Source organism: Pseudomonas sp. FW305-7 (assembly GCF_058786735.1).
In genome coordinates this window covers 1-55842 of sequence record NZ_JBYSZA010000029.1, presented here as the reverse complement: position 1 = coordinate 55842, position 55842 = coordinate 1, and the positions used below count along the sequence as shown (strand labels likewise).

Sequence of the window (55842 nt, the reverse complement as noted above, 5' to 3'; positions counted from 1 at the left end):
TTGGCATCACGCGCGGAGTTCGGCCCGGGGGCGGTGGCGTAGGCGATGATGATCGAGATCACGATCAGCGCCAGCAACATCACGCCGGACTGCCAGAGGAAAATCGTTTCGGTGAACGGAATCACCCCGGTGATCGACAGGATCGACGGCGGCAGGCTGGCGGGATTGGCCTGCAACTGCGCGGCCGACGATGACAGGCCCAGCGCCCACACCGCACCAAGGCCCAAATAGGCAGCGGCTCCGGCGGCGCGATAATCCATTTTCAGATCGGTGCGGCGGGCGAGGGCGCGTACCAGCAGACCGCCGAACACCAGCGACAGGCCCCAGTTGAGCAACGACGCGACCATCGAAATCAGCGCGACCCAGGCCACGGCGGAGCGGCCGTTTTTCGGGATGCGTGCCAGACGATCAATCAGTTTGACCGCGGGTGGCGAGCTGGCGACCACATAACCGCCGATCACCACGAAAGCCATCTGCATGGTGAACGGGATCAGGCTCCAGAACCCGTCACCGAAAGCCATGGCGGCGTCGGTGGGTTTGGCGCCCATGGCCAGTGTTGCCAGCGCAACGATAATGACGGCCAACGCGGCGAATACCCAGGAATCGGGAAACCAGCGTTCGGCAAAGCTTGAACAGCGCAAGGCAAAGCGCGCAGAGCGGCTATCTTCGATATCAACGGCCACGGGAGTACCTCGGATTTTTATGGTTATTGTGGTCTTGCGGACGAATCACACATCCCCCCGTAGGAGTGAGCCTGCTCGCGATGGCGTCGAGTCAGTCGATACACCTGTTGAATGTAAAAACGCTATCGCGAGCAGGCTCACTCCTACAGGGTTTTGACTGTGGGATTCGCCAAGTCTCAACAGTAATTCAACTGCCAATGCTTTGTGAGCAGCTTTTGCAAAACCGGGACTATGGTCTAACGGGTTGTCCATCCGGCCATTTGCGTAGACCATGGGCGCCTTGGTTTTTTGCCTGCCAGAGTTCTTTGCCATGACTGCCCAAACCACGGCCAAACCTGCGCCGTTCAGCCGCTCCGACTACAAGACCCTCGGCCTTGCGGCCCTTGGCGGGGCGCTGGAGATTTACGATTTCATCATTTTCGTGTTCTTCGCCCTGACCCTCAGCCAGTTGTTCTTCCCGCCGGAAATGCCCGAATGGCTGCGCCTGCTGCAAAGCTTCGGAATTTTCGTCACCGGTTATCTGGCGCGACCGCTGGGTGGAATTCTGATGGCGCATTTCGCTGATCGCCTCGGGCGCAAGAAAGTCTTCAGCCTGAGCATCCTGATGATGGCGCTGCCGTGCCTGCTGATCGGGATCATGCCGACGTATGCCCAGATCGGCTATTTCGCGCCGCTGCTATTGCTGGCGCTGCGCATCCTGCAAGGTGCGGCGGTCGGTGGTGAAGTGCCGAGCGCCTGGGTGTTTGTCGCTGAACACGCGCCGACCGGGCATCGCGGTTATGCCTTGGGCTTTTTGCAGGCCGGACTGACCTTCGGTTACCTGATCGGCGCGCTGACCGCGACGTTCCTCGCGCAAGTCTTCACCCCGGCGGAAATCCTCGATTACGCCTGGCGCTATCCGTTCCTGCTGGGTGGCGTGTTCGGCGTGATCGGCGTCTATCTGCGCCGCTGGCTCAGTGAAACCCCGGTGTTCATGGCCATGGAAGCGCAGCGTGAAGCCCGGGTCGAACTGCCGCTGCGCACGGTGCTGCGCGAGCATCGGCTGGCGATGTTGCCGGCAATGTTGCTGACCTGCGTACTGACTTCGGCGGTGGTGGTGTTTGTGGTCATCACCCCGACCATGATGCAGAAAACCTTCGGCATGACCGCCAGCCACACCTTTGCCCTGAGCGCCTTGGGCATCGTTTTCCTCAATATCGGTTGCGTGATCGCCGGTCTCTTGGTCGATCGCATCGGTGCCTGGCGCACGGTCATGCTCTATAGCTTGCTGCTGCCGCTGGGCATCGCCGTGCTTTACGGCTGCTTGATCATGGGTGGTGATTGGGTCGGTCTGGCCTACGCCGTGGCCGGTCTGGCGTGTGGTGTTGTCGGTGCGGTGCCGTCGGTGATGGTCGGTTTGTTCCCGGCGCGCATTCGCGTATCGGGCATCTCCTTCACCTACAACATTGCCTACGCCGCGTGGGCGAGTATCACCCCGCTTTTGTTGATCGGTCTGATGCCGTGGAGTCCATGGATCTGCGTAATGTTCTGCGCGGTGATGGGCGTGGTGGGCATTCTCAGTGCGGCTTATTTCGGTTCGAAAATGCCGCGTACGGGGCAGTGTCAGGTGGCCGGGACTGCCTGAGCGCAATGGGCCCGAACTATTTTTGACTGATGAGTCTCAAGTGCTCTTCAGAAATGGTTTTCAAGGCCGATGGTTAGGCTGCATACCCGCTTTCTACCTGCCATCGGTGCTTTCCCATGTTCAACAAACGCTTGAAGCAAGAGCTGGCCGCTCTTCGTGAAGAACTCTCCAGCCTTCTGCAAGTGAAGGAAAGCCTGGAAAGCGAGATGCTGGTGCTGACCCTTGAGCCGGACGGTCGGATTCAGTCGGTCAACCAGAACTTCCTCACCGAGATGCTCTACAAGAGCCATGACCTGATTGGCCGTGCGCTTGAAGACATCGTGCCGGTTCACGTCAAATCCGACGAGTTCTACCGCCGCTTCAAGAGCGCCATGGGCCGAGGCGAGCATTTCGCCGGGGCCGTGCGCCTGTTGCGTGGTAATGGCGAAGAGGCCTGGCTGCGTTCGATCGCCCAGCCTGTGCGCTCTTCCGATGGACGCATCAAGCACATCTCGATCTTCTCCAGTGACCTGACCCGCACCATCGAAGCGTCCCGCGAGCACGAAAACCTGATCGGCGCACTGGTGCGTTCCACCGCGTTGATCGAGTTCGACCTCAACGGTAACGTGCTGAGCGCCAACGAGCGCTTCCTTAGTGGCATGGGTTATAGCCTGGCGCAGATCAAGGGCAAACATCACCGTATGTTCTGCACACCCGAGGAGTACAACAGCGCCGAGTACCAGAACTTCTGGCGCCGCTTGAACAACGGCGAATTCGTGGCCGAGCGCTTCAAGCGAGTCGACAGCCATGGTCGTACGGTGTGGCTGGAGGCGTCCTACAACCCGGTGGTCGATGCCAACAACAAACTGTACAAAGTGGTGAAGTTCGCCACGGTAATCACCGATCAGGTCAACCGCGAACAAGCCGTTGCCGATGCGGCCAGCATTGCCTACAGCACCTCGCAACAAACTGACAGCACGGCGCAGCGTGGCACTACCGTGGTGACCGAAGCGGTCAACGTGATGCGCGACTTGTCGCGGCACATGCAGGCCGCCGGTGAAGGCATCGAAGCGCTGAACGAGCAATCGCTGGTGATCGGCACCATCGTCAAAACCATCAGCGGAATTGCCGAACAGACCAACCTGCTGGCGCTCAACGCCGCGATTGAAGCCGCCCGTGCAGGCGAGCAGGGCCGCGGGTTTGCGGTGGTGGCCGACGAAGTGCGGCAACTGGCGTCACGCACCAGCCAGGCGACCGAAGAGATTGTAGGTGTCGTGCGGCAGAACCAGGAAATGGCGCGTAACGCCGTGGCGCTGATGACCGACGGCAAGCTGCAGGCCGAGCAAGGGCTGGCGCTGGCGGCGGAGGCCGGTACGGTGATCGTCGAGATTCAGGATGGCGCGCAGAAAGTCGTGAATGCCGTCGGCCAGTTCGCCAATCAACTGTCCCACTGACCTGCACTAAACCTTGTAGGAGTGAGCCTGCTCGCGATAGCGGTGTATCAGTCAGCACAAATGTTGAATGTAAGACCGTGATCGCGAGCAGGCTCACTCCTACAGGTCACCGGTGGCGCTACAATCTGTTCCTTTTCCCCGGAGCAGATCCCCATGAGCGACTCTCACCGCCGCCCGGTTCCCCTGAACAAAGCCTATCGCCTGCTCAATCACGGGCCGACCGTTCTGGTCAGCGCCGCCCACGATGGCCAGCGCAACATAATGGCTGCCGCGTGGGCGATGCCGCTGGATTTCGAACCACCGAAAGTTGCCGTCGTACTCGACAAATCCACCTGGACCCGGCAGTTGCTCGAAGCCTCCGGCACCTTCGTGCTCAATGTGCCGTGCGTCGATCAGGCCGACATCGTGCAGACCGTCGGCAATACGTCGGGCCTGGAAATCAGCCAAAGTCAGGGTCAGGACAAGTTTCAGGCGTACGGGTTGAAAACCTTTAACGGTGAACTCGTCGAGGCGCCGCTGCTCAACGGCTGCGTCGCCTGGCTCGAATGCCGCTTGCTGCCGGAGCCGCGCAATCATGAGCAATACGACCTGTTCCTCGCCGAAGTCATTGCCGCCCATGCCGATGAGCGTGTGTTCAGCGAAGGGCGCTGGCATTTCGAAGGGCATGATGGTTTGCGCACCTTGCACCATGTCGCGGGCGGGCATTTTCTGAAGATTGGCGATTCGGTGGACGGCAAGACCCTCGATGTTTGAATTTCGTTGATGGAAAACCTTCAACGGATGTAGCAAGGTAGGGACCTTGTCGAACCAATCAGGCACGTGTCCCATGGACCTTTCCGTTACCGGTTATCTCGCTCCGTTACTGTCGCTGGCGTTGTTGTGGACGGTTGCCGTAGTCACGCCCGGTCCCAACTTCTTCAATATTGCTCAGCTCGCGGCCAGTCAGTCTCGTCGACATGGTGTGGTGGCGGCACTGGGTGTGGCGACCGGCACGGTACTGTGGGGGCTGGCCGGCGGTTTGGGCATCAAGACGCTGTTCAGCGCTGCACCGACGTTGTATCTGGGCTTCAAGATTGCCGGCGGTTGCTACCTGATCTATCTAGGTCTCAAGCAGTTCCGGCGCAAGGCTGCGCTTGTCCCCGGTGCGGCGGATGTTGCGAAACAAACGTATCTGGGTGTTTATAGCCGCGGCTTTCTCGGCAACATGACCAACCCGAAATCGGCACTGTTCGTCGCGACAATTTTTGCTACCGCCATGCCGGCCCATGTGCCGCCGTTGCTGCTGGCACTAGCGGTGATGACCATGGCGACGCTGTCGTTCAGTTGGTATTGCAGCGTGGCACTGTTTTTCGCCAGCCGACGGGTAGCCGGTGTTTACGAGCGGTCACGTCAATGGCTGGATCGTCTGGCGGGCGGTTGCTATCTGTTGTTTGGTGCGCATTTGGTGGCCAATCGCTGAGGCCGCTTCTGCGGCCTCGGCAACTGCCTCAATCTTTCAACGGGATGTACAACTCGACCACGCTGCGCGGGTCCATCGGGCCGAAAAAGCGCTCGCCGCAATACTCGAACTCGATCCCTTCGGCGGGTGTCATGCCGGCGGCAGGCAGCCATTCGCTGTAGGCGGCGCGGAAGGTTTCCGGCAGCGTCGTGACGGTGCCGTGGTGTTCGACGCGAGCGTACCGACGAGCAGGTATCTGCAATTCGACCATACCCGAAACCAGTGGCGCATCGAGCCCCACCGGCAGGCCGGCGATGTAGCGCCATTGGCCGTCCTCCAGTGGCTGGCACACGCCGAACGTGCCGAGCGGTTCGTGCAGTCGGTCAATTTCCTCTTCTCGCGGCACAAAGCGCTGCCACATCTCGGCGATAGTGCCTGCGTCGTCCTGCTGCCAGGTCATGCCCATGATGCGCAGGGCCGGGTAGTCGACCCGTTCGGGTATTTGCATGGCCGGCAACGGACGATCCGGTTGTGCAAGATAACGGGTCAATTGTCCCAAGACGTTTTCACTGCGCTGGATATCGGCCTTCAATTGTTGCGCATGCTGTTCGAGCGCTTCACGCAGATTGATCACACTGTCCAGCCCGCCGTTGGCGGCCAGTGCACGAATCTCTTCCAGCGGCAGACCCAATTGTTTAAGCCAGATGATCCGCCCGAGCGTAACGATCTGTTCCGGCCGGTAATAGCGATAGCCGTTGTCGCGCCCGGTGGCCGCCGGGCTGAACACACCGATGCTGTCGTAGTGGCGCAAAGTCTTGGTGGTGAGCCCGTGGCAGCGGGCCATTTGTCCGATGGTAAGCATGAAACCTCTCCTTTTGGCTGCTTGGGCTCAACGGTAAAGCTTGCCCCAAGGGCAAGCTCAATCCCCCAACGCTTCCCCTTCACGCCGTGGATCCGCGCCACCGGCCAGTGACGCATTCCCCTGCGCATCCTTGACCCGCACGATCGCCTGGGTGCCGCTGGTCATGTCGATTTCATTCAGCGCATGCCCTTTTTCCTTCAACGCCTGAATCAGTACCGGGCTGAACTGGCCCTGTTCCAGTTCGGTCGGGCCGTTGCGGCTGCCGAAGTTGGGCAGGCTGATGGCGCTTTGCGGGTCGAGGTTCCAGTCGAGCAGGCCGACGGTGGTTTTCGCCACGTATTCGATGATTTGCGAACCGCCGGGAGAACCGACCGTTGCGACGAACTCGCCGCTGTGGCGATCGAAGATCAGCGTCGGCGCCATCGACGAGCGTGGGCGTTTGCCCGGTTCCACGCGGTTGGCGACTTTCTGCCCGTTCTCTTCGGGGATGAACGAGAAGTCGGTCATCTGGTTGTTCAGCAGAAAGCCCTGAACCATCAGGTGCGAGCCGAACGCGGCTTCGATGGTGGTGGTCATCGACACAGCGCCGCCGAGGTCATCCACCGCGACGACTTGCGAGGTGGAGATGCGCAGCGGCGAGCGGTCCGGGGCGTAGGCCACTTGCACGCCCGGCGGTGTGCCCGGTTTGGCGCTGCCCATGCTGCGTTCGCCGATCAGGCTGGCGCGGCTGGCGAGGTAGCCTGGATCGACCAGGCCTTTGACCGGCACGGGCACGAAGTCGGTATCGGCGACGTATTGCGCGCGGTCGGCGTAGGCCAGACGTTCGGCTTCGGCGATCAGATGCACGGCTTGCGGATCGGGTTCGATGCCGGCCGGTTTGTCGGTTTTCAACGGTTTGAGCGGTGTCAGTGAAAGACGTGGATCACGGGTTTCCAGTGCTTGCAAGGTGCCGAGGATCTGCGCCACGGCGATCCCGCCCGACGACGGCGGCGGCATGCCGCAGACCTGCCAGCGTTTGTAATCGGTGCACAGCGGTGCGCGTTCTTTGGCTTTGTAACCTTGAAGATCATTCAGCGAAAGGCTGCCGGGGTTGGCGTGGCCCTGAACCTTGGCGACGATTTCCTCGGCAATCGGGCCTTTGTACAACGCGTCCGGGCCTTCGTTGGCGATGCGTTTGAGCACCGCAGCCAGCGCCGGGTTTTGCAGACGCGTGCCGACGGCTTTGACGCTGCCATCGGCGTTGAGGAAGTATTTCGCCATCTCTGGCGACTTGCGGATCACCGGGTCTGATTCCAGCAGCGAATGCAAACGCGGGGAGATGGCAAAGCCTTGCTCGGACAGTTTGATTGCCGGCTCAAACAGCTTCGCCCATGGCAGTCGCCCATGTTGTTTATGCGCCATCTCCAGCGCACGCAACACGCCCGGCGTACCGACCGAACGACCGCCGATCTGTGCCTGCGGGAACGACATCGGTTGGCCGTCAGCTTGCAGGAACAGCTTCTCGGTGGCGCCGGCCGGAGCGGTTTCGCGACCGTCATAAGTGCGCACCTGTTTGCCGTCCCACAGCACGATCATCGCGCCGCCACCGATCCCGGAAGATTGCGGCTCGACCAGCGTCAGCACCGCTTGCATCGCAATCGCCGCATCAATCGCCGAACCGCCCTGACGCAGCATCTCCCGACCGGCTTCAGCGGCGAGCGGGTTGGCAGCAGCGGCCATGTGTTTGCTGGCGTGGCGGGTTTGCAGATCGGTGCGGTAACCGGAGGCCGCTTCCGGAGCCAGTGGCAAGGTCGAGGAGGGCGGGGCGTTGCACGCGGTGAGGGTCAGGGCGCTGATGATCAGCGTCAGGGCTGGCAGGCGAAAGCGGCTCAAGGGCAAGGCTGAAAACACGCGGGCTCTCCGTCCGTGGGATAAAAGTCTGAGGGACTTTATCGACCGACTGTGTAGGACGCAAACCGCTGATATGTTTCTCCTTCATGCCTTGGCGAGTTTTCTGTAGGGTCGGTGGCAATTGATTGACTACGAACATCCCCTTGTAGGAGTGAGCCTGCTCGCGATAGCGCTGGACCAGTCAGCATTGATGCTGAATGTAATTGCGCGATCGCGAGCAGGCTCACTCCTACAGTTCAAAGGCATAAAAATCACAAGAGGCCAAGAATGCACAGCGAGTTCCCCACCGAATCCAGCTACCGCGACCAACGCCAACAGTTTCTGGCCGCCGCCAATGCCGCCGGTGCCACGCTCACCTCCTACGCGCATCCGCGCTGCGGGCCATTCGGTGAACCGCTGAGCACCGACGTCGCCGTGCTCGGCGATCCGCAGGCCAAGCGTCGGCTGGTTGCGCTCAGCGGTACGCACGGAGTCGAGGGCTATTACGGCTCGGACTGTCAGATCGAATGGCTGAAAACCTTCAAGCCCGGTTCGCTGCCCAAGGATGTCGCGGTGGTGATGGTGCACCTGATCAACCCATGGGGTACGGCGTGGCTGCGGCGGGTGAACGAAGACAACATCGACCTCAACCGCAATCACCTCGACTTCACCGGGCCTCTCCCAGAAAACCGCGCTTACGCCGCACTGCATGAAATCTACGCGTGCAGCGACTTGAACGGCCCCGAGCGACAACGCGCCGATGCCTTGCTCGATGCGCAGATCAACGAGTGCGGCTGGCCGGCGGTGATGTCGATTGTCGAGGGCGGTCAGCACAGCCATCCCGATGGATTGTTCTATGGTGGTCGCGCGCCGAGCTGGTCGAATCGCACGCTGCATCAAATCATCGATGCGCATGTGGCTGGCGCTGAAACCGTAATGTGCTTCGACCTGCACACCGGGGCAGGGGAGTACGGGCATCCGATGTTGCTGACCATCACCCAAGCGCCTTATCCGGCACTCGCACAGGCTCAGGCGATTTATGGCCCATGGCTTTACACGCTGCACACCGGCGCCGACACCTTGAGCGAAACCGGTGTGGCAGCGACGGCTACCGGGTACACCTCGCAGGCGCTGCTCAATGCGTTGCCGGGCGTGCAACTGATGCCGTTTGTGATCGAGTGCGGGACGTTTCCGGGGCCGGAGGTGCATCGGCATTTACGCGATGACCACTGGTTGCATCTGCATGGCGATCCGCTGGACGCGACGGGGAGGGGGATCAAGTTGAATCTGCTGGAGCAGTTTTATCCGGCGGATCCGGATTGGCGGGCGATGGTGGGGCTGCGGACTCGGCAGATCTGGGTGAAGGGGTTGTTAGCCCTGTCGACAGAGAAACCTGAGTAGATCAGGCATAGCCTTGAGGTGAGGAGCTTTATCTCCTCGCCTCAAATTCGGTGATTATCTCGAGGTGTAAATTAGCAATTATTGCTTAAACCCAAGCAATCCATTCGCGACGCGCCATTCTTTCACTGTCGCCGTGATGCCTTCAGGGGAGCATTGCGCCTCATCCTCTGGCCAATAGATCAAGTCAGTGCCTGCGGGATGTTCGGCCAGTTCACTGAAGTTATCTAACATATCCGCCAGCACTGTCTCTGACGTACCGTCTGTGTTTGAGATGAATATTTTCTGCAGCAGATAAATAAATTGCTCTTCCCTACAGTCAGAAATTTTCTTGGCCAAGTTGTTACTCCCGCTAAAAAATAAGTAAGTTCTTGGCGTGCTAACCCGTAATTTTTCGAAGTCGAGGAAACCTGCTCAGGTCCGGGCTGTTGATCGGGCGACGCGTCTCTATAATCCGGCGAGTTGTTAAGCACCCTTGAACCCTGGCGACCCCTGCGCCGCTCGCCAGTCTTTCACAATTCGCGTTACACCCTCGGGGGGAGTTATCCGCTCCAGATTCCGATAGTAGATCAGGTCCGAACCTGCTGGGTGCTCGCTGATTTTCTAGAAGTGCAACAGCAGCATGTCAGCACGATCATCGTTTTCAGTTTCTTCATCTTCCTTGGCGAGTTCTTCCAGCCGCGCGACGAACTCTGCCTCGGAAAATACTGCTTTTGGTAAAAGGAGGGAGCATATTTTGCGTTCGATAACTATTGCTTGAAACCCGGAAGTCCATTCGCAGCACGCCATTCTTTCACGGTTTCGGTGATGCCTTTCGCAGAGTCATCGGCATCTTCGGCCGGATAGAAAATCAAATCGGATCTTTCGGGATGTCCGCAAATAGAATTGAAGTGAAATACGAGTCTGCTTTCTTCCTTTTCGGTTTCACCGTTTCCCATGATGCGCTCAAGCAGCTCAATGAACTCTTGTTCCGTGTAATCCGAGAAGCTGCTTTTGATAAATGGATCGTTCAGATTGTCACCTTGTCCTTGATCCGACTCTGGATAGGGTGAGCCCCCGGCCTGTGTGCATAATCCACTGTCAGCTTGACTATATTCAGGTGTTTCCACCGCTGAACCCTGGTAAACCCTGCGCGGCTCGCCATTCCTTTACAGTCTTGGTGATGCCCTCGGCAGAGCTGTCTGCTGTTGGCTCGGGATAAAAAATTAAATCGGTTCCATCCGGGTGGGCAGTAACCTTCCTGAACTGTGCCAGCAACTCACCAAACTCTGCGTCTGAGCCACTCTTATTGGCGGTCCCGTATCTTTTCGATGAAACAGATAAACTCGGCTTCTGTGTAGCTGGATATTTTTGCCACGATTTTTTCTGTGGGCAGGAAATTCACTGCTTGAAGCCAGGCAGTCCATTCGCGGCGCGCCACCTTTTCACGGTTTCAATGATTCCTTCGTTGGAATTATCTGCCCCATCTTCTGGGTAGTAGATCAAGTCCGTTCCATCTGGATGTTCAGTGATGGTGCAAAAGCGGGTTAACAGCGGGTCGAGAACTTCATCGGAAGCGTTTTTGTTGGCGGCTCGAATCTCTTGCAGAAAGCTTAGAAACTCTGCTTCGGTATAGTCAGAAAGACGGCTTTTCATTGAGTTATTTCCGATGAATATCTGCGTGGTTTTTTGGCGTGTTGATCCGCAAATTGTCTACGTGATAAACCTCGCCGCCCTTTGAAATTGGATCGACATGATGAATTTCAAAGGAGCCTTTTGAACCATTGGAATCCCTGTAGCGGGCCTTTGGCGCATTGCCATTCTGCATCCGTTCAATATTGTCCGGGATGAATTGGCTGCGCAAATCTGGATCATTCACAACCTCAGTCCAAAACGCCTTTCTGAAGGCATCAAAGCTTGAAAACTCCCGCCCCCTGAGCCTATCCGCAATCCGTGTCGGAATCGGCGCACCGATCCCCGTTCCCGCCCCAGCAAGCCATATCCCCGACACATCCTCCCCAACCCCCGTCACCGAACCCGGCGTCAATCTGGCCGGTTTCGAAAACACCACATACAGCGACTTCAACCCGGTCTCTGCCGGGAACACGAGAATACAATCCTCGGCAGTAATGTCCTCGCCGGGCAGGCCTTCTATCTGGCTATCAGTGTTCTCAGGTATCGGGTGAACAAGGATCGTGTTCAGTTGCTCGCCGTGTTCGGGATAGACCAGCGGCGGCATTGATCCCAGTGGCCCGCGTTGCGGCGTCCACAGAATCGTGATGCCGTTGAGCTTGGCCTCCATGGCGGTCTTGTCGCTGTTCCAATCGACTTTGACGGTACGCACCGAGTCATCGCCCGAGGCGCCGGAGTGGATGCCGTAAATCTGCATGGCGCCTTCGGCATCACGCCGGAACTGGAAGCGCACGCGAGTGCTGGCGCGGGTCATGCTGCGTAGTTGGTCATCGGTGTGCAGCGTGCCGTCGCCCATTCGGGTCGGCAGCATCCCGAGGACGAACACACTGGCCGGCCCGCCCGCGCCGCGAATGGCCCAGTTGAGGCGTTGTTGCAGAATCCCGCCGCCGGCCAAGCGGCCCAAGGCCAGATCGGCACCTATCGCGGTCGCGACAGCGGTGCTGGCGGAGGGAAAGAGCATGGCACCCGCGACCATGATCTTGCCGAAGTTGGCAGCGGACTCGGGCACCGTGCCGGCGTCCGTTCGGCACCAGTTTCCCGGCGTGCAGGACTTGGCGAACACCTGATCTTCGCGGGGCCTGGGCGTTGGCCATTCATCCTTTTCGATGTACACCGGCTCCGGCGGGGGAGGCGGATTCCAAGCGGCCCATGAGCCGTTCCTTCTCGGACGTTTCCAAGGCCAGTCTTCATCGAAGAGAGATTTGAATCGAGCCATGACAACTCCCTGTATGGCTTTGAATCGAGCCAGGGAAGCTTGTCGGTCAGTCGGGATTTCGGGCAAACCGATGGGGTGAGTTTCAGGCGCCTGGATTTACGAAAAATCCGATTCGTACCTTGATCGAAGCCGTTTCCTACGGCGCTCTCTCAACCTGTTGATGGGCGATTGATCCGGATGAACCAGCGGTATTTCGGGCTTGTAGTCTTTCGGTTTGGATGGCGGGGCAGTCTGCATTTCTCCTACAGAATTTTCAGGTCGACAACTTACGCACCGCTGCCTGAGGATGGTTTCTGTTGTTTTTTCCAGGATGGATTTCAGATGAAAAGGATGAGTTCGTTGCCATTCAACTCTATTTGCAGTCGGCCATTGTCATGAGCATTTCCAATGAGGATCGCGATTTTCTGGTGGCGATGGGCAGTCGCATTGCTCACTTACGCACCGTGCACGAGATCACACAGACTCGGTTTGCACGGGCTTTAGGTCTTTCCCGGCAGACCTTTCAGGGCTACGAGGAGGGCACGCGCAGCATGCCGGTCACGACGCTGGTGAAGATGGCATTTGCGCTTCGCGTGCCTGTTGAAGACCTGCTCGGGGTGCCCTCGTACACGGAGAAGCCCAGACGCAGTTTGACCTCGACGTGGTATCGACGGTTGCAGTCGATCAATGAGCTTTCGAAGGTTCAACAGAAGGTTATTGCGCAGATCTCGACGCCCTGATCGCACAGGCAGCGACCAAAACGAGCGACGAAGAAAAAGAAGTTTGAAGTAATCCAAAGAACGCGGAACCAAGGTGCACCAATACCTTGGACAAACAGATTGAAGAGGCTTTTCTCGAGGCATAAAAAAACGGCCTACCTTTCGGTAAGCCGTTTTTAGTACTTGGTGGCTACACAGGGACTTGAACCCCGGACCCCAGCATTATGAATGCTATGCTCTAACCAACTGAGCTATGTAGCCAAGTGGCGCGCATTATTCCCCTGAAATGGAAAAGCGTCAAGCGTAAATTTAAAATTTTTTCTACGCTTTCAACCGTTTATCAAAATTACTGGCTCAGCAGGGGCGAAGGACAGCGCTGGAACCAGCGGCTGGCCTGTTCATAAGCGTGCGCCAGTTGCAGAACCGCGAAGTCCGCCTGATGCCGGCCGATGATCTGCAACCCCATCGGCAACCCCTGTGCATTGAAGCCGGCCTGAACGCTCGCCACCGGGCAACCGGATAACGTGCCGGGGATGACCACCTCCATCCAGCGGTGATACGTGTCCATCGCCACGCCTTCAATCGACGTCGGCCACGGCTGGGTTTTATCGAACGGGAAGACCTGGGCGCTGGGCAGCAACAGGTAATCGTAGCGTTCGAACAGTCGGGAAATCGCCCGATACCAATCACTGCGCACCACCGAGGCGGCGAACACTTCGCTGGCCGAAAGCTTCAGACCGTTTTCCACTTCCCAGATCGCTTCCGGTTTCAACAACGCGCGTTTCTGCGGATCGGCATAGGTTGCGCCCAAAGACCCGGCGACCATCCAGTGCCGCAACGTGCGCCAACTGCTCCACAGCCGCTCAGGCGCGAAGCCCGGCTCAACCGACTCAACGTGGCAGCCGAGGCTTTCAAAATCGGCAAAGGTCTTCTGACACAGCGACAGCACGCCGCTCTCCATCGGCAGATAACCGCTGAAATCCCCCAGCCAACCCATCCGCGTGCCTTTGAAATCCCGCTCCAACGGCGCCGCAAACGCCTCACCGGATTCAGCAATGGACAGTGGCGCCCGCGCATCGCCACCAGCCTGCACCGACAGCAGCAACGCCGCATCCCTCACGCTGCGCGCCATCGGCCCTTCGTAACCCAACTGATCGAAAAACAGATCAGCACTGTCATCAAACGGCACGCGTCCCTGCGACGGACGAAAACCAAAGATGTTGTTGAACGCCGCCGGATTGCGCAGCGAACCCATCATGTCGCTGCCATCCGCCACCGGCACCAGATGCATCGCCAGTGCGGCCGCCGCGCCACCGCTACTGCCACCAGCGGTTTTGCCCGGGTCAAAAGCGCAGCCAGTGGCACCAAACAACGGGTTGTAGCTTTGCGAACCGAGGCCGAATTCCGGGGTGTTGGTCTTGCCGATAATGATTGCGCCGGCAGTCTTGATTCGCTCGACCATGATGCCGTCGCGCTCGGGCACAAAATCCTTGTACAGCGGCGAACCCAGCGTGGTGCGAATGCCTTGGGTCAGCGACAGATCCTTGATCGCATGAGGCAAGCCATGCATCCAGCCACGGTATTCGCCACGCGCCAGTTCGGCATCGCGTTCATCGGCCTGAGCCAGCAGATGTTCCGATGACTGCAGGCTGATCAGCGCATTCACCAGCGGATTGAAACGTTCGATATGGGCAAAGTAAGTCTGCATCACCTCCCGGCAGGAAACCTGGCGCAGGCGGATGCGTTCGGCGAGTTCATGGGCCTGCAACAGGACCAGTTCGCTGATGTTATTAGCGTTCATTGCAAGCGGCCTTTCAGACGGCTGGAAAAACGCCCCGCCAGTGTGACGGGGCGATAGAGATCAACGCATCAGGTTGGTCCAGAGACGATCAGCGAGACGGATCGCGCCTTCGCCGCAAGTCTTGCTGAACACCACGTTGGTGCCCTCGGGGATGTGCAGTTCCGGCGCATCCTTGAGCGCTGCATCGAGGAACGGTTCGACGCCTTTGATCGGGCTCTGGTGCTTGAGGAAGTTCTGCGTCATTGCCGAGTTTTCCGGTTGGCTGAGGAAGGCGATGAACGCCTTGGCATTCGCCGGATTCTTGCTGCCGGCGGGGATGACCATGTTGTCGACCCAGGCCAGCACGCCTTCTTTCGGGTAGAGGTATTTCAGCGTCGGTTTCATCTCGCGGGCGCGCATTGACGAACCGCCCCAGAACATCGACATGTCGATTTCACCCGAAGCGAGGTTCTCGCGAATCGAACCGGCCTTGGAGCTGTAGGTTTTCACGAACGGCTTCTGCGCCTTGAGCAGCGTCAGCACTTGCTGCATCTGTTTTGGGTCTTCGCTGCACAGCGGAATGTTCAGATAGAGGCTGGCCATGTCGACCATGTCGCTGACCGAATCGAACATGTTGATGCGCCCCTGCAACTCGGCTGGCGGCTCATACAAAACCTTGTAGCTGTCGGCCGGGCCATTGTAGCGAGCGGAGTCCAGCACGACGCTGGTGGTGCCCCAGATGAACGGCACCGAATACGCACCTTCCGGGTCCCAGCTCGGTTTTTTCAGGTTATCCACAACGCTGGCGTAGTAGGGCTCTTTGACCGGGTCGAAGCGCTCCAGCAGGTTTTCCTTGATCAGGATCGGGATGAACTGGTGCGACGGAATCGCCACGTCATAACCGGCGCCGCCCTGTTTCAATTTCGCCAACAAAGTCTCGTTGGAGTCGTAGGAATCGACGGTGACTTCGATGCCGGTCTGCTTCTGGAACTTGGCGAGAATCTCCGGCGAAAAGTAGCCGCTCCAGCTCACCACGTTGAGTTTCTCGGCGGCCTGAACACTCGCGGCCATGCTCAGCGGCAATGTCAGGAACAACGAAGTGCCGACGCTTTTTATCCACTTGCTCATGCTATTTCCCCACAGGTAGTAGAAGGTTCAGGCGTTCTTTTTGCCCAACAGGTAAGAGAGGCTGACGAACAGCACCGAGACGCCGAGGATCAGCGTCGACACGGCGTTGACGTCGGGTGTCACACCCATGCGCAGCAGGCCGAAAATGAAAATCGGCAGGGTCGTGGTGCCGGCCTGCGAGACCATCATCGAGATCACGAAGTTATCCAGCGAGACGATGAAGGCCAGCATCAGCCCGGAGAAAATCCCCGGCATCAGCAGCGGCAAAGTCACTTTGCGAAAGGTTCGCCACGGGCCGGCGTAGAGGTCGGCCGAGGCTTGCTCCAGCGACAGGTCCATGTCGTTCAGCCGCGCACGAATCGGCAGGTAGGCGAAGGGAATGCAGAACACCGTATGCGCGATGATCAGGTTGCCGTAACCCAGGGACAGACCGATGGTTGAGAACAATGCGAGCGTCGCCACACCGACGACAATTTCCGGCAGCACCAGCGGCAACATGATCGCGCCCATCGACAATTGCAGGCCCTTGAACTTGGCCCCGCGCGAGGTGCCGAGGGCGGCGAGGGTGGCAATCGCCGTGGCGATCATGCTCGCGCACACCGCGATCAACAGGCTGTTGCCAGCGGCCTGGCGCAAGGCCTGATTGGCGAACGCGGCGCGGTACCAGTCGAGGCTGAAACCGGTCCACACCGTCGCCGACTGGTTGGCGTTGAACGAGAACACCACCAACACCACGATCGGTGCGTACAGGTACAGATAGAACAAAAAACTGAAGCCGCCGAAGCCGGGGAAGTCCTGCACACCCAGCCCTTTGCGTTTGAATAGCGTGAGCATTACGCACCTCCTTTGGCGATGCGCTGGCGCTCGGCGCGCAGGGCATACACGGTCAGCACCAGCATCACGGCGGCCATCAGCACCAGCGACAACGCCGCACCAAACGGCCAGTTACGCGCATCGCTGAACTGCCGGAAGATCAGGTTGCCGAGCATCATTCGGGTGCCGCCACCGAGCAGTTCCGGGGCGATCATCGCGCCCAGGCACGGCACAAAGGTGAGGATGGCACCGGCCAGAATCCCCGGTTTGGCGATTGGCAAAACCACTTTGCGTAACGTGCGCACACGTCCGGCGTAGAGATCCTGCGCCGCTTCGAGCAGGCGGATATCCATCTTTTCCAGCGTCGCGTAAATCGGCAGCACCACGAACGGCGCGTAGGTGTAAACCAGCCCCAGCAGTACCGCGCCGTCGGTGTAGAGCAACTGCAACGGTTCGTGAATAACGCCCAGGCCCATCAGGCTGTTGTTGATCACTCCGGTGTTACGCAGCAGCAAAATCCACGCATACGTACGGATCAACAGGTTGGCCCAGAACGGCACGGTGATCAGAAAGATCAACAAGCCACGCCGATGCGCCGGCTGCATGGCCAGCCACACCGCCACCGGAAAACCGATCAGCAGCGTGATGATCGTGGTCAGTCCGGCAATGCCGATCGAGCGCAGGGCGATGATCAGATACGAATCGGCAAACGCGAGGCCGTCGTCCAGTTGCCGCTCGAACAGCAGCGAGGTGTAAGCGTCACTGCTGAAGACTTTGTTGACCCCGCCGTAGGGGTTGGCCTCCATCAGCGAATAGCCGATGACGATCAGAATCGGCACCAGCAGAAACAGGCCGATGGCGATCAGCGCCGGGCTGACGCCGAGGAAACTCTGGAAGGCTTTGCGGCGTTCCAGCGTGTTGGCAATCGGTAAGGCGTGCATGGCAATTCCTCCGGCTCAATCGTGCAGGACGCTGGCGCTTCCCCGGTCGAACAACAGACCGGCCTGAGAACCGACGGCAAAGCGCAGGCTCTGGTCGACGCAATTGGGCGTACGCACGGTGAGGCGCGAACCGTCGCTGAGGCTGACCTGATATTGCAGGTCGGTGCCGAGGTAGATCTGCGCCTCGATCCGGCACGGCAATGCGGCCTCGGTGGTTGCCGCTACCAGATGCAGGCGCTCGGGGCGTACCGACAAGGTGACGTTGGCGCCGACCTGTACATCGCTGCATGGTTGAGCGGGCAATGGATGACCCGCCGGCCCGGCGAACCACGCCTGACCGTCTTCCACGCGAGTGACGGTGCCTTCGATGAAATTGGTTTCGCCAATGAAGTCGGCGACGAAGCGATTGCGCGGCCGTTCGTAGATGTCCTCCGGCCGCCCGACCTGCTGCACTTCGCCTTCGGACAACACGGCGATGCGATCGGACATGGTCAGCGCTTCTTCCTGGTCGTGGGTGACGAAGATGAAGGTGATGCCGGTCTTGGCCTGAATGGTTTTCAACTCTTCGCGCATGGCCTGACGCAGCTTGAGATCGAGCGCGGAGAGCGGTTCATCGAGCAGCAACACTTTCGGATGCGGCGCCAAGGCGCGGGCGAGGGCGACACGTTGTTGCTGGCCGCCGGACAGCTGTGCCGGTTTTCGATTGGCGAAACGCTCCATCTGCACCAGCGCCAACATCTCGCGGACGCGCTCGGCGATCTGCGCTTTGGTGAGGACTTTGCCCATCGGGTGCGATTCCAGGCCGAAAGCGAGGTTCTCGGCGATGGTCATGTGCGGGAACAGCGCGTAATGCTGAAACACCGTGTTGACCGGGCGCTGGAACGGCGGGCGATCAGCGATGTTTTCGCCGTAGAGCAGGATCTCGCCTTCTGTGGGAAATTCGAAACCGGCGATCATCCGCAGCAGCGTGGTCTTGCCGCAGCCGGACGGGCCGAGAAGGGTGAAGAATTCGTTGTCGCGGATGTCCAGGTCGATGCTTTTCAGCGCCACCGGACCTGTGTGCGGATCACCGTAAACCTTGCGCACTGAGCGGATCGAGACCGCCAGCGTTTGCAGCGAATGCAGGGCATTCATGCGTTACCTCCGATTCCCCCATCGCCTGCGACTCGCTATGAAAAAGCGCCGCCGTCGGGCCATGGATATTATTTTTTTGGGCAGGATCGAGATTGCGTTCGGGTGTGAAACCAGCTGTTTTTTTGTTCTGCTGTGGCTCGATTATCAGCCAGGGGTTGCGCGGCGCGACACTTCAATTTAAACATGGCAGGTGTTAGTTAATTTAACAGCCCAAGGTGCCAGGAATCATGCCCGACCACCGTTTGCCACCGCTCAACGCGGTGCGTGCCTTTGATGCGGCAGCCCGGTTGGGCAGCTATGTCGAAGCCTCGAAAGCCCTGCACGTGACCCAGCCTGCGATTGGCCGGCATGTGAAATTGCTTGAGGACTGGTTGGGCATTCAACTGTTCGAGCGCACCTCGCGCGGGGTCAACCTGACGCCGGCGGGGGAGAAGTACCACCGCAAGATCAGCGCGGCGTTGCAGTTGATCATCGAGGCCGGCAAGGAAGCCCGGCCGAAAGACGCCGAGCGCTGGTTGCGGATCATGGTGGTACCGGGGTTTGCCAAGCGCTGGTTGATGCCACGCATCGAAGCGCTGCGCCATCTGCGCCCGGGATTGAAACTGGCGATCGAGCCGAATTCGACCTTCACCGAAGTGGATGGCAAAAGCGCGGATCTCGGCATCGTCTATGGCCTCGACGGGCAGTACGCCGACTCACGGGAAGCGCTGATTTGTCCGCGAGTTTTTCCGATCTGCACCCCGGCGTATCTGGCCAGCATCGCCCCCATCAACAGCCCGGCCGATCTGGTCAGACACGAACTGATCCACGTCGATGACGGCGAATGGTGGAACCTGTGGTTCGCCGCCCACGACCTCGATATCCATCTCAATTCCGACATGCTCTACGTCAACAATGACCACGCGCTATCAGTCGCCGAGAGCGGGCAAGGCATCGCGCTGGCCAACGAGGTGCTGGTGCGCCATGAACTCGCCAGCGGCAAACTGGTGCGCGCGGTAGACGCTCAGGTGAAGCTGGAAAGCTATCGGGTACTCACGCCGTCCGCCGAACTCTCGGCGGACGTGGCGTGGTTTATTCAATGGCTCAAGGCCGAACTGGAAACGGATTTCCCCGAGGCCGTGATCAATTGAGGCGGAAGCGCGCGGTGTTGTCACTCAGTGCCTTGCTGCCCTGGCTCAGCGTGTCCGCTGCAAGGTTTACCGCACGTGCGCCTTCGAGCAAACGCACAGCGGCTTGATCGACCTGCTGGATATTGCCGCTGACTTCATCAGCAGTGCTCGCCTGTTCTTCAACCGCCGTGGCGATCTGCGCGAGGGTGTCGGTGACGCTTTGCACCGCGCTGGCGATTTCGCCCAAACGCTCACCGAGGCCGGTGACCGACTCGGCATCGGTTTGCGCCTGACCGCACGCGGCTTCCATCAAACTCACCGCTTCGTTGACCGTGGCGCGCAAGCTGTCGACGGTGCCGGCGATCTGCGCAGTGGACGATTGCGTGCGCTGCGACAGACTGCGCACCTCATCAGCCACCACAGCAAAGCCGCGACCCTGCTCACCGGCGCGTGCCGCTTCAATCGCTGCGTTGAGCGCGAGCAGGTTGGTCTGTTCGGCGACACCGCGAATGGTGTCGACCACCAGTTGAATCTGCTGGCCTTGCTCGCTGACCCGGCCTAGTGCGGCTGCGGTGTCGTTCAAGCGTTGGTTGAGTTGCTGAATACTCGCCGTGGTGCGCTGGCTGTCGCGGCTGCTGTCAGCGGCGATACGCCGAGTGTGCTGAGCGCTGCCGGACGCCTGTTCGCAGCTTTGCGCCACGCCTTGCGAGGTGGCGGCCAATTGCGTGGCGGCAGCGGCGATCTGGCTGATCTGCAACTGTTGCGCTTCAACTTCGCCGAGAGCGCCGCTGGAGTGTTCGTTAAGGCTGCGCACCGCGTTGCTCAGTTGCGAGGTCTCGTGATCGACGCCAAGCATGCTTGTGCGCAGTTGCACCACGGCAACGTTGAGCGCGTTGCTGATCGCCGCCAATTCGTCGCGACCCACCACCGGCACTTGCAGGCTCAGATTGCCGTCACGCAAGGCTTCGGCAAGCACGGTAATGCCGCTGGCGCTGCGGCGGATCGAGGCTTGCAGGCAGATGAACAAGTACAGCGCTGCCAGCAACAGGCAGCCGAAGATTGCCGCGACGAGGATGAACTGGCGGATCGCCGAGTTGTGGTAGGCGTCGAGTCGCTGATCCAGTGATACCAGCGATTGCTGGCGCAGTGAGGCGAGGTCAGCCAGCAGGGCGTCGAGGCTGCGTTCGAAGTCTTCCGGTTTGAGATTGATGCTGCCGCCGAACACGCCGTCATCAAGGACCTTCAAACCGCTGTCGAGGTGTTTCAGGCTGTCGTGGTATTGGCTGGCCCAGGATTGCTGGTCTTTCGGCAGGCGCGCTTCGAGCAGCGTGGCGGTTTTGACCAGTTGCTCGCGGGCATCGCCGATACGGCTGCGCAGGTCGCGCAATTGCAAACGGCTTTGCAAGGTGAATTGGCCGGAGACGACCGAGGCTTGCCCTACGGCGGCGAGTCGGCCGACGCGTTCGATCAGGTCCGGCGCGTGTTGCGTGGAAATCTGCGTCAGCAGATAGGTTTCCAGCCATGGTGCGAGGGTCAGGCGATTGTCCATGACGATCTGCTCGCGCAACGCTTGCAGGGCGCTGAGGGCGTTGGTGAAGCGGTCGTAGCCATCCGGCCACCAACCGACAGCGCTGAGGCTTTTCGAGTCCAGGCCGTTGAGTGCGCTTTGCAGCGCCTGATAGCGGGCCAGGGTTTCGCCTTCGGCACCTTCGTGTTTCAACGCGTTGCCCAAGTCCGTGGTGGCTTGCAGCACTGCCGGTTGTACCGCGTCGAACGCACCCATGGCGGCGAGCGTGGCCGGTGTCGGCTGACGATTGGTTTCCGTGGCACGCCAGCGGGCGGCGCGGTCGCGTTGCGCGGCGAGCAGGTTGTCCAGCGCATCGAGGGCGAGCAACTGCCGCACGCCGGCACGTTCGCCGGATATCAGACTGAGCTTGTCACGATAGTCCTGGCCGATCATCAACAGGCTGCCGGCCAATGGCAGGATAAACAGCAGAAACAACAGCTGGAATTTACGCGCGAAACCAAACCGCCCCAGCAATTTGATCCCCGGTGAAAGGAAAGCCTGCATGCCCCATGACTCCTCTGGACACCACGCACCATCGGCGTGCATCGCGGTCGTTCGACGTTGATGTTGTGCCCTGCTAAAAGGCCTCGAAAGTTCACTCTCGCCCGCTCTGTAGGCCGGCTCTGTAGCGAAACTTCCCATTGTCGGTTGCCTTTGTAAGGCGCCCGCGTTCAAGGGATGAAGCAAGGCAAGATTCAGACCATGGCGTTGCGCTATCACTTTGCAGTCGACGATCAGTCAGTTAGTTAGCTGGCTAAGGGGATGGCGCTGGCGCACCGAAAAATGGCACATTGGCGCACCTGCCTGCGTGCACCCATCTGTTGTCCGGAAACTTCCATGTCTACCAGCAACGTTCAGACCGCCGCTGCCTCGGCGCCCGCTGCTCCGCAAAGCAGCCCACTGGTGATGCGTATCATCGGCGCCGTAGCGCTGGCGCATTTGATCAATGACCTGATTCAGTCGGTGTTGCCGTCGATCTACCCGATGCTCAAGGCCAAATACGATCTGAGCTTTACTCAAGTCGGCCTGATCACCTTGACCTTTCAACTGACCGCGTCGCTGTTGCAGCCGTGGGTCGGTTATCACACTGACCGGCATCCGAAACCGTGGCTGTTGCCGGTAGGCTCGATTTGCACGCTGATTGGCATCGTGATGATGTCGGTGGTCGGCAGCTTTCCAATGATTCTGCTGGCGGCGGCGCTGATCGGTATCGGCTCCTCGACCTTTCACCCCGAGGCCTCGCGGATTGCGCGCCTGGCTTCGGGCGGACGCTTTGGTCTGGCGCAATCGACGTTCCAGGTCGGCGGTAACGCCGGCTCCGCGTTTGGCCCTTTGCTGGCGGCGGCGATCATCATTCCGTTCGGTCAGGGCAATGTGGCGTGGTTTGGCTTGTTCGCGGTGTTTTCGCTGTTCGTGCTGTACCGCATCAGTCGCTGGTACGCCCATCACCTCAACCTGTTCAAGCTCAAGGCCGGCCAGGCAGCGACTCATGGTTTGTCGAAGGGCAGGGTGACCAGTGCGTTGGTGGTGCTGGGGCTGTTGGTGTTCTCCAAGTATTTCTACATGGCCAGCCTCACGAGCTATTTCACCTTTTACCTGATCGAGAAGTTCGACCTGTCGGTGGCCAGTTCGCAGTTGCACCTGTTCCTGTTTCTCGGTGCGGTGGCGGCGGGGACGTTCTTCGGCGGGCCGATCGGCGACAAGATCGGGCGTAAGGCGGTGATCTGGTTCTCGATCCTTGGTGTGGCGCCATTTACCTTGCTGATGCCCCACGTCGATCTGTTCTGGACCAGCGTCCTCAGCGTGGTGATCGGCTTCATTCTGGCCTCGGCGTTCTCGGCGATTGTGGTGTATGCGCAGGAGTTGGTGCCGGGCAATGTCGGGATGATTGCCGGGGTGTTCTTCGGTTTGATGTTCGGGTTTGGCGGGATTGGTGCGGCGTTGCTCGGGCATCTGGCGGATGTGCATGGGATTGAGTATGTGTATTTCCTCTGCTCGTTCCTGCCGTTGTTTGGCGTGTTGGCGATCTTCTTGCCGCGCACCAAAAAGGCCTGACCTCACACAATTAAAACTGTAGGAGTGAGCCTGCTCGCGATAGCGGTGTGTCAGTCAGCACATCTGTAGCTGATAGAACGCAATCGCGAGCAGGCTCACTCCTACAGGGAAATGTGTTGGGCCATAAATTTCAGGCACAAAAAAGCCGCGTATCAAACGCGGCTTTTTCTTGGGCGTAACGCTTACACGTTGAAACGGAAGTGCATCACGTCGCCGTCTTTGACGATGTAGTCCTTGCCTTCCAGACGCCATTTACCGGCTTCTTTGGTACCGGCTTCGCCCTTGTACTGGATGAAGTCGTTGTAGGCGATCACTTCGGCGCGGATGAAGCCTTTCTCGAAGTCGGTGTGGATCACGCCAGCAGCCTGAGGTGCGGTGGCACCGACTTTGACGGTCCAGGCGCGGACTTCTTCGACACCGGCGGTGAAGTAGGTCTGCAGGTGTAGCATTTCGTAGCCGGCGCGGATCACGCGGTTCAGACCAGGCTCTTCCAGGCCCAGGGCCTCGAGGAACATGTCCTTCTCTTCGCCGTCATCCAGCTCGGCGATTTCCGCTTCGATCTTGTTGCACACCGGAACGACCATGGCGCCTTCTTCTTCGGCGATAGCCTTGACCACGTCCAGGTGCGGGTTGTTCTCGAAACCGTCTTCAGCGACGTTGGCGATGTACATGACCGGTTTGGTGGTCAGCAGGTGGAAGCCCTTGATCACTGCTTTTTCGTCAGCGCTCATGTTCTTCATCAGGCTGCGTGCAGGCTTGGCTTCGGTGAAGTGCGCGATCAGTTGCTCAAGCAGGGCTTTCTGAACGACTGCGTCCTTGTCACCGCCCTTGGCGTTACGCGCGACTTTCTGCAGTTGCTTCTCGCAGCTGTCGAGGTCGGCGAAGATCAGTTCCAGGTCGATGATTTCGATGTCGCGTTTCGGGTCGACGCTGTTGGAAACGTGGATCACGTTGTCGTCTTCGAAGCAGCGCACCACGTGAGCGATGGCGTCGGTCTCACGGATATTCGCGAGGAACTTGTTGCCCAGGCCTTCACCTTTCGAGGCGCCGGCAACGAGGCCCGCGATGTCGACGAATTCCATGGTGGTCGGCAGGATGCGCTTCGGATTGACGATGGCCGCCAAGGCTTCCAGACGCGGGTCCGGCATCGGCACGATGCCGCTGTTCGGCTCGATGGTGCAGAAGGGGAAGTTCTCGGCCGCGATACCGGATTTGGTCAGGGCGTTGAACAGGGTGGACTTGCCGACGTTAGGCAGGCCGACGATGCCGCAATTGAATCCCATGGTGTTTCCCCTCGGATAAGAGTCAGGCCTTCTGGCTGTGCAGGTTTTTCATCGCGCGGTTCCATTCACCGGCGAGGATATCCGGCAGCACGCCGAGGGCAAAGTCGATGCTGGCATCGAGTTTTTCCTGTTCGGCGCGTGGCGCACGACCCAGGACGAAATTTGAAACCATACTGGCGACGCCCGGGTGGCCGATGCCAAGCCGCAGACGGTAGAACGTATTCTGATTGCCCAGTTGCGCAATGATGTCGCGCAACCCGTTGTGACCGCCATGGCCGCCGCCCTGCTTGAGCTTGGCGACGCCCGGAGGCAGATCGAGTTCGTCATGCGCCACCAGGATTTCTTCAGGCTTGATGCGGAAGAATCCGGCGAGTGCCGCCACGGCCTGGCCGCTGCGGTTCATGTAGGTGGTGGGAATCAGCAGACGAACATCCTGACCTTGATGCGAGTAGCGCCCGGTCAGGCCGAAATATTTGCGATCGGCGACAAGGTTTACATCTTGTGCAGCTGCGATGCGCTCAACAAAAAGGGCCCCTGCGTTATGCCGGGTCTGGTCGTATTCGGCGCCTGGATTTCCCAGGCCAACGATCAGTTTTATGGCAGTCACGATAGGGGCCCTTCCTTTGGAGTTGTGGATAACATCGCCGTCAGTGAGTGCGGCGAAAGTGGACGAAAAACTTCATTTACTCAAGAGTAAACGCCGCGTTCTCGCCCGCTTTCTCGCTACGTTTCGGTCCGCGATGTTTCCTCAAGCTCCGGCAATACAGAGTGAATTACTCTGCAGCGCCTTCTTCAGCTTCTGGAGCAACGCGTGGAGCGTGTACGTTTGCAACAGCTTTGTCGTCGCCGTGAGCCAGTGCAACGAACTCAACGCCTTTAGGGGCTTTGAGGTCGGACAGGTGAACGATCGCGCCGATTTCCAGAGCCGACAGGTCGACTTCGATGAACTCAGGCAGATCTTTCGGCAGGCAGGTCACTTCGATTTCGTTCAGGACGTGCGAGATTTCGCCGCCTTTCTTGATCGGAGCTTCTTCACCGACGAAGTGAACTGGCACGATAGCGGTCAGTTTCTGACCGGCTACAACGCGTACGAAGTCAGCGTGCAGCACGTGGCCTTTAGATGGGTGACGTTGCAGAGCTTTGATGATGACGTTCTGCTTGGTGCCGCCAACGTTCAGTTCGATAACGTGGCTGTAAGCAGCATCGTTTTCGAGCAGTTTGGCAACTTCTTTGGCCAGCATGCTGATGGATTCAGGGGCTTTGTCGCCACCGTAAACAACAGCTGGAACCAGAGCGGCGAGACGACGCAGGCGGCGGCTCGCACCTTTCCCCAGGTCGGAACGCACTTCAGCATTCAGAGTAAAATCGTTCATTTTGTATCTCCAAAATAGCCATGACCGAGTGGCGTTTGCGACCAGCGCCGAACACGGTATGGGCAAAAAAGCCCCGCCCCGACAGGAATGCCGGGGCGGGGCGCTTTTCGTCAACGAGACATTTCGAGAAGGGCAGGGCCCTTAACGGAACATCGCGCTGATCGATTCTTCATTGCTGATGCGGCGAACCGCTTCGGCAACAACCGGTGCGATATCCAGTTGACGGATACGTGCACAGGCTTGTGCTGCAGCGGACAGCGGGATGGTGTTAGTCACCACCAGCTCGTCCAGCACGGAATTTTCGATATTCTCGATGGCCCGACCCGACAGCACAGGGTGTGTGCAGTAGGCAAAGACCTTGGCTGCGCCATGCTCTTTCAAGGCCTTGGCCGCGTGGCACAGAGTGCCGGCGGTATCGACCATGTCATCGACCAGAATGCAGGTACGCCCTTCGACATCACCGATGATATGCATCACTTCAGAGTGATTGGCTTTCTCACGGCGTTTGTCGATGATCCCGAGGTCCACGCCCAGCGACTTGGCAACAGCACGTGCACGCACGACGCCACCAATGTCCGGGGACACGATCATCAGGTTTTCGAAGCGCTGATCTTCAATGTCATCCACCAGAACCGGGGAGCCGTAGATGTTATCTACCGGAATATCGAAGAAACCCTGAATCTGGTCAGCATGCAGATCAACCGTGAGAACACGGTCGATGCCGACTACGGTAAGCATGTCAGCAACGACTTTCGCGCTGATAGCCACACGTGCGGAACGCGGACGGCGATCCTGACGGGCATAACCAAAATAAGGAATAACAGCAGTGATACGAGTAGCCGAGGAGCGGCGGAAGGCATCAGCCATCACTACCAGTTCCATCAGGTTATCGTTGGTCGGGGCGCAAGTCGGCTGAATAATGAAAACGTCTTTACCGCGAACGTTTTCATTGATCTCGGCAGTAATTTCGCCGTCGGAAAATTTACCGACAGAGATGTCACCGAGAGGGATATGCAGCTGACGTACAACACGCCGAGCCAGATCGGGGTTAGCGTTCCCCGTAAAGACCATCATCTTGGACACGCGCAGTACCTAGAGGCTGAGGGTAACCTGGATGAGTATAGAAAATGGCAGGGGCGGCTGGATTCGAACCAACGCATGGCAGGATCAAAACCTGCTGCCTTACCGCTTGGCGACGCCCCTGTATCTGTTGCATCAAGTGCCGAGCACTTGGTTCCTTTAGAGCAGACTTTGCAGCTTGCGATGCAACATCGAAACGTTGCTTCCTTTTGCTACAAACCCTGTAAGGGTCTCTGTCAGAAGGGCCGAGACTTTATCAGCTTCAGCTTTGCTTGGGAAGCCCCCAAACACACAACTTCCAGTTCCGGTGAGCTTTGCTTCGGTAAATTTACCTAACAAATCCAATGCGTTACGTACTTCCGGATAACGCCTTGCAACCACCGGCAAGCAGTCATTTCGACTGTTTCCCTCGGGAACGGGGCGCACTTTAATGGGCGGCGTGTTACGTGTCAACAAAGGATCGGAAAAAATTTCTGCCGTACTTACAGAGACTTGCGGCACGAGTACCAGATACCAAGGTTCTTCGGGATCGACAGGGGTGAGTTTTTCGCCCACGCCCTCGGCAAACGCCGCGTGGCCACGGACGAAAACCGGCACATCAGCACCAAGCGTCAGGCCCAGTCCGGCCAGGCGATCCTCATCCCACCCCAACTGCCACAAATGATTGAGCCCGAGCAAAGTGGTTGCCGCGTTCGAACTGCCGCCACCAATGCCGCCGCCCATGGGCAGCACCTTGTCGATCCAGATGTCGATGCCGAGCGCACAGCCAGATTGTGCCTGGAGCATTTTTGCTGCGCGCACGATCAGGTTGCTGTCGTGGGGAACGCCTGCGAATTCAGTGTGCAGTTGAATCACGCCGTCATCGCGCACGGCAAACGTGATTTCATCGCCGTAATCGACAAACTGAAACAGTGTCTGCAACTCGTGGTAACCGTCTTCACGGCGACCAAGAATGTGCAGCATCAGATTGAGTTTGGCCGGCGAGGGCAGGGTCAGGCGTGCAGCAGTCATGCGTTATTGCCCCAACTTGCGCGGTTGCCAGGTTTTGATCACCAGCGTTACGTCGAGGTCGGTGCCGTGCAGCTTGATCCGTTCAGGCAACCAGTAGCCGTTTTGTTCGGTGTAAGCGGTGTATTCGACTTTCCAGCCATCCTGTTCAAGGCTGGCCAGACGGCTGTCGGCGTCCAGATTCAGGCGGCTTTTACTGTCTGGTGCAGGCAGGCCACGGACCCACCAGGCCAGATTCGACACCGGCAATTTCCAGCCCAGTTGCTCTTCAAGCAAAGCTTCCGGCGATTGCGATTCGTAGCGACCCTGGTTGGCGACTTCCAGCGCCACCTTGCCCGGACGCCCGGTCAGACGTGCCGCGCCGCGACCCAACGGGCCGGACAGGCGGATGTCGTAGTAATCCTGACGTTGCAGCCAGAACAACGTGCCGCTACCGGAATCTTTCGGTGCGCGGATGCCGATCTTGCCGTCAATCTGCCAGCCGTCGAGGCCGGTCAGTTGTTGTTTGTTCGCGGCCCATTGAGCGGGACTGCCGTGGCCCTCGACCGATTCGCGAGTACCAAAACCCGAGCAGCCAGCGAGCAGGGCGATGAAGCTGAAAACAATAACGTGTCGCAAAAACATGAGTTAAAGGGTCTCGGATCCGGTCAGGCGCTTGATGGTGCTGCGCAGAATGGTGCTGTCGGGCTGATCCTTGAGGAATTTGCCCCAGACTTGCTTGGCTTCGCGCTGGTTGCCCTTGACCCACAGTACTTCGCCCAGATGCGCGGCGACTTCGTGGTCAGGGAAACGCTCCAGCGCCTGGCGCAGGTATTTCTCGGCGTCGTCCAGATTGCCCATGCGGAAATTCACCCAGCCGAGGCTGTCGAGTACCGCCGGGTCTTCCGGATTGATCTGGTGTGCCTGCTCGATCAGCGCTTTGGCTTCAGCGTAACGAGTCGTGCGATCGGAAAGGGTGTAGCCCAGAGCGTTCAGCGCCATGGCGTTGTCCGGGTCACGCTTGATGATCAGGCGCAGGTCTTTTTCCATCTGCCCCAGGTCATTGCGTTTTTCCGCGAGCATGGCGCGGGTGTAGAGCAGATTCAGATCGTCCGGGTATTGCAGCAAGGCTTGCTGCAAGGTTTTCCAGGCCTTGTCGTCCTGTTTATTGGCCGACAGGGTTTCCGATTCGATCAGGTACAACTGGATCGCGTAATCGGGTTGTGCGTCGCGCTCGGCCGCCAGTTTGCTTTGTGCTTCGGCGGTTTTGCCGTTGTTCATCAGGATATCGGCCTGACGCAATTGCGCCGGCAGATAATCATTACCCGGGCCAACCTGGGCGTATTCGATCAATGCGCCTTGCGGGTCGTTGCGTTCTTCGGCGATGCGCCCGAGGTTCAGGTGCGCCGAATCAACGTGGCTTTCCCGGGCGATCAGGTCTTCCAGATAGCCTTTGGCCTCATCCCAGGCCTTGGCTTCCAGGCATACCAGCGCCAGCGAGTAGCGCAGTTCGTCGTCTTCCGGGTATTGCTGAACGAGGCTGGAGAACTCGGCCTTGGCGTCGTCCATCCGGTCCTGTTCGACCAGCGTGCGTGCGTAGGTCAGGCGCAGACGCTTGTCGTCCGGGTACTTCTTGATGCTTTTGCGCAGCAGCGGCAGTGCTTCGTCACCACGATTCATGGTTTGCAGCAGGCGTGCGCGCAGCAGAATCGGGGCGATTTCGCCGTCTTCCGGTGGATTGTCTTCAAGCAGGGTCAGCGCCGCTTTGTTGTCGCCGTCCTGCTGCAAGAGCAGGGCCTTGCCGAAAATCAGCTGGCTGTTCTTCGGGTGGCGTTGCAACAAACGGTCGAAACTTTTCATCAGACCGTTGCGGGTCTCCTGATCGGTATCGGCTGCCGACAGCGCGAGGAAGTCGAAATGGGTGTCGCCCTTGCCTTGCAGGACTTTCTCCATGTAGACCATCGAGTCGTCATAGCGACCGGCGCGCGCCAGTTGCACGGCGGCGGCGCGTTGCGCTTCGAGATCGTCAGGCGCGTTTTTCGCCCAGATAAGCGCAGTATCCAGCGCTGGCTGATCCGCGCCGAGGTATTCAGCAATACGGAATGCGCGCTCGGAAACGCCGGGATCCTGCGTATTGATGGCCTGGGTCACGTAGTTGTCCAGGGCAATGTCGAAACGATTGCGCTGGCCAGCGAGTTCGGCGCTCAGCAGGCTGAACACGGTTTCTTCGCTGAACGAGCTGTAAACCTTGGGCTTTTCAGGCGCGGGCGTGGTGTCTTCGACCGGTGAGGCACCGTCCTGCGAAACGGGGGCCATGGCCTGGCAGCCGCTGAGGAAGACAAAAGCAAGGAGCAACGCGGAGGATCTATTCATATAGGAAGAGGACGACTAACCTGCGGTCGGATCATCATGACACAAGCCTTCGGCCAAACATAACCGAGTCTCAATTGTGCCCATTATAGGGGCTGACAATTGGGACAATAGTCAGCGGTAGTTGTTCTGAATCTGACGAAGGTGGACAATTGCCGGCTTCACGTCACCATCAGCGACCTTGAATGGCCTTCCTTGCACTTGGTATTAACCACAAGACTGCTTCAGTAGACGTCCGCGAGCGCGTGGCCTTTACCCCTGAGCAGCTGGTTGAGGCCCTGCAGCAGCTCTGCCGAATTACCGACAGCCGCGAAGCTGCGATCCTCTCCACCTGCAATCGCAGTGAGCTTTATATAGAACAGGATCAGCTTTCTGCGGATATCGTGCTGCGCTGGCTGGCCGACTATCACCATTTAAGCCTCGATGAGCTGCGCGCGAGTGCTTATGTGCATGAAGATGATGCGGCAGTTCGTCACATGATGCGCGTCGCCTCCGGGCTCGACTCGCTAGTGCTGGGCGAACCGCAGATTCTCGGCCAGATGAAATCGGCCTACGCCGTGGCCCGCGAGGCCGGCACCATCGGCCCGTTGCTGGGGCGACTGTTTCAAGCGACGTTCAACGCCGCCAAGCAAGTACGCACCGACACCGCCATCGGCGAAAACCCGGTGTCCGTGGCATTTGCCGCAGTCAGCCTGGCCAAGCAGATTTTCAGCGACCTGCAACGCAGCCAGGCCTTGCTGATCGGCGCCGGCGAGACCATCACCCTGGTCGCCCGTCACCTGCATGAGCTGGGGGTCAAGCGCATTGTCGTCGCCAACCGTACGCTGGAGCGCGCCAGCCTTTTGGCTGAACAGTTCGGCGCTCACGCGGTGCTGCTCTCGGACATCCCGGCAGAACTGGTGCGCAGCGACATCGTCATCAGTTCGACCGCCAGTCAGTTGCCGATTCTGGGTAAAGGCGCAGTCGAGAGCGCGTTGAAGCTGCGCAAGCACAAACCGATCTTCATGGTCGACATTGCCGTTCCCCGGGATATCGAACCGGAAGTCGGCGAGTTGGACGACGTTTACCTCTATAGCGTCGATGATCTCCACGAAGTGGTCGCCGAAAATCTCAAGAGTCGCCAGGGTGCAGCTCAGGCGGCCGAAGAAATGGTCTCGGTTGGCGCCGACGATTTCATGGTGCGTCTGCGCGAGCTGGCAGCGGTCGACGTGCTCAAGGCCTATCGTCAACAGAGCGAGCGTCTGCGTGACGAAGAGCTGCAAAAGGCCCTGCGTCTGCTGGCCAACGGCGGCAACGCCGAAGACGTGCTCGGGCAACTGGCCCGTGGCTTGACCAATAAACTCTTGCATGCGCCCAGCGTGCAATTGAAAAAGCTTTCTGCCGAAGGCCGCCTCGATGCGCTGGCCATGGCCCAGGAACTCTTCGCCCTCGAGGGCTCACCGGATAGCTTTTCGGATAAAAAACCGCAATGAAAGCGTCACTGCACAATAAGCTGGACACCCTCCAGGATCGTTTCGAGGAACTGACCGCGCTGCTCGGCGATGGCGAAATCATTGCCGATCAGGCCAAGTTCCGCGCCTATTCCAAGGAATACGCCGAACTCGAGCCGGTCGTACACGCCTATCAAAAGCTGCTCAGCGTACAAAGCGATCTTGAAGGCGCGCAGGCGCTGCTCAAGGACAGCGACCCGGACATGCGCGAAATGGCCGTGGAAGAAGTCCGCGAAGCCAAGGAATTGCTGATCACGCTGGAATCCGACCTGCAACGCATGTTGCTGCCCAAGGATCCCAACGACGGCCGCAACGTCTTCCTCGAAATTCGCGCCGGCACCGGCGGCGACGAGGCGGCAATATTCTCCGGCGACCTGTTCCGCATGTACTCGCGTTATGCCGAGCGTCGCGGCTGGCGTGTGGAAATTCTCTCGGAGAACGAAGGCGAACACGGTGGCTATAAAGAAGTCATCGCTCGCATCGAAGGCGACAACGTTTACGGCAAGTTGAAATTCGAATCCGGCGCGCACCGTGTACAGCGTGTACCCGCCACCGAATCCCAAGGCCGTATCCACACCTCGGCCTGCACCGTGGCAGTGTTGCCTGAGCCGGACGAGCGCGAAGCCATCGAGATCAACCCGGCGGATTTGCGCGTCGACACGTTCCGTTCCTCCGGGGCCGGTGGTCAGCACGTCAACACCACCGACTCGGCGATCCGCATCACGCACATACCGACCGGCACTGTCGTCGAGTGTCAGGAAGAGCGTTCCCAGCACAAGAACCGTGCCCGAGCGATGGCCTGGTTGTCGGCCAAGCTCAACGATCAGCAAACTGCAGCGGCGGCCAATGCCATCGCCAGCGAGCGTAAATTGCTCGTCGGTTCCGGCGACCGTTCCGAGCGCATCCGCACTTACAACTTTGCCCAGGGCCGGGTCACCGACCACCGCGTCAACCTGACCCTGTACTCGCTGGATGAAATTCTCGCCGGTGGCGTTGAAGCGGTGATCGAGCCGTTGCTGGCCGAATATCAGGCTGACCAACTCGCAGCGATAGGTGAATAAATGACCATCATTGCCAGCCTGTTGCGCGCCGCCGAACTGCCGGACTCACCGACTGCGCGTCTGGACGCCGAATTGCTACTCGCCGCCGCGCTGGGCAAGTCACGCAGTTTTCTCCACACCTGGCCCGAGCGCATCGTGCCGAGTGAAGCCGCGCTGACCTTTGCCGAGTACCTGCAACGTCGTCGCGGCGGCGAGCCGGTGGCCTACATTCTCGGCCAGCAAGGTTTCTGGAAACTCGATCTGGAAGTCGCGCCGCACACGCTGATCCCGCGCCCGGACACTGAACTGCTGGTGGAAGCGGCGTTGGAATTGCTGCCCGCGACCCCGGCCAAAGTGCTCGATCTCGGCACCGGCAGCGGCGCGATTGCTTTGGCCCTGGCCAGCGAGCGTCCGGCGTGGAAAGTCACCGCCGTGGACCGCGTACTGGAAGCGGTGGCCCTGGCTGAACGCAATCGCCAACGCCTGCACTTGAACAACGCTACCGTGCTGAGCAGCCATTGGTTCAGCGCGCTGGAAGGTCAGCGTTTCCAGCTGATCATCAGCAACCCGCCGTACATTGCCGCGACCGATCCGCATCTGGTCGAAGGCGATGTGCGCTTCGAACCGGCCAGTGCGCTGGTAGCCGGTGAAGACGGGCTCGACGATCTGCGCCTGATCGTCGACCAGGCGCCGGAGCATCTGCAGGCCGGCGGCTGGCTGATGCTCGAACATGGCTATGATCAAGCCGAAGCCGTGCGTGATCTGCTGCTGACGCGCGGTTTCGAAGAAGTCCACAGCCGCACCGATCTGGGCGGCCATCAACGGATCAGTCTGGGGCGCCTGCCGTGCTGAATGATCAAGAGCTGCTGCGTTACAGCCGACAGATTCTGCTGCAACACATCGACATTGATGGTCAGTTGAAGCTCAAAGACAGTCGTGTGTTGATCGTCGGCCTCGGCGGTCTCGGTGCACCGGTGGCCCTGTACTTGGCGGCGGCCGGAGTCGGTGAGCTGCATCTGGCGGATTTCGACACGGTCGATCTGACCAACCTGCAACGCCAGATTATTCATGACACCGACAGCGTCGGCATGAGCAAGGTCGACTCGGCGCTCAAGCGTCTGGGGGCGATCAATCCCGAAATCAAACTGGTCGCCCATCGTCAGGCGCTGGATGAGGATTCCCTCGCCGCTGCCGTGACGGCGGTGGATCTGGTGCTCGACTGTTCCGATAATTTTTCCACGCGTGAAGCGGTCAACGCTGCGTGCGTGGCCGCAGGCAAACCCTTGGTCAGCGGCGCGGCGATTCGCCTTGAGGGGCAACTCTCGGTGTTCGATCCGCGTCGCCCCGAGAGCCCGTGCTACCACTGTTTGTACGGGCACGGCAGCGAAGCCGAACTGACCTGCAGCGAAGCAGGTGTGGTCGGGCCGCTGGTTGGCCTGGTCGGCAGTCTGCAGGCGCTTGAGGCGTTGAAAGTGTTGGTCGGCTTCGGTGAACCACTGGTGGGCCGCTTGTTGTTGATCGATGCTCTGGGTTCGCGATTCCGCGAGTTGCGGGTCAAGCGTGATCCGGGTTGCAGCGTTTGCGGATCGCGACATGCGTGAGGCACCGATCGCGGTGTTCGATTCCGGTGTCGGCGGCTTGTCGGTATTGGCGGAAATCCAGCGCTTGCTGCCCAATGAATCGCTGCTGTATTTCGCCGATTGCGGGCACATTCCTTACGGCGAGAAAACCCCGGAATTCATTCGCCAACGCTGCGGCGTGATGGCGCGTTTTTTCCGCGAGCAGGGCGCCAAGGCATTGGTGGTTGCCTGCAATACCGCCACCGTCGCCGCTGCGGCCGATCTGCGCCGTGATTTTCCCGACTGGCCGATCGTTGGCATGGAGCCGGCGGTCAAACCGGCGGCTGCTGCAACGCGCAGCGGCGTGGTCGGCGTACTCGCCACTACCGGTACTTTGCAGAGTGCCAAGTTCGCCGCTTTGCTCGACCGCTTTGCCACCGATGTGCGGGTGGTCACTCAGCCGTGCCCGGGTCTGGTCGAGTTGATCGAGAGCGGCGATCTGCGCAGTGCCGAGCTGCGCCAGTTGCTGCAAAGCTATGTCGATCCGCTGTTGGCCAACGGGTGTGACACTATTATTCTCGGCTGCACGCACTATCCCTTCCTCAAGCCGATGCTCAAGTCGATGGTCCCCCAGACCATCAGCCTGATCGATACCGGCGCCGCCGTGGCGCGGCAACTTCAACGTCTTTTGGCCGAACGCGACTTGCTCGCTGAGGGGCCCGACCAAGCGGTCAGATTCTGGACCAGTGGTGACCCGCAGCACTTCCGCAAAACCCTGCCGCTGTTGGGGCAGACCGTGGGCGACGTGCAAAACTTCAGTTTGTAAAAAAAATGTGAAATAACCGAAAAATCAGCTGAACTTCTGATCAAGCGCTGACTTCTATAGCGATGAGTTACCTGGAAAACCAAACGATCGTTCCGGAAAGGGAAGTTTCAAAGTGAAGCGACTATTCTGTTTGGCCGCGATTGCGGCCGCACTGATGGGGCAAAGTATTACCGCACAAGCCGCCGGCGTTGAATTCGCCGTCGGTGCTACCAGCGATTCGACCATGACCTATCGCCTGGGAATGAATTTCGACTGGGACAAGAGCTGGCTGCAAAGCGACGTCGGTCGCCTGACCGGTTACTGGAGTGGCGCCTACACCTACTGGGAAGGTGACAAGACCTCCAGCAACAACAGCCTGTCGTTCTCGCCGGTATTCGTTTACGAATTTGCCGGCCAGTCGATGAAACCGTATGTCGAGGCGGGGATTGGTGTCGCGGCGTTCTCCAACACCAAATATGAGTCGAACAATCTTGGCGGTTCCTTCCAGTTCGAAGACCGTCTCGGTTTTGGTCTGCGCTTCAATGGCGGGCATGAAGTCGGGATTCGTGCGACGCACTATTCCAACGCGGGCCTTTCCAGCGACAACGACGGGGTAGAAAGCTACGCGCTGCATTACACGATGCCGTTGTAAGCAGTACGCATAACCCCTGTAGGCCTTCGCCTGCTCGCGATTGCGGAGTGTCAGTCAAACAAATGTTGGCTGACACACCGCAATCGCGAGCAGGCTCACTCCTACATTTGTTTTAGGGTGTGCTTGGGATCAGCGGTACGCCGTGGCGATGCCCTGGCGCTCTTCGATGCACTCCGGCGCACCCATCTCGAACTCGCGGCAGATCAGCGGACGTTTCTCGTAAATCGTGCACATCATCGTGTCGCGATCCAGCGCCGCACACCAACCGTCGTCCAGACGCAGCATCACTTCGCCGCCCCACTCATCGGTATCGATAAAGCGATCAGGCACGCCCGTGTCGGTGATCAGCATCACTTCGAGCTGGCAGCAGCAGGCTGCGCACGTCGAACAGGTGACCGCCGGTTCGGCGATCTGGAGGTGGGGGATGGTTTTCATGGCCGGCAGTGTAAGGCAGTGCTTGCCGCGTGTGTGAATGCTCTGACAGACGCTCACTGGCCCAGGCGTCGAGCCATCAGGTGGAGCAGCGGAAACAGCAGCGCCCAGAGCAAGCCGATGCCGATCAGGCTGGGTAACTCGCCGTAGGGAAATTGCACCCCGGCCAAGTGTCCGCCACCGCAATAAGACAAGGCGCCGCCGCCGGCACCGAGCACGCTGGCCAGCCACCATGGCCGGGCGCTCCACGCCAGACAATGGCGCAAGGTGGTGGCGAGCAACGCCCACAGCAACATCAGCCACAGCGGAATCAACGGCGATGGATCCTGAAAGTCGAACACGCCGAGGCCACGCAAAGCGCTGTCCACGGCAGTGCCGACAATCACCACACTCAGTATCAAGCGGCCCTCGGCTGCCCAACTGCTGATCCAGCGCAGATGGATCACCAGCACCGCCAATGCCACTAGCAGCCACAAACTGTTGCCGCCGAGCACGCAGGTCAGCCAGCCGATCTGGAACAACACGGCATTGGCGATCCGCTCAAGCATCGAAGCGTCCGAGCAGCGGCGCCGGCATCGCCGCCGGTTTGGCCAGCAGCAATTGCGCCGTGCCGATGGTGCGCTCGAGGAAGCCACCCTCGCAGTAGCACAGGTAAAACTCCCACAGCCGCAGGAAATAATCGTCATAGCCCAGCTCGCTCAAGCGACCGTGAGCGCGCCGAAAATTCTCGTGCCACAGGCGCAAGGTCTTGGCGTAATGCAAACCGAAATCTTCCATGTGCAGCAGGTTCATATCGGTGTCACGGCTGACGATTTCGAGCATCTTCTGCACGCAGGGCAGGGCCCCGCCGGGGAAGATGTAGCGCTGGATGAAATCGACGCCGCGCTTGGCCTGTTCATAGCGCTGCTCGCGAATGGTGATCGCCTGGATCAGCATCAGGCCGTTGCTCTTGAGCAGGTGTGCGCATTGTTTGAAGTAGGTCGGCAGGAAGCGGTGGCCGACCGCTTCGATCATCTCGATCGACACCAGTTTGTCGTACTCGCCGGTAAGGTCGCGGTAGTCCTTGAGCAGCAGCGTCACCTGATCCTGCAAGCCCAATTGTTCGATGCGCCGGGCGGTGAAGGCGTACTGCTCTTTCGACAGCGTGGTGGTGGTCACGCGGCAGCCGTAATGCTGCGCGGCATAAAGTGCCATGCTGCCCCAGCCGGTGCCGATTTCCAGCAGGTGATCCTCGGGCTTGAGCGCAAGCTTCTGGCAGATCCGCTCCAACTTGTTCAGTTGCGCCTGTTCCAGGCTGTCCTCGGGGGTGAGGAACTGCGCGGCGGAATACATCATGGTCGGGTCGAGAAACTGCTCGAACAGATCGTTGCCAAGGTCGTAGTGCGCGGCGATGTTTTTCTGCGAACCCTTGCGGGTGTTGCGGTTGAGCCAGTGCAAGCCTTGCACCAGCGGCCGGCCGAGACGGGCCAGCCCGCCCTCCATCGCATCGAGCACGTCGAGGTTGCTGACGAACACCCGCACCACGGCGGTCAGGTCCGGCGAACTCCAGTAACCGTGGATAAATGCTTCGCCGGCGCCGATCGAGCCATTGCTGGCGACCATGCCCCAGGCTGCCGGATCGAGTACATGGATCTCGCCCAGCAAAGGGCTGCCCTTGGTGCCGAACAGCATCTGCTCACCGTCCTCGACCACCAGCAACTGGCCGTGTTTGAGCTGAGCCATTTGCCGCAACACACCGCGACGCAGCAGCGATCCTGTCAGGCCGTTGGTGCTGAACAGGCTGGCCGAAAGGCTAGAGGATTTCATGGCGGTGCTCCCTGGGAGGCGCTTTAGCGGTTTGAAAGCTGCCATCGGCAGCCTGATGAGCAAAGATCGGTGCGCGTTTGACCAGCAGTCGCATGGCTTGCCAATAGATCGCCAAAGCGGTTTTCGCGGTCATCCACGGAAAGCGTCGCAAGTAACGATGCAGGCTATGACGGTCGAGCGTTTCGCGTTGCAGATTGAGGGTCGCGTCGAACAGCTTCTCTTCGCCCTGCCAGTCGGCCATGTGCACGCCGAGGTTTTGCGCGGCGGGGCTGAAGCTCATGCGGTATTCAAGATCGCGTGGCAAAAATGGCGATACGTGAAACGCCTTCGCCACCGCGAAATGTTGATGGTGTTCATGCCGACCCGCCGGCAGCACGTAGTGGTAGCGCTCGCGCCACGGCGTGTTGGTGACTTCGCAGACAATCGCCGCCAGTTGCCCATCGGCTTCATGGCAATAAAAGAAACTCACCGGATTGAACGCCAGGCCCCAACTGCGCGGTTGCGTCAGCAGGCACACCGCGCCTTGTGGTTCATGACCGATGGCGATGCCGACCTGCTGGCGCACCGCGTCGATCAGGCGCATGCCGGTGCCGGTAAAGGCTTTGAGGTAGTCGCTCTCGCGAAATGAAAACGGCGCAAAACGGCTGCGGCTGGCCAATGGCGACAGGCCGAGGACCGCGTCCTGTTCTGTCAGATCGAGGTAGAGCAAACCGATCCGGTAGCGAAACTCATGCCGGCGCGGCGCGAAACGCCGATGGCCGATCCAGCCGCTGTACAGGGCGCTGTTCATAAGGTTTCCCCGAACGCCGCCGCCACGCGCAATGCGCTGACCACGCCGTCTTCATGAAAACCGTTGGCCCAGTAGGCGCCGCAATAATGCGTGTTGTGCACGCCGTCCAGTTCGCTCCAGCGGTTCTGCGCAGCGACGGCGGCAAGGCTGAATTGCGGATGGGCGTAGGTGTATTTGGCGAGCACTTTGAACGGGCTGATGCCGGCGCTCTGATTGAGGCTGACGCAGAACGTGGTGTCGCTCTCGATCCCTTGCAGGATGTTCATGTCATAGGTCACGGCTGCATGCGTATGGCCCGCGCCGTTCAGACGAAAATTCCAGCTCGCCCACGCCAGTTTGCGTCTAGGCAGCAGGCGCGTATCGGTGTGCAACACCACTTCGTTGTCGGCGTAGGGCAGGGCGCCGAGGATCGCCTGTTCGGCGTCGCTCGGGCTGGCGAGCAGTTGCAGGGCTTGATCGCTGTGACAGGCGAACACCACTTTGTCGAAATGCTCGATGCCTGCCGGGCTGTGGATAACCACGCCGTGTTCGTCGCGATCAACGCGAGTCACCGGGCAGTTCAGGCGAATCTTGTCCTTGAACGTTGCCGTCAGCGGCGCGATGTAGGCGCTGGAGCCACCTTCGATGACCTGCCATTGCGGGCGATCACTGACTGACAGCAAACCATGATTCTTGAAGAAACGCAGAAAGAACTGCAGTGGAAAATTGAGCATCTCGGCCATCGGCATCGACCAGATCGCCGCCCCCATCGGCACGATGTAATGCAGGATGAAGCGCTCGCCATAGCCGCCGGCCTTGAGGTAATCGTCGAGGGTCATGTCAGCGGCGATGCGCAGTTCGGCGAGGTCGCGCTGGGCTTCTTTATTAAAGCGCAGGATGTCCCGCAGCATGCCCCAGAAGCCCGGCGACAGCAGGTTGCGGCGCTGGGCGAACAGGCTGTTGAGGTTGTTGCCGTTGTACTCAAGGCCAGTGTCCGGATCGCTCACCGAAAAGCTCATTTCGGTCGGCTTGAAGCGCACGCCGATCTGGCCCAGCAGGCGAATGAAGTTCGGGTAGGTCCAGTCGTTGAACACGATAAAACCGGTGTCCACCGCGTATTGGCGATCCTCGACTGTGACTTGCACGGTGTGCGTGTGGCCACCGACCCAGTCGCTGGCCTCGAACACCGTGACGTCATGCCGGCGATTGAGCAGGTAGGCGCAGGTCAGCCCGGCGATTCCGCTACCGACGATGGCTATTTTCATGCTGGATCCCGCAGTGGCGGTGGTTTGCGCACCATGCGTTTGCCGATCATCAATTGCACACGGGCGGGCAGTTTCGACAACGGCCACAGCGCCGCCATGAACAGCGCCGGAAAAGCGATCTCCAGCGGACGGTCCTTGAGTTTGGCGAAGATGTGCCGCGCGGCTTTATCCACAGGCCAGCTCAACGGCATCGGAAAATCATTCTTGGCGGTCAGCGGTGTTTCGACAAAGCCCGGGCTGATCACGGTGACTTCAATGCCCTCATCGGCCAGATCAATGCGCAGCGATTCGAACAGATAACGCAGCCCGGCCTTCGATGCTCCGTAGGCTTCGGCCCGGGGCAGCGGCAGGTAAGTCACCGAACTGGCCATGCCGACCAGATGCGGCGCCGTGCCTTTGCGCAGCAGCGGCAGGGCGGCTTCGATGCAGTAGCTGCTGGCGAGCAGATTGGTGCGCACCACATGTTCGACGATGGAGGAATCGAATTGCCGGGCATCGACATATTCACAGGTGCCGGCATTGAGGATCACCGAGTCCAGCGAGCCCCAATCCTCGGCAATCTGCTGGCCGATTTCGCGCACGGTCTGGCTGTTGGTCAAATCCCCCGGCACCACCAGCACTTGCCCGGGATAACGCTGCGAGAGCACTTTGAGCGCAGCGACCTGGCGGGAACTGACGGCCAGGTGCGCGCCGGTTTTCAGAATCTCTTCAGCCAGAGCCGCACCGATGCCACTGCTGGCACCGGTCAGCCAATAACGCCGTGGAGTTGTACGACTCATCCCATTCTCCTTTTCAGCCAGGCGATCACTCGGCCCAATACGGGTAAATGTTCATACAGCAACGCCCCGGCATCGAAATAATCCCGATGGCGATAAACCTTGTCGCGCCACAGCAGGTGCGAGCAGCCTGCGACACGAATCTCCCTGCCACTGGCCAGACGCGGATGGCGGTAACTCATGACCCAACGCAGATAACCTTCACCCTCGCTGATCTGGTCAAAACCGTGAAAATCGAAGCGCAGCTCACTGACGTTGGCGTACAACTCAGTGAAGTAGTCGCGCAGTTGCGCCAGCCCCTGAACTTCGTGCAGCGGGTCGGTGAAATGAATGTCGTCGCTGTACAACTCGCCCAGGCGTTGCAGATTGTCTTTGTTCAACGCTGAAAATTGCCGGGCGAAGTTGCGCAGGAAATCACTCATCGGCCTCTCCGATAGACGTACGCGAAGGCAGGTTCTTGAAGGCGGTTAGCGCGCGTTCCCGCGAGGCGCTGAGGTTGACGATCGGGGGCGGATAATCCGCGACGCCAAACAAGCCGCCGGCGCTGGCCGGGTTGTGCACCTGCTTTTTGTCGAGGTCGGCCAATTCCGGCAGCCAGTGCTTGATGAACAGGCCTTCGCTGTCGAATTTTTCCGACTGGCTCAACGGGTTGAAAATGCGGAAGTACGGCGCCGAATCGGTGCCGGTCGACGAGCTCCATTGCCAGCCGCCGTTGTTCGCCGCCAGATCCCCATCGATCAGATGCCGCATGAAAAAGCGTTCGCCTTCACGCCAATCGATCAGCAGGTTCTTGGTCAGGAACATCGCCACGACCATGCGCAGACGATTGTGCATCCAGCCGGTTTCGAGCAATTGGCGCATCGCCGCATCAATGATCGGCAGGCCGGTGCGCGCCTCTTGCCACGCCAGCAGATCGTCCGGCGCGTCACGCCAGGCCAGCGCTTCGGTTTCCGGGCGGAACGCGCGGTGGCGTGAGACCCGTGGATAGCCGACCAGAATGTGTTTATAGAATTCGCGCCAGAGCAGTTCGTTAATCCACGTGACCGCACCGACCTTGCCGCTTTCGAATTCCCCCTGATTGCTTTGCAGGGCAGCGTGCAGGCATTGGCGCGGCGAGATCACACCCGCTGCGAGATAGGCCGAAAGCTGACTGGTGCCGGGTTTGGCCGGGAAGTCGCGTTCATTTTTGTAGTAGTCGATCTGAGCGTCGGCGAAGGTGTCGAGACGCCGCCGGGCTTCCTGCTCGCCCGCCGGCCACAAGTCGCGCAGCGACTCACTCGGGGTAGCAAAGCCTTTGACCGCCGCAGGAATCGGGTCGCTGTCGATGTTCAGTGGCGATTGTTTGCCGGGAGTTTTCACCAGCGCCGGCATCGAACGGTGCAGGCGTTCGTAGCAGACTTTGCGGAACTGGCTGAACACCTGAAAGTACGTGCCGGTCTTGGTCAGCACGGTGCCGGGCTTGAACAGCAGTTGGTCGAGGTAGCTGTGAAATTCGATGCCCTCGGCACGCAATACCTCGGCCACCGCGGCATCGCGACGCGTTTCGTGGACGCCGTATTCTTCGTTGACATGCACCGCCTCGATATTCAGTTGCCGACAAAGTTTGAGCAGCTCTGCCGGCGCCTGATCCCAATGCGCCGCCGTACGAATCAGCAACGGAATGTTCAGTTGAGCGAGACCGTTGCTCAGCTCTGTCAGGTTGCGCAGCCAGAAATCGACCTTGCAGGCGGCGTCGTCATGTTCAAGCCATTGCTCTGGGCTCAACAGATACACAGCAACCGTCGGGCCGCGCGCTGTGGCGGCCGCGAGTGCGGTGTTGTCGTGTTGGCGCAAGTCGCTGCGCAGCCAGATCAATTGCATATCGGTAGTCGTCGCGTCCATTAAATCAGCCCACGCTGAACGAGTGCCTGGTGCGCTGATAGCGCGTCTTCAGCCAGGTACAGATCAGCCATCTCGCAAGTTTTTACGGACAACTCGGCGTGGTGGATGCACACCGTTGGTCCGACGATCATTTTTGGGCAACCGACGCCAGCCAAAAGTTTTGGCAACTGCCCAGGCTGCATGGCTTTGCTGGAATACAGCAGTACGCCGCGCGCTTGCAGATGTTCGACCGCCAGTGCCAGCTCTCCGGCCGGCACCGGCCAGTCAAACACTTGTACCGGGCAATCGGCGCTGCTGATCAGCCACGCGCACAGCCACAGATGAGGTTCCAGTGGCAGGTCGGAATGATTGATCAGCAACAGAGGGGCGGCGTGCAATTGACGATTGTTATGGTAGATGCGTGCGCCGAATTTGCTGCGTAACCATGAATAAAAAAAGACTTGCTCCATCTGCGCGCCGAACTGGCCCTGCCAGCGCTGTTCGAGTTCGGCCAGCAGCGGCAGTAGCAATTGCTCGCACAGCGTGCGCGGCGGGTAGAGCGCCATGGCTTGATTGACGCTGTCGTCGAGGGCGCGTTCGTCGAGTTGAGTAACGGCCGCCAGTAGCGCCTGTTGCAAACGTTGCCAGTCGTTTTCCACTGGTTCGCTGAAGGCCTGCGCCGTGTCGAGCAGCGGCTTGACCTGACTGACCGCGACGCCGCGATTGAGCCAGGTGAGGATGGTCAGGATGCGTTGCACATGTTCGGCCGAATACAACCGGTGCCCCTTGGGCGTGCGCTGGGGGATGACCAAGCCGTAACGGCGCTCCCATGCACGCAGGGTGATCGCATTGACGCCAGTCTGGCGCGCCACTTCGCGAATCGGCAACCAGCCTTCGTCGAGGGCTTTCTTGAAGTCGGCGCCGAGGTCTTCCTGGGCGCTGGTGTCGAGTTTGTCGTTCATCAAATGGCGTTTCGCAGGCTGAGATTTTCCGGGTGCGGCTGTAGGTAAACCTGCTGCGCAATGTATGGATCGGGATGGAGACGGAAGTGATGCTTGAGCAGCGTCAGCGGCACCACCAGCGGCACGATGCCTTGGCGGTACTGGCCGATGACGTGAACCATTTCCTGTTTATCTTCGGCGCTGATCGCCTGTTTCAGATAGCCGCTGATGTGCAGCAGCACGTTGCAGTGAGTACCGCGTGTGGCGCATTTTTTCAGTGCCGCCATCAGTTGGCTGAAATAGCGCGGGCCGAGTTCGGCGGGATCGCTCTGCGCCATGTTGCCCAACAGCTTGCCCAGCGCTTTGTATTGCGGCGGGTTGTGGGCCATCAGCAGGTATTTGTAGCGTGAGTGGAATTCGGTGAGCGCGCGGCGGCTCAAGCCTTGAGCGAGCACTTGCTGCCAGGCGCTGTAGGCGAGCACGCGAGTGATGAAGTTTTCCCGCAGCACCGGATCGTTGAGGCGTCCGGCTTCTTCCACCGGCAGGTCCGGGTGTTGTGCGCAGAAAGCCTGGGCGTAGATGCCGCGTCCACCGCCATTCACCGGGGCGCCGTTGGCGTGATAGACCTTGACTCGTTCGAGGCCGCAGGACGGTGATTGCTGCATGAAGATATAGCCGCAGAGGTCATCGAGTTCGGCGGCCATTTTTTGCCCGTATTCGGCAAGGGGGGCGGTGACGTTGATCGCCGGGTTGACGGTGCCGATGGCTTCGGGGTTTTGTGGGTCGCCGACCAGGCGGATCGGCTCGCGGGGAATACCCAGGCCGATGGCGACTTCCGGGCAGAGCGGGACGAATTCGAAATATTCAGCGAGCGTGCGGCTGCACAGCCGCGATTCCTTGTGTCCGCCGTTGTAGCGCACCTCGGCACCCAGCAGGCAAGCGCTGATGGCTATCTTTGGTTTGAGCGCGGAAGGTTCGGACATGGGCACCTCAAATCTATACCTGTACACAGAACGATCTCTGTACAACTTTTTATTAGCATAGATTCAATGGTGTACAAGTCAAACAATTTGTATAGGTTTTGAGGTTGAATGCGATCTCTGTAGGAGTGAGCCTGCTCGCGATCGCGGTCGGGCATTCAATGTTTGTGTTGACTGACAAACTGTCATCGCGAGCAGGCTCACTCCTACAAGGGGATCTATTGCCAACCCAATAACCAGTGTTCGCTGTTTTTGAGGCTGTGCCAATCGAGTCGTTCGGCACGTTTGGTCAACACCGCTTGCAGTTCAACTTCCAGCACCGTGCCGTCCTCATCACGGATCAGTTCGGTGACCAGAAAATGCTTTTCGCGGTTCTGCGGGTGGGCTGCTGTCCATTTCGACAGCAGCAGTTTTTGCGGATTGAGGCGGTTCACTGCAGGTGTTCGTGCAAACGGCGAGCGGCTTCCTGGCCGCTGAGCCAGGCACCCTCAACGCGCCCGGACAGGCACCAGTCGCCGCAGGCGTACAAGCCCAGATCGGCATCCGCCAGCGTGCCCCATTCGTGGCCGGTTGCAGGCCGGGCGTAGAGCCAGCGGTGGGCGAGGCTGAAGGTCGGCGCGGGCATGGCGCTGTGCAACAGTTCGGCGAACGCACCGTGCAGTTGCTCGATCACCGCTTCCTTGGGCAGGTCGATGTGTTGCCGGCTCCAGGCACTGGTGGCGTGCAGCACCCAGGTGTCGAGGGTGTTGTCGCGCCCGGGTTTGCTACGGTTGCGCGCCAGCCAGTCGAGCGGGCTGTCTTGCACGAAGCAGCCTTCGATGGGCGTATCCAGTGGCGTATCAAAGGCGAGGGCGACGGCCCAGGTCGGGTCCATTTTCACCCCGGCGGCGGCGCCGGCCAGTTTCGGTGCGGCGGCCAGCAGCGCGGTGGCTTGCGGTGCCGGCGTGGCAATCACGACATGGCTGAAGGGCCCGTGGGTGAAGCCTTCGGCGTCTTGCAGATGCCAGTGTTCTTCGCCACGAAAGACCTCGGTGATGCGGCAGGCGAAATGCACCTCCAGACTGTCGAGCAAGCCACGAGTGATGGCGCTCATCCGTGGCGCGCCGACCCAGCGCGTCTGCTCGTCCGGCGACAGGTTCAGTTGTCCACCCTGGAATGTGTAGAGCTGCGGCGTCCACTCAGCGACCCAGCCCTGGCTTTGCCAACGCTGGACCTCGGTGACGAAACGCCGGTCGCGGGCGGTGAAATATTGTGCGCCCATGTCCAGCGATCCGGCGTCGCTGCGCTTGCTCGACATGCGTCCGCCGCTGCCTCGGCTTTTATCGAACAATTGGACGGTGTGCCCGGTCTCAGTCAGAGCCTGAGCAGCCGAGAGACCGGCGATGCCGGTGCCGATGATTGCGATAGGTACAGTCATAGGGGCCTCGTTTACCTTTCTGTACAGACTACGCCGTGGATGAAACCTGTACAATTTTGTTTTTTGGTATAACTTCCAGCATTCTCGTTCTGACAGCTTGGCCTATGGTTAAACAATAGAGCCTGCCCAATAGAAAAGATCCCTGCTTATAAAAATAGACTAGTGATCCGGGTAAAACGCCACGCGAGGAAGAAGTCATGCACATATTGCTGACCGGCGGTACTGGTTTGATAGGGCGCCAGCTCTGCCGGCATTGGTTGGCGCAGGGCCATCGCTTGTCGGTGTGGAGCCGGCGCCCGGAAAAAGTTGGCAAAATCTGTGGTGCTCAGGTGCGTGGTATCGCGCGTCTGGAAGACCTCGGTGATGAGCCCGTGGACGCCATTATCAATCTGGCCGGTGCGCCGATTGCCGATCGACTGTGGACGCATCGGCGCAAAGCGCTGCTGTGGAGCAGTCGTATCAAGCTGACGGAAACCCTGTTGGCCTGGCTCGAAACACGGGCGCAGAAACCCGCGCTGCTGATTTCCGGATCGGCGATTGGCTGGTACGGCGACGGCGGTGAGCGTGAGCTGAGCGAAGACTCGCCGCCGGTGATCGACGATTTCGCCAGCCAGTTGTGCATCGCCTGGGAGGAAACCGCCCTGCGTGCCGAATCGCTGGGGATCCGTGTGGTGCTGGTGCGCACCGGTCTGGTGCTGTCGGCCGAGGGCGGCTTTTTGTCGCGGCTGTTGCTGCCGTTCAAACTCGGGCTGGGCGGGCCGTTGGGCAATGGTCGGCAGTGGATGCCATGGATTCACATCGATGATCAAATCGCCCTGATTGATTTTCTTCTGCACCGCGATCAGGCGCGTGGTCCTTATAATGCGTGCGCGCCAAAACCTGTGCGCAATCGCGAATTTGCCAAGACGCTGGGCAGCGTATTGCACCGCCCGGCGTTCATGCCGATGCCGACGCTGGCGTTGAAAGTCGGCCTTGGCGAAATGTCTTTGTTGTTGCTCGGCGGCCAACGGGCCACGCCGGCACGCTTGCTGGAAGCGGGCTTCACTTTCCAGTTCACGGATTTACGCGCGGCCCTGGATGATCTCTCCAGCCGCCTCTGAAATAGGACGTTGCATGACCGATCACGCCTTGCTTCTGGTCAACCTGGGTTCCCCGGCCTCCACCTCGGTGGCCGACGTGCGCAGCTACCTCAATCAATTTCTGATGGACCCGTATGTGATCGACCTGCCGTGGCCGGTGCGGCGTCTGCTGGTCTCGTTGATCCTGATCAAACGCCCCGAGCAATCGGCGCATGCCTACGCGTCGATCTGGTGGGAGGAAGGCTCGCCGCTGGTGGTGCTCAGCCGGCGCTTGCAAGAGCAGATGAAGGCGCAGTGGAAACACGGCCCGGTCGATTTGGCGATGCGTTACGGCGAGCCTTCCATTGAAACGTGCCTGACCAGACTGGTCGCAGCGGGGCACAAGCGCATCACGCTGGCGCCACTTTATCCACAGTTTGCCGACAGCACGACGACCACGGTGATCGAAGAGGCCAAGCGTGTGATCCGGGCGAAGAAGCTCGATGTGCAGTTGTCGATCCTGCAACCATTCTACGATCAGCCGGAATACCTCGAAGCCTTGGTCGCCAGCGCCAAGCCGCATTTGCAGCAGGATTACGATCACTTGTTGCTGAGCTTTCACGGTTTGCCGGAACGGCATCTGACCAAGCTCGACCCGACCGGCAATCACTGCTTCAAGAATGAAGACTGCTGCAAGAACGCTTCACCGGCGGTATTGGCCACCTGTTATCGCGCGCAGTGCCTGCGTACTGCGGCGCTTTTCGCCGAGCGCATGGGCTTGCCGGATGGCAAATGGTCGGTGTCCTTTCAGTCACGATTGGGCAGGGCGAAATGGATCGAACCGTACACCGAAGCGCGGCTGGATGAACTGGCAAAAAGTGGCGTGAAAAAGATTCTGGTGATGTGCCCGGCGTTCGTTGCCGACTGCATCGAGACGCTGGAAGAGATCGGTGATCGCGGCAAGGAACAGTTCCGCGAAGCGGGGGGCGAGGAGCTGGTGCTGGTGCCGTGCCTCAATGACGACCCGCAATGGGCGAAGGCGTTGGCCACCCTGTGTGAACGAGCGCCGTTGGCCCTCTAAAAGCCAAAAGCATCGCGGGCAAGCCCGCTCCCACATGATCGTTCCCACGCTCTGCGTGGGAATGCCTCTAGGGACGCTCTGCGTCCAGTGAAGCGGAGCGTCACGGGCTGCGTTCCCACGCAGAGCGTGGGAACGATCAGAGGTTAGATCAGCGGTTCATCCGCCTTCTTGTTCTTCCAGCCATCATTGCCCGGCAGAATCAGGTTCAGCGCAATCGCCACCACCGCGCACAGCGCGATGCCTTTGAGGCCGAAATCGTCAGGACCAGTGCCGGTACCGACGAGTACACCGCCAATGCCGAAAACCAGCGTCACCGAAACGATCACCAGGTTGCGCGCCTCGCCCAGGTCGATCTTGTGACGGATCAGGGTGTTCATCCCCACCGCCGCGATCGAACCGAACAACAGGCACAGAATCCCGCCCATCACCGGCACCGGAATGCTTTGCAGCAGCGCCCCAAACTTGCCGATGAACGCCAGGCTGATGGCGAAGATCGCCGCCCAGGTCATGATTTTCGGGTTGTAGTTCTTGGTCAGCATCACCGCGCCAGTCACTTCGGCGTACGTAGTGTTAGGCGGACCGCCGAACAGGCCGGCAGCCGTGGTGGCAATGCCGTCACCCAGCAGGGTGCGGTGCAAGCCCGGCTTCTTCAGGTAATCGCGACCGGTCACGCTGCCAACGGCAATCACGCCACCGATGTGCTCGATGGCCGGAGCCAATGCCACGGGAACGATGAACAGAATCGCCTGCCAGTTGAACTCCGGCGCAGTGAAGTGCGGAATCGCGAACCACGGCGCAGCGGCAATCTTCGCGGTGTCGACCACGCCGAAATAGAACGCCATGCCGAAGCCGACCAGTACGCCCGAGATGATCGGCACCAGACGGAAGATGCCTTTGCCGAACACCGCCACGATCAACGTGGTCAGCAGCGCCGGCATCGAGATCATCATCGCGGTCTGGTAGTGGATCAGTTCGGAGCCATCGCCAGCCTTGCCCATCGCCATGTTCGCGGCAATCGGCGCCATGGCCAGGCCGATGGAAATGATCACCGGACCGATCACCACCGGCGGCAGCAGACGGTCAATGAACCCGGTGCCTTTGATCTTCACGGCGAGGCCGAGGAAGGTGTAGACGAAACCGGCCGCCATCACACCGCCCATGGTCGCGGCAAGGCCGAATTGGCCCTTGGCGAGGATGATCGGGGTGATGAAAGCGAAGCTCGACGCCAGAAACACCGGCACCTGACGCCCGGTGACGATCTGGAACAGAATCGTCCCTAAGCCCGCGGTAAACAGTGCCACGTTCGGGTCCAGGCCGGTGATCAGCGGCATCAGCACCAAAGCGCCGAAAGCCACGAACAGCATCTGGGCGCCGGACAGCACCGTGCGCCAGAGCGGATCGTTGAACTCTTGCTGCATGGTCACGCGTCCTTCTGCTTGGTGCCGAAGATCTTGTCACCCGCATCGCCAAGCCCAGGAATGATGTAACCGTGTTCGTTCAAACGCTCATCAATGGACGCGGTGTAGATGGTCACGTCCGGGTGAGCCTTCTCGACGGCAGCAATGCCTTCCGGCGCGGCAACCAGCACCATCGCGCGGATGTCTTTGCAGCCAGCCTTTTTCAGCAGGTCAATGGTCGCAACCATCGAGCTGCCGGTGGCGAGCATCGGGTCGATGATCATCGCCAACCGTTCGTCGATTTCCGGAACCAGTTTTTCCAGATAGGTGTGGGCTTGCAGGGTTTCTTCGTTGCGGGCGACACCCACAGCGGAAACCTTGGCACCCGGGATCAGGCTCAGCACGCCTTCCAGCATGCCGATGCCGGCGCGCAGGATCGGCACGACGGTGATCTTCTTGCCGGCGATTTTCTCGACCGACACGGTGCCGCACCAACCTGCGATATCGTAGGATTCGAGCGGCAAATCTTTTGTAGCTTCATAGGTCAACAGGGCGCCGACTTCCTGAGCAAGCTCGCGGAAATTCTTGGTGCTGATGTCAGCGCGGCGCATCAGGCCGAGTTTATGGCGGATCAGCGGGTGGCGGATCTCGAGGATGGGCATGGAAAAACTCCGGCGGCGGGCAAAAAAACCGGCCTAGATTAATCTATCCGAGGGTGATGTCCTATAGGACATTGAGTACGTTAGTCCATTAAGGCTTGATTCGACCTCGCGGGATGCGTACCTTTGCCCGCTTTTCCGAAAAACATCCCCCTGGAGAGCGCCATGTCCGCTGATCTCGAGCATATCCGTCAAATCATGCGAGAGGCTGACTGCCTGTACACCGAGTCTGAAGTCGAGGCTGCCATCGCCCGCGTCGGTGCACAAATCAACGAACAACTGGCTGACAGCAACCCGGTGGTGTTCTGCGTGATGAACGGCGGCCTGATCTTCTCCGGCAAGCTGCTGACTCACCTGCAATTCCCGCTGGAAGCGTCCTACCTGCACGCTACCCGCTATCGCAACGAAACCAGCGGCGGCGACCTGTTCTGGAAAGCCAAGCCGGAAGTTTCGTTCATCGACCGCGACGTGCTGATCATCGACGACATCCTCGACGAAGGTCACACCCTGGGCGCGATCATCGACTTCTGCAAACACGCCGGCGCGCGCAAAGTGCACACCGCCGTGCTGATCGACAAGGATCACGACCGCAAGGCGCGTCCTGACCTGAAAGCCGATTTCGTCGGCCTGCCGTGCGTTGACCGTTACATCTTCGGTTACGGCATGGACTACAAAGGCTACTGGCGCAACGCCAACGGGATCTTTGCCGTTAAAGGCATGTAATCCCGGGCTAGCCCGATCCCTGTGGGAGCGGGCTTGCCCGCGATGGCGGACTGTCTGACACATCAATGTTGGATGTGCCGACGCTATCGCGGGCAAGCCACGCTCCCACAGTTGTTTTGTGTGTGCTGATCCGTTTTGTACACCCATGCTAGAGTGCTCGGCCCCGCCTCCGGAGCCTGTCATGCGCCTCTTGATCCGCAGCTTTGCCGCCATGTTGCTGGCCATCAGCCTGCCAATTTCTGCCGCCCCGGCCCCGATGCACAGCCAATTCCTGCCGCCGGACGATCTGACCCTGCGCGATGCCGAACCTGAACAGCAACAGCTGCTGCAGGTCACCGACTATTCCGTGGTAGTCGGCGCGCAACGCCAATCCAATCAACAACCGATCCCGGTCACATCCCCGCTGATGATCCGCCTCAAGGGCAAATCCCTGAACAAAGGCGCGACGATCACTCAGGTGCTGGTCAATTTCGATGGCGAAAGCAAAAGCCTGAAAAAGCCGCTGTATGACGACAAGAGCAAAACCCTGACGTTGTTCTACCCGCTGGCCCAATATCGCGTGGTCATCGATTTGCTGCGCAACGATACCGTCTATGTGCAGTTTCTCAGCTACGCCAATGGTCATATCTGGGCCGATTTGCACACCGGCAGCGTGCGCACGCGTTGAGCCCGGCGGCAGGGCAGGGGTAAACTGCCCGCCCCGTGTAATGTCTGCGAGCTGGAGTCGGCAATGCGTAAAGATAAGAAACAAGTGATTGGTGACGAGATCGGCGATGAGCAGATCAAGCTGTTCCTCGATTTTGAGCCGGTCGACACCACTTCGCCGTCGCTGCACAAACTGGTCAAGGCTTATCGTGGTCTGCGCATTGATGATTTCGAGCGCTTTCTGACCTTCTTTGTCGAGGCAGGATATGACGTCGATGGCAAGGACGAGCAGGGCAAGACCTTCGTTGACCTGATCGCTGATCAACGCAACGCCCCGGACTACATCGAGCTGATCGAAAAGTCCCGTACCTGAGGTCACCCGATACCTGTGGCGAGGGGATTCATCCCCGATGGGCTGCGAAGCGGCCCCAATGGCTGAGTACAAGGTGTGTCAGGTAAATCGCATTCAATGGTTTTGCGACTGCTGCGCAGCCGATCGGGGCGGTGCGACGTTTCGCCAAATCCCCTCGCCACAAAAGTAGGTGAGCCAGCAGTGTTGGTTTTTACCCCAGCATAAAAAAACGCCCCGCACTCACTGAGTACGGGGCGTTTTTCATGCCGCAAGATCAAGCGAAGCTTGGGGTCTCGCTGCTTTCTTCAACCAGTTCCAGGGCGATGTTGTTCTGCGTGTTGATCTTGCGATACAGCGCAGCATCGGTTTCCAGAACTTTTTCACGGGCCGGGAAGATCTCGGCCAGTTTGCCAGCCCATTCACCCTTGGCCTTGGCCGGGAAGCACTTCTCGATCAGTTCCAGCATGATCGAAACAGTCACCGAAGCGCCTGGCGAAGCGCCGAGCAGGGCGGCGAGGGAGCCGTCCTTCGCGGCCACCAGTTCGGTACCGAACTGCAGGATGCCACCCTTTTTCGGGTCTTTCTTGATGATCTGCACCCGTTGGCCGGCCACTTCCAGGCGCCAGTCTTCGGCTTTCGCCTCAGGGTAGAAGCGGCGCAGGGAGTCCAGGCGCTGCTCCATCGATTGCATCACTTCGCTGACCAGATATTTGGTCAGGTCCATGTTGTTTTTCGCCACCGCCAGCATTGGGCCGATGTTGCCGGCGCGAACCGACAGCGGCAGGTCCATGAAGGAACCGTGCTTGAGGAACTTGGTGGTGAAACCGGCGTATGGCCCGAACAGCAGGGATTTCTTGCCATCGACCACGCGGGTGTCCAGGTGCGGCACCGACATCGGCGGAGAGCCGACGGCAGCCTGGCTGTAAACCTTGGCCTGGTGATGCTTGACCACTTCCGGGTTGTCGCAACGCAGCCACTGGCCGCTGATCGGGAAGCCGCCGAAGCCTTTGCTTTCTTCGATGCCCGAGGCTTGCAGCAGTGGCAGAGCCGCGCCGCCCGCGCCAAGGAAGACGAACTTGGCGTCGACTTCACGGCTGCTGCCGCTGTTGACGTCCTTGATGCTGACGGTCCAGCCGGCGCCATTACGCTTGAGGCCGGTCACGCGTTTGCAGTATTTGACTTGAGTGTCCGGCGCGCTGGTCAGGTGCTTGAGCAACTGATTGGTCAGGGCGCCGAAATTGACGTCGGTGCCGTTCATCACGCGGGTGGCAGCGAGGACTTCGTCCGGCGAACGGCCCGGCATCATCAGCGGCATCCACTCGGCCATTTTGGCCTTGTCTTCGGTGTATTCCATGTCGGAGAAGGCGTGGTGCTTGCTCAGCACGTTGAAGCGTTCCTTGAGGAACGACACGCCTTTGTCGCCCTGCACGAAACTCAGGTGCGGCACCGGACTGATGAAGGATTTGCACGAGCCGAAGGTGCCTTTCTTGGTCAGGTAAGACCAGAACTGCTTGGACACTTCGAACTGGGTGTTGATGTGCACGGCTTTCTTGATGTCGACGGTGCCGTCGGCAGCCTGCGGCGTGTAGTTCAGCTCGCACAGGCCGGCGTGACCGGTACCGGCGTTGTTCCACGGGTTGGAACTCTCCGCGGCACCGGAATCCATCAGCTCGACGACTTCCAGCTTGATCGCGGGGTCGAGCTCTTTGAGCAGCACGGCAAGGGTGGCACTCATGATGCCGGCCCCAACCAGTACTACGTCGACTGCTTCGTTATGCGCCATTTAACGCGTCTCCAAAATCTGCAGCACCAAATTGTCGGCATGGCTGCCAGGCGTTCCGGGACAGATCTGTTGTGCCCCAGCTATCCATGGTCAGGTCGCCATGTCCGAATCTTCGCAATTTTTCGCAACTTCGACGGATGCGTGCGGCCTGGCTTCAAGAGCTCCATGAACTCATTTCAGCACGTGGCTGGCAATTCGACTTATGGTCGAGACATCCGTTTTTGTGCAACCAAATCCGTAGCGGACAGGCTTCAGGCTCCGATATTCGAGGTATACCCGGTCCTGTGTCGTTGGGCTGTTTCAGACGCTAATGGTGCATGTTCAGACGCAAAACTATTCATTTGCTCGCCACACTCTTGTGAAGTTGTGAAAACCCGTTTTTTTCACGCTCTTTTGAAGACGTGAACCTCAAAAAGGGCTGTCGAAGCCTGGCACCGTGCCCGCAAAGGCAAAACAGCTCGGTGGCAGAGCGTAATGACAGCTCTGCAGATTCGCGAAAAGCGGGGTTTTGCCGGAAGAACAGGCAAGCGCGCCAACTTCACTCGATCTGTGTGGGCGGCTCTCTGTGGGCGATTTTGATGCCAATGCAAGCGCATTGACGCTGTTGCGGGGCCCGATCAGGAGACGTCCTTATAATCGGGGGGAGATTGTATCGAAGAAATGCGCGGAGTTGCTCGTGTTTAATGACTTTTATTAGGCATCCGGTCAGATGCTCAACTGCACCTGGGCCCGTGCGCGCATTTGTCGCGGTACGACCCGTGCGCTGGCCGGCAGCGGCTGGTTCAACCAGGTGAGGCGGATTTCTTCGATTTCCACCCAGCCATCGCCCATCGGTTGCAGGCTGCACTGCTTGAACGCCTGGCAGTGGCCGTTGCGGTCGAGCAGGGCAAAGCTGCGGTGCAGCGGGCGTGGAGCGAACAACGAGATCAGATAACGCATGGCCGAGTACCTTGTTGGAGGGCTGATTGGAAGGTTGCCCAACGGCCGTGACGTCAAGGTGTATGGGCGGTGAAGAATCTGTGACAGGAACCGCTTTCGACGGGGTTTGTCAGACATTTCAGTATTCACTGCGCGATGCTGGTGAGCTGCAGTGGCCCACCGCTATACTGCCGGCTTGTTTGTGCCTGATTCTGGAGAGAAGAGCATGTTGCAACGCCTGTTGTTCGGTTTGATCACTGTGGCCGGTTTGACCCTGGCCGGCTGCGCCCACAGCCCGCAACAACTGAGCCCGGAGCCGAAACTGACCACGCAGTTGGCTGCGGTCGGCCGTGGCCAGCCTGTGGTAGTACGTGTGGTCGACGGTCGTCCGTCGCCAACCCTCGGCACCCGTGGCGGTCTGTACCCGGAAACCAGCGCCATCACCGTGCAACGCGAGCAGATCCTGCCGAAGTTGCAGGCTCAGGCTGAAGCCGCCGTGCGCCTGCTCGGCTTCACCCCGACCAACAATGCGCCAAACGCGCCGCAGCTGACCGTGACCCTGGCCGAGCTGAAATACCAGTCGCCGAAAGAGGGCATGTACGTGACTGAAGCCACCATTGGCGCGACCTTCCGCTCCGACGTGCAGAACGCCAACCGTCGCTACAGCGGCCGTTACGGTGCTTCGCTGGACCAGCGTTTCGGCATGGCACCGAACCAGGAAACCAACACCAAACTGGTCAGCGATGTATTGAGCGATGCGTTGACGCGTCTGTTCAAGGACCCGACTGTGGGTCAGGTGCTTGCTGAGTAAGGCAATCGCCTGATGTGAAAAAGCCCGGGGCCAGTGATGGTTTCGGGCTTTTTTTTGGGGGTCAGGATTGGAATTTGTGTTGTATGGGAGAGCGATCCCCCTCACCCCAGC

At 59.5% G+C, this 55842-nt stretch carries 58 protein-coding genes, 2 tRNA genes and 1 pseudogene (1 of these 61 only partly in view); 21 read left to right on the top strand and 40 right to left on the bottom strand.

Annotated features, from left to right (window positions below; genetic code table 11):
- On the bottom strand, positions 1-683 hold the 5' portion of the coding sequence (locus tag AC3WMT_RS25875) for a short-chain fatty acid transporter (protein ID WP_007912940.1). The gene continues 736 nt to the left of window position 1, outside the view; only the first 683 of its 1419 coding nucleotides appear in the window; the start codon lies at positions 681-683; the stop codon falls past the left edge of the window.
- A gap of 310 nt (positions 684-993) precedes the next feature.
- On the opposite strand from AC3WMT_RS25875, the gene AC3WMT_RS25870 reads away from it, so the two are divergent.
- The 5 genes and pseudogenes from AC3WMT_RS25870 (at position 994) to AC3WMT_RS25850 (ending at position 5199) form a co-directional block, all read left to right on the top strand.
- Complete coding sequence (locus tag AC3WMT_RS25870; protein WP_103306098.1) at positions 994-2307, top strand: MFS transporter; 1314 nt, start codon at positions 994-996, stop codon at positions 2305-2307.
- A gap of 116 nt (positions 2308-2423) precedes the next feature.
- Positions 2424-3152: pseudogene (locus AC3WMT_RS25865) on the top strand (PAS domain-containing protein); the annotation flags it as partial.
- Positions 3132-3740 carry a methyl-accepting chemotaxis protein gene (locus AC3WMT_RS25860; protein WP_395602956.1) on the top strand — a complete coding sequence of 203 codons (609 nt, stop codon included), beginning with the start codon at positions 3132-3134 and terminating at the stop codon, positions 3738-3740. The pseudogene AC3WMT_RS25865 and the gene AC3WMT_RS25860, both read left to right, overlap by 21 nt.
- A gap of 153 nt (positions 3741-3893) precedes the next feature.
- Positions 3894-4493: a flavin reductase family protein gene (locus AC3WMT_RS25855; protein ID WP_103306052.1), complete on the top strand. Its 600-nt coding sequence runs from the start codon at positions 3894-3896 to the stop codon at positions 4491-4493.
- A 73-nt stretch (positions 4494-4566) separates the two neighbouring features.
- Positions 4567-5199, top strand: coding sequence for a LysE family translocator (locus AC3WMT_RS25850; RefSeq protein WP_103306053.1), 633 nt, complete (start codon positions 4567-4569; stop codon positions 5197-5199).
- A 28-nt stretch (positions 5200-5227) separates the two neighbouring features.
- Here AC3WMT_RS25850 and AC3WMT_RS25845 read toward each other — a convergent pair whose 3' ends face one another.
- Both AC3WMT_RS25845 and ggt read right to left on the bottom strand, forming a co-directional pair.
- Positions 5228-6040: a MerR family transcriptional regulator gene (locus AC3WMT_RS25845; protein ID WP_103306054.1), complete on the bottom strand. Its 813-nt coding sequence runs from the start codon at positions 6038-6040 to the stop codon at positions 5228-5230.
- Positions 6041-6097: 57 nt separating this feature from the next.
- Positions 6098-7930, bottom strand: a complete 1833-nt coding sequence (gene ggt, locus AC3WMT_RS25840) for a gamma-glutamyltransferase (protein ID WP_103306055.1) — start codon at positions 7928-7930, stop codon at positions 6098-6100.
- Positions 7931-8197: 267 nt separating this feature from the next.
- On the opposite strand from ggt, the gene AC3WMT_RS25835 reads away from it, so the two are divergent.
- Positions 8198-9310, top strand: coding sequence for a DUF2817 domain-containing protein (locus AC3WMT_RS25835; protein WP_103306056.1), 1113 nt, complete (start codon positions 8198-8200; stop codon positions 9308-9310).
- Positions 9311-9388: 78 nt separating this feature from the next.
- Here AC3WMT_RS25835 and AC3WMT_RS25830 read toward each other — a convergent pair whose 3' ends face one another.
- The 6 genes from AC3WMT_RS25830 to AC3WMT_RS25805 form a co-directional block, all read right to left on the bottom strand.
- On the bottom strand, positions 9389-9646 hold the full coding sequence (locus tag AC3WMT_RS25830) for a bacteriocin immunity protein (RefSeq protein WP_103306057.1): 258 nt from the start codon (positions 9644-9646) through the stop codon (positions 9389-9391).
- A gap of 126 nt (positions 9647-9772) precedes the next feature.
- Entirely contained in the window at positions 9773-9907 is a 135-nt protein-coding gene (locus AC3WMT_RS25825) for a bacteriocin immunity protein (protein ID WP_315446532.1), read from the bottom strand.
- Between the two features lie 149 nt (positions 9908-10056).
- Positions 10057-10416: a bacteriocin immunity protein gene (locus tag AC3WMT_RS25820; protein WP_371919329.1), complete on the bottom strand. Its 360-nt coding sequence runs from the start codon at positions 10414-10416 to the stop codon at positions 10057-10059.
- A complete protein-coding gene (locus tag AC3WMT_RS25815; RefSeq protein ID WP_371919330.1) occupies positions 10403-10564 on the bottom strand; it encodes a bacteriocin immunity protein in 162 nt (53 codons plus the stop codon). Before AC3WMT_RS25815 ends, AC3WMT_RS25820 begins: the two co-directional genes overlap by 14 nt.
- A gap of 123 nt (positions 10565-10687) precedes the next feature.
- The gene (locus AC3WMT_RS25810; RefSeq protein ID WP_103306058.1) at positions 10688-10942 is read right to left on the bottom strand and encodes a bacteriocin immunity protein; all 255 of its coding nucleotides are present in this window, start codon (positions 10940-10942) and stop codon (positions 10688-10690) included.
- Between the two features lie 4 nt (positions 10943-10946).
- Complete coding sequence (locus tag AC3WMT_RS25805; protein WP_103306059.1) at positions 10947-12194, bottom strand: pyocin-S2/colicin E7-DNase domain-containing protein; 1248 nt, start codon at positions 12192-12194, stop codon at positions 10947-10949.
- Positions 12195-12490: 296 nt separating this feature from the next.
- On the opposite strand from AC3WMT_RS25805, the gene AC3WMT_RS25800 reads away from it, so the two are divergent.
- Positions 12491-12913, top strand: coding sequence for a helix-turn-helix domain-containing protein (locus AC3WMT_RS25800; protein WP_256583588.1), 423 nt, complete (start codon positions 12491-12493; stop codon positions 12911-12913).
- Between the two features lie 163 nt (positions 12914-13076).
- Here the strand turns inward: AC3WMT_RS25800 and AC3WMT_RS25795 are convergent.
- From AC3WMT_RS25795 to AC3WMT_RS25770, 6 genes are all read right to left on the bottom strand, one after another.
- Positions 13077-13153, bottom strand: a tRNA-Met gene (locus tag AC3WMT_RS25795).
- A gap of 85 nt (positions 13154-13238) precedes the next feature.
- Positions 13239-14693, bottom strand: coding sequence for an amidase (locus AC3WMT_RS25790; RefSeq protein ID WP_103306060.1), 1455 nt, complete (start codon positions 14691-14693; stop codon positions 13239-13241).
- A 60-nt stretch (positions 14694-14753) separates the two neighbouring features.
- On the bottom strand, positions 14754-15800 hold the full coding sequence (locus tag AC3WMT_RS25785) for an ABC transporter substrate-binding protein (protein WP_103306061.1): 1047 nt from the start codon (positions 15798-15800) through the stop codon (positions 14754-14756).
- Between the two features lie 27 nt (positions 15801-15827).
- Positions 15828-16634, bottom strand: a complete 807-nt coding sequence (locus AC3WMT_RS25780) for an ABC transporter permease (RefSeq protein ID WP_103306062.1) — start codon at positions 16632-16634, stop codon at positions 15828-15830.
- Entirely contained in the window at positions 16634-17554 is a 921-nt protein-coding gene (locus AC3WMT_RS25775; RefSeq protein ID WP_103306063.1) for an ABC transporter permease, read from the bottom strand. The genes AC3WMT_RS25780 and AC3WMT_RS25775 overlap by 1 nt, the downstream gene beginning before the upstream one ends.
- A gap of 15 nt (positions 17555-17569) precedes the next feature.
- Positions 17570-18688, bottom strand: a complete 1119-nt coding sequence (locus AC3WMT_RS25770; RefSeq protein WP_103306064.1) for an ABC transporter ATP-binding protein — start codon at positions 18686-18688, stop codon at positions 17570-17572.
- 227 nt (positions 18689-18915) lie between these two features.
- Between AC3WMT_RS25770 and AC3WMT_RS25765 the strand changes: the two genes are divergently transcribed.
- On the top strand, positions 18916-19818 hold the full coding sequence (locus AC3WMT_RS25765; protein ID WP_103306065.1) for a LysR substrate-binding domain-containing protein: 903 nt from the start codon (positions 18916-18918) through the stop codon (positions 19816-19818).
- On the opposite strand, the gene AC3WMT_RS25760 is transcribed toward AC3WMT_RS25765, so the two are convergent.
- Positions 19811-21868 (bottom strand): methyl-accepting chemotaxis protein, encoded by a 2058-nt coding sequence (locus AC3WMT_RS25760; protein ID WP_103306066.1) that lies wholly within the window; start codon positions 21866-21868, stop codon positions 19811-19813. The genes AC3WMT_RS25765 and AC3WMT_RS25760 overlap by 8 nt on opposite strands.
- A gap of 333 nt (positions 21869-22201) precedes the next feature.
- Between AC3WMT_RS25760 and AC3WMT_RS25755 the strand changes: the two genes are divergently transcribed.
- Positions 22202-23419, top strand: coding sequence for an MFS transporter (locus tag AC3WMT_RS25755; protein ID WP_103306067.1), 1218 nt, complete (start codon positions 22202-22204; stop codon positions 23417-23419).
- Between the two features lie 182 nt (positions 23420-23601).
- Here the strand turns inward: AC3WMT_RS25755 and ychF are convergent, their stop codons facing one another.
- The 8 genes from ychF to AC3WMT_RS25715 form a co-directional block, all read right to left on the bottom strand.
- The gene (ychF, locus tag AC3WMT_RS25750) at positions 23602-24702 is read right to left on the bottom strand and encodes a redox-regulated ATPase YchF (RefSeq protein ID WP_103306068.1); all 1101 of its coding nucleotides are present in this window, start codon (positions 24700-24702) and stop codon (positions 23602-23604) included.
- A 22-nt stretch (positions 24703-24724) separates the two neighbouring features.
- On the bottom strand, positions 24725-25309 hold the full coding sequence (gene pth / locus AC3WMT_RS25745; RefSeq protein WP_103306069.1) for an aminoacyl-tRNA hydrolase: 585 nt from the start codon (positions 25307-25309) through the stop codon (positions 24725-24727).
- Positions 25310-25475: 166 nt separating this feature from the next.
- A complete protein-coding gene (locus tag AC3WMT_RS25740; RefSeq protein WP_103306070.1) occupies positions 25476-26075 on the bottom strand; it encodes a 50S ribosomal protein L25/general stress protein Ctc in 600 nt (199 codons plus the stop codon).
- A gap of 141 nt (positions 26076-26216) precedes the next feature.
- The gene (locus AC3WMT_RS25735; RefSeq protein ID WP_003171603.1) at positions 26217-27158 is read right to left on the bottom strand and encodes a ribose-phosphate pyrophosphokinase; all 942 of its coding nucleotides are present in this window, start codon (positions 27156-27158) and stop codon (positions 26217-26219) included.
- A gap of 45 nt (positions 27159-27203) precedes the next feature.
- A tRNA-Gln gene (locus AC3WMT_RS25730) sits at positions 27204-27278 on the bottom strand.
- Between the two features lie 36 nt (positions 27279-27314).
- Entirely contained in the window at positions 27315-28166 is an 852-nt protein-coding gene (gene ispE, locus AC3WMT_RS25725; protein ID WP_103306071.1) for a 4-(cytidine 5'-diphospho)-2-C-methyl-D-erythritol kinase, read from the bottom strand.
- A gap of 3 nt (positions 28167-28169) precedes the next feature.
- Entirely contained in the window at positions 28170-28787 is a 618-nt protein-coding gene (gene lolB / locus AC3WMT_RS25720; protein WP_103306072.1) for a lipoprotein insertase outer membrane protein LolB, read from the bottom strand.
- Between the two features lie 3 nt (positions 28788-28790).
- The gene (locus tag AC3WMT_RS25715; protein ID WP_103306073.1) at positions 28791-30515 is read right to left on the bottom strand and encodes a tetratricopeptide repeat protein; all 1725 of its coding nucleotides are present in this window, start codon (positions 30513-30515) and stop codon (positions 28791-28793) included.
- A gap of 182 nt (positions 30516-30697) precedes the next feature.
- Between AC3WMT_RS25715 and hemA the strand changes: the two genes are divergently transcribed.
- The 6 genes from hemA to AC3WMT_RS25685 all read left to right on the top strand — a co-directional run bounded on the left by hemA (position 30698) and on the right by AC3WMT_RS25685 (position 36058).
- Positions 30698-31984 carry a glutamyl-tRNA reductase gene (hemA, locus tag AC3WMT_RS25710; protein WP_103306074.1) on the top strand — a complete coding sequence of 429 codons (1287 nt, stop codon included), beginning with the start codon at positions 30698-30700 and terminating at the stop codon, positions 31982-31984.
- Positions 31981-33063 (top strand): peptide chain release factor 1, encoded by a 1083-nt coding sequence (gene prfA, locus AC3WMT_RS25705; RefSeq protein WP_103306075.1) that lies wholly within the window; start codon positions 31981-31983, stop codon positions 33061-33063. Before hemA ends, prfA begins: the two co-directional genes overlap by 4 nt.
- On the top strand, positions 33064-33894 hold the full coding sequence (gene prmC, locus AC3WMT_RS25700; RefSeq protein WP_103306076.1) for a peptide chain release factor N(5)-glutamine methyltransferase: 831 nt from the start codon (positions 33064-33066) through the stop codon (positions 33892-33894). It abuts the gene before it with no gap.
- A complete protein-coding gene (locus tag AC3WMT_RS25695; protein ID WP_103306077.1) occupies positions 33888-34643 on the top strand; it encodes a molybdopterin-synthase adenylyltransferase MoeB in 756 nt (251 codons plus the stop codon). Before prmC ends, AC3WMT_RS25695 begins: the two co-directional genes overlap by 7 nt.
- Positions 34636-35427 (top strand): glutamate racemase, encoded by a 792-nt coding sequence (murI, locus tag AC3WMT_RS25690; RefSeq protein ID WP_103306078.1) that lies wholly within the window; start codon positions 34636-34638, stop codon positions 35425-35427. Before AC3WMT_RS25695 ends, murI begins: the two co-directional genes overlap by 8 nt.
- 112 nt (positions 35428-35539) lie before the next feature.
- A complete protein-coding gene (locus tag AC3WMT_RS25685; RefSeq protein WP_103306079.1) occupies positions 35540-36058 on the top strand; it encodes an acyloxyacyl hydrolase in 519 nt (172 codons plus the stop codon).
- Positions 36059-36187: 129 nt separating this feature from the next.
- On the opposite strand, the gene AC3WMT_RS25680 is transcribed toward AC3WMT_RS25685, so the two are convergent.
- The 12 genes from AC3WMT_RS25680 to AC3WMT_RS25625 all read right to left on the bottom strand — a co-directional run bounded on the left by AC3WMT_RS25680 (position 36188) and on the right by AC3WMT_RS25625 (position 46304).
- Complete coding sequence (locus AC3WMT_RS25680) at positions 36188-36493, bottom strand: YkgJ family cysteine cluster protein (protein WP_103306080.1); 306 nt, start codon at positions 36491-36493, stop codon at positions 36188-36190.
- A gap of 53 nt (positions 36494-36546) precedes the next feature.
- Positions 36547-37038, bottom strand: a complete 492-nt coding sequence (locus AC3WMT_RS25675) for a DUF2878 domain-containing protein (protein ID WP_103306081.1) — start codon at positions 37036-37038, stop codon at positions 36547-36549.
- On the bottom strand, positions 37031-38296 hold the full coding sequence (locus AC3WMT_RS25670) for an SAM-dependent methyltransferase (protein WP_103306082.1): 1266 nt from the start codon (positions 38294-38296) through the stop codon (positions 37031-37033). The genes AC3WMT_RS25675 and AC3WMT_RS25670 overlap by 8 nt, the downstream gene beginning before the upstream one ends.
- A complete protein-coding gene (locus tag AC3WMT_RS25665) occupies positions 38283-39086 on the bottom strand; it encodes a DUF1365 domain-containing protein (RefSeq protein WP_103306083.1) in 804 nt (267 codons plus the stop codon). Before AC3WMT_RS25665 ends, AC3WMT_RS25670 begins: the two co-directional genes overlap by 14 nt.
- Positions 39083-40330 carry an NAD(P)/FAD-dependent oxidoreductase gene (locus AC3WMT_RS25660; protein ID WP_103306084.1) on the bottom strand — a complete coding sequence of 416 codons (1248 nt, stop codon included), beginning with the start codon at positions 40328-40330 and terminating at the stop codon, positions 39083-39085. Before AC3WMT_RS25660 ends, AC3WMT_RS25665 begins: the two co-directional genes overlap by 4 nt.
- Complete coding sequence (locus AC3WMT_RS25655) at positions 40327-41109, bottom strand: SDR family NAD(P)-dependent oxidoreductase (protein ID WP_103306085.1); 783 nt, start codon at positions 41107-41109, stop codon at positions 40327-40329. Before AC3WMT_RS25655 ends, AC3WMT_RS25660 begins: the two co-directional genes overlap by 4 nt.
- Positions 41106-41528, bottom strand: coding sequence for a nuclear transport factor 2 family protein (locus AC3WMT_RS25650; protein WP_103306086.1), 423 nt, complete (start codon positions 41526-41528; stop codon positions 41106-41108). The genes AC3WMT_RS25655 and AC3WMT_RS25650 overlap by 4 nt, the downstream gene beginning before the upstream one ends.
- Entirely contained in the window at positions 41521-42966 is a 1446-nt protein-coding gene (phrB, locus tag AC3WMT_RS25645; RefSeq protein ID WP_177431447.1) for a deoxyribodipyrimidine photo-lyase, read from the bottom strand. Before phrB ends, AC3WMT_RS25650 begins: the two co-directional genes overlap by 8 nt.
- Before the next feature lie 20 nt (positions 42967-42986).
- A complete protein-coding gene (locus AC3WMT_RS25640) occupies positions 42987-43928 on the bottom strand; it encodes a MerR family transcriptional regulator (protein ID WP_103306088.1) in 942 nt (313 codons plus the stop codon).
- Positions 43928-44890: a YbgA family protein gene (locus AC3WMT_RS25635; protein ID WP_103306089.1), complete on the bottom strand. Its 963-nt coding sequence runs from the start codon at positions 44888-44890 to the stop codon at positions 43928-43930. Before AC3WMT_RS25635 ends, AC3WMT_RS25640 begins: the two co-directional genes overlap by 1 nt.
- A 215-nt stretch (positions 44891-45105) precedes the next feature.
- Positions 45106-45321, bottom strand: coding sequence for a TIGR02450 family Trp-rich protein (locus AC3WMT_RS25630; protein WP_103306090.1), 216 nt, complete (start codon positions 45319-45321; stop codon positions 45106-45108).
- On the bottom strand, positions 45318-46304 hold the full coding sequence (locus AC3WMT_RS25625) for an NAD(P)/FAD-dependent oxidoreductase (RefSeq protein ID WP_103306091.1): 987 nt from the start codon (positions 46302-46304) through the stop codon (positions 45318-45320). Before AC3WMT_RS25625 ends, AC3WMT_RS25630 begins: the two co-directional genes overlap by 4 nt.
- Before the next feature lie 197 nt (positions 46305-46501).
- On the opposite strand from AC3WMT_RS25625, the gene AC3WMT_RS25620 reads away from it, so the two are divergent.
- Complete coding sequence (locus tag AC3WMT_RS25620) at positions 46502-47404, top strand: TIGR01777 family oxidoreductase (protein ID WP_103306092.1); 903 nt, start codon at positions 46502-46504, stop codon at positions 47402-47404.
- Positions 47405-47417: 13 nt separating this feature from the next.
- Positions 47418-48443 carry a ferrochelatase gene (gene hemH / locus AC3WMT_RS25615; protein WP_103306093.1) on the top strand — a complete coding sequence of 342 codons (1026 nt, stop codon included), beginning with the start codon at positions 47418-47420 and terminating at the stop codon, positions 48441-48443.
- Positions 48444-48586: 143 nt separating this feature from the next.
- On the opposite strand, the gene AC3WMT_RS25610 is transcribed toward hemH, so the two are convergent.
- Entirely contained in the window at positions 48587-49861 is a 1275-nt protein-coding gene (locus tag AC3WMT_RS25610; protein ID WP_103306094.1) for a uracil-xanthine permease family protein, read from the bottom strand.
- 2 nt (positions 49862-49863) lie between these two features.
- Positions 49864-50502 (bottom strand): uracil phosphoribosyltransferase, encoded by a 639-nt coding sequence (gene upp, locus AC3WMT_RS25605; RefSeq protein WP_007912842.1) that lies wholly within the window; start codon positions 50500-50502, stop codon positions 49864-49866.
- A 162-nt stretch (positions 50503-50664) separates the two neighbouring features.
- Here upp and AC3WMT_RS25600 point away from each other — a divergent pair, with 162 nt between their 5' ends.
- From AC3WMT_RS25600 to AC3WMT_RS25590, 3 genes are all read left to right on the top strand, one after another.
- Positions 50665-51222 carry a hypoxanthine-guanine phosphoribosyltransferase gene (locus AC3WMT_RS25600; RefSeq protein ID WP_003228116.1) on the top strand — a complete coding sequence of 186 codons (558 nt, stop codon included), beginning with the start codon at positions 50665-50667 and terminating at the stop codon, positions 51220-51222.
- Between the two features lie 181 nt (positions 51223-51403).
- Entirely contained in the window at positions 51404-51889 is a 486-nt protein-coding gene (locus tag AC3WMT_RS25595; protein ID WP_103306095.1) for a hypothetical protein, read from the top strand.
- Between the two features lie 63 nt (positions 51890-51952).
- Positions 51953-52240 carry a PA4642 family protein gene (locus AC3WMT_RS25590; RefSeq protein ID WP_103306096.1) on the top strand — a complete coding sequence of 96 codons (288 nt, stop codon included), beginning with the start codon at positions 51953-51955 and terminating at the stop codon, positions 52238-52240.
- Between the two features lie 253 nt (positions 52241-52493).
- Here the strand turns inward: AC3WMT_RS25590 and mqo are convergent, their stop codons facing one another.
- Both mqo and AC3WMT_RS25580 read right to left on the bottom strand, forming a co-directional pair.
- Positions 52494-54002 carry a malate dehydrogenase (quinone) gene (mqo, locus tag AC3WMT_RS25585; RefSeq protein WP_103306097.1) on the bottom strand — a complete coding sequence of 503 codons (1509 nt, stop codon included), beginning with the start codon at positions 54000-54002 and terminating at the stop codon, positions 52494-52496.
- A 705-nt stretch (positions 54003-54707) separates the two neighbouring features.
- Positions 54708-54941, bottom strand: a complete 234-nt coding sequence (locus AC3WMT_RS25580; protein ID WP_042561026.1) for a hypothetical protein — start codon at positions 54939-54941, stop codon at positions 54708-54710.
- Between the two features lie 205 nt (positions 54942-55146).
- On the opposite strand from AC3WMT_RS25580, the gene AC3WMT_RS25575 reads away from it, so the two are divergent.
- Entirely contained in the window at positions 55147-55731 is a 585-nt protein-coding gene (locus AC3WMT_RS25575) for a YajG family lipoprotein (RefSeq protein ID WP_095190594.1), read from the top strand.
- Positions 55732-55842: the final 111 nt, after the last annotated feature.

Bases quoted from the DNA above. Each gene is read 5' to 3' on its own strand.
- AC3WMT_RS25870 (WP_103306098.1), top strand. From the start codon at position 994: ATGACTGCCCAAACCACGGCCAAACCTGCGCCGTTCAGCCGCTCCGAC.
- AC3WMT_RS25855 (WP_103306052.1), top strand. From the start codon at position 3,894: ATGAGCGACTCTCACCGCCGCCCGGTTCCCCTGAACAAAGCCTATCGC.
- AC3WMT_RS25850 (WP_103306053.1), top strand. From the start codon at position 4,567: ATGGACCTTTCCGTTACCGGTTATCTCGCTCCGTTACTGTCGCTGGCG.
- AC3WMT_RS25845 (WP_103306054.1), bottom strand. From the start codon at position 6,040: ATGCTTACCATCGGACAAATGGCCCGCTGCCACGGGCTCACCACCAAG.
- AC3WMT_RS25835 (WP_103306056.1), top strand. From the start codon at position 8,198: ATGCACAGCGAGTTCCCCACCGAATCCAGCTACCGCGACCAACGCCAA.
- AC3WMT_RS25810 (WP_103306058.1), bottom strand. From the start codon at position 10,942: ATGAAAAGCCGTCTTTCTGACTATACCGAAGCAGAGTTTCTAAGCTTT.
- AC3WMT_RS25805 (WP_103306059.1), bottom strand. From the start codon at position 12,194: ATGGCTCGATTCAAATCTCTCTTCGATGAAGACTGGCCTTGGAAACGT.
- AC3WMT_RS25790 (WP_103306060.1), bottom strand. From the start codon at position 14,693: ATGAACGCTAATAACATCAGCGAACTGGTCCTGTTGCAGGCCCATGAA.
- AC3WMT_RS25785 (WP_103306061.1), bottom strand. From the start codon at position 15,800: ATGAGCAAGTGGATAAAAAGCGTCGGCACTTCGTTGTTCCTGACATTG.
- AC3WMT_RS25780 (WP_103306062.1), bottom strand. From the start codon at position 16,634: ATGCTCACGCTATTCAAACGCAAAGGGCTGGGTGTGCAGGACTTCCCC.
- AC3WMT_RS25775 (WP_103306063.1), bottom strand. From the start codon at position 17,554: ATGCACGCCTTACCGATTGCCAACACGCTGGAACGCCGCAAAGCCTTC.
- AC3WMT_RS25770 (WP_103306064.1), bottom strand. From the start codon at position 18,688: ATGAATGCCCTGCATTCGCTGCAAACGCTGGCGGTCTCGATCCGCTCA.
- AC3WMT_RS25765 (WP_103306065.1), top strand. From the start codon at position 18,916: ATGCCCGACCACCGTTTGCCACCGCTCAACGCGGTGCGTGCCTTTGAT.
- AC3WMT_RS25760 (WP_103306066.1), bottom strand. From the start codon at position 21,868: ATGCAGGCTTTCCTTTCACCGGGGATCAAATTGCTGGGGCGGTTTGGT.
- AC3WMT_RS25755 (WP_103306067.1), top strand. From the start codon at position 22,202: ATGTCTACCAGCAACGTTCAGACCGCCGCTGCCTCGGCGCCCGCTGCT.
- ychF (WP_103306068.1), bottom strand. From the start codon at position 24,702: ATGGGATTCAATTGCGGCATCGTCGGCCTGCCTAACGTCGGCAAGTCC.
- AC3WMT_RS25740 (WP_103306070.1), bottom strand. From the start codon at position 26,075: ATGAACGATTTTACTCTGAATGCTGAAGTGCGTTCCGACCTGGGGAAA.
- ispE (WP_103306071.1), bottom strand. From the start codon at position 28,166: ATGACTGCTGCACGCCTGACCCTGCCCTCGCCGGCCAAACTCAATCTG.
- lolB (WP_103306072.1), bottom strand. From the start codon at position 28,787: ATGTTTTTGCGACACGTTATTGTTTTCAGCTTCATCGCCCTGCTCGCT.
- AC3WMT_RS25715 (WP_103306073.1), bottom strand. From the start codon at position 30,515: ATGAATAGATCCTCCGCGTTGCTCCTTGCTTTTGTCTTCCTCAGCGGC.
- hemA (WP_103306074.1), top strand. From the start codon at position 30,698: ATGGCCTTCCTTGCACTTGGTATTAACCACAAGACTGCTTCAGTAGAC.
- prfA (WP_103306075.1), top strand. From the start codon at position 31,981: ATGAAAGCGTCACTGCACAATAAGCTGGACACCCTCCAGGATCGTTTC.
- prmC (WP_103306076.1), top strand. From the start codon at position 33,064: ATGACCATCATTGCCAGCCTGTTGCGCGCCGCCGAACTGCCGGACTCA.
- murI (WP_103306078.1), top strand. From the start codon at position 34,636: ATGCGTGAGGCACCGATCGCGGTGTTCGATTCCGGTGTCGGCGGCTTG.
- AC3WMT_RS25680 (WP_103306080.1), bottom strand. From the start codon at position 36,493: ATGAAAACCATCCCCCACCTCCAGATCGCCGAACCGGCGGTCACCTGT.
- AC3WMT_RS25675 (WP_103306081.1), bottom strand. From the start codon at position 37,038: ATGCTTGAGCGGATCGCCAATGCCGTGTTGTTCCAGATCGGCTGGCTG.
- AC3WMT_RS25670 (WP_103306082.1), bottom strand. From the start codon at position 38,296: ATGAAATCCTCTAGCCTTTCGGCCAGCCTGTTCAGCACCAACGGCCTG.
- AC3WMT_RS25665 (WP_103306083.1), bottom strand. From the start codon at position 39,086: ATGAACAGCGCCCTGTACAGCGGCTGGATCGGCCATCGGCGTTTCGCG.
- AC3WMT_RS25660 (WP_103306084.1), bottom strand. From the start codon at position 40,330: ATGAAAATAGCCATCGTCGGTAGCGGAATCGCCGGGCTGACCTGCGCC.
- AC3WMT_RS25655 (WP_103306085.1), bottom strand. From the start codon at position 41,109: ATGAGTCGTACAACTCCACGGCGTTATTGGCTGACCGGTGCCAGCAGT.
- AC3WMT_RS25650 (WP_103306086.1), bottom strand. From the start codon at position 41,528: ATGAGTGATTTCCTGCGCAACTTCGCCCGGCAATTTTCAGCGTTGAAC.
- phrB (WP_177431447.1), bottom strand. From the start codon at position 42,966: ATGCAATTGATCTGGCTGCGCAGCGACTTGCGCCAACACGACAACACC.
- AC3WMT_RS25640 (WP_103306088.1), bottom strand. From the start codon at position 43,928: ATGAACGACAAACTCGACACCAGCGCCCAGGAAGACCTCGGCGCCGAC.
- AC3WMT_RS25635 (WP_103306089.1), bottom strand. From the start codon at position 44,890: ATGTCCGAACCTTCCGCGCTCAAACCAAAGATAGCCATCAGCGCTTGC.
- AC3WMT_RS25625 (WP_103306091.1), bottom strand. From the start codon at position 46,304: ATGACTGTACCTATCGCAATCATCGGCACCGGCATCGCCGGTCTCTCG.
- AC3WMT_RS25620 (WP_103306092.1), top strand. From the start codon at position 46,502: ATGCACATATTGCTGACCGGCGGTACTGGTTTGATAGGGCGCCAGCTC.
- hemH (WP_103306093.1), top strand. From the start codon at position 47,418: ATGACCGATCACGCCTTGCTTCTGGTCAACCTGGGTTCCCCGGCCTCC.
- AC3WMT_RS25610 (WP_103306094.1), bottom strand. From the start codon at position 49,861: ATGCAGCAAGAGTTCAACGATCCGCTCTGGCGCACGGTGCTGTCCGGC.
- upp (WP_007912842.1), bottom strand. From the start codon at position 50,502: ATGCCCATCCTCGAGATCCGCCACCCGCTGATCCGCCATAAACTCGGC.
- AC3WMT_RS25600 (WP_003228116.1), top strand. From the start codon at position 50,665: ATGTCCGCTGATCTCGAGCATATCCGTCAAATCATGCGAGAGGCTGAC.
- AC3WMT_RS25595 (WP_103306095.1), top strand. From the start codon at position 51,404: ATGCGCCTCTTGATCCGCAGCTTTGCCGCCATGTTGCTGGCCATCAGC.
- AC3WMT_RS25590 (WP_103306096.1), top strand. From the start codon at position 51,953: ATGCGTAAAGATAAGAAACAAGTGATTGGTGACGAGATCGGCGATGAG.
- mqo (WP_103306097.1), bottom strand. From the start codon at position 54,002: ATGGCGCATAACGAAGCAGTCGACGTAGTACTGGTTGGGGCCGGCATC.
- AC3WMT_RS25580 (WP_042561026.1), bottom strand. From the start codon at position 54,941: ATGCGTTATCTGATCTCGTTGTTCGCTCCACGCCCGCTGCACCGCAGC.
- AC3WMT_RS25575 (WP_095190594.1), top strand. From the start codon at position 55,147: ATGTTGCAACGCCTGTTGTTCGGTTTGATCACTGTGGCCGGTTTGACC.